The sequence below is a fragment of the Sphingomonas radicis genome, assembly GCF_051400635.1.
Taxonomy (GTDB): Bacteria; Pseudomonadota; Alphaproteobacteria; order Sphingomonadales; family Sphingomonadaceae; genus Sphingomonas.
The window spans coordinates 1-57,671 of the sequence record NZ_JBLFFG010000002.1; the positions used below are offsets into that span (position 1 = coordinate 1).

Annotated in this window: 43 protein-coding genes and 1 tRNA gene (1 of these 44 running past the window's edge); 24 read left to right on the plus strand and 20 right to left on the minus strand. The window is 66.2% G+C overall.

Translation table 11 applies throughout. The features are described 5' to 3' along the window. The first annotated feature begins 119 nt into the window (after positions 1–119). A complete protein-coding gene (locus ACMGDH_RS07055) occupies positions 120–3,176 on the plus strand; it encodes a glycoside hydrolase family 2 protein (protein ID WP_436827246.1) in 3,057 nt (1,018 codons plus the stop codon). 56 nt (positions 3,177–3,232) lie between these two features. On the opposite strand, the gene pelA is transcribed toward ACMGDH_RS07055, so the two are convergent. Continuing rightward, positions 3,233–4,531 carry a pectate lyase gene (pelA, locus tag ACMGDH_RS07060; RefSeq protein WP_436827247.1) on the minus strand — a complete coding sequence of 433 codons (1,299 nt, stop codon included), beginning with the start codon at positions 4,529–4,531 and terminating at the stop codon, positions 3,233–3,235. Positions 4,532–4,780: 249 nt separating this feature from the next. Here pelA and ACMGDH_RS07065 point away from each other — a divergent pair, with 249 nt between their 5' ends. From ACMGDH_RS07065 to ACMGDH_RS07080, 4 genes are all read left to right on the plus strand, one after another. Continuing rightward, positions 4,781–7,057, plus strand: a complete 2,277-nt coding sequence (locus ACMGDH_RS07065; RefSeq protein ID WP_436827248.1) for a hypothetical protein — start codon at positions 4,781–4,783, stop codon at positions 7,055–7,057. A gap of 28 nt (positions 7,058–7,085) precedes the next feature. Further along, the gene (locus tag ACMGDH_RS07070; RefSeq protein WP_436827249.1) at positions 7,086–8,435 is read left to right on the plus strand and encodes an oligogalacturonate lyase family protein; all 1,350 of its coding nucleotides are present in this window, start codon (positions 7,086–7,088) and stop codon (positions 8,433–8,435) included. Between the two features lie 156 nt (positions 8,436–8,591). Beyond that, the gene (locus ACMGDH_RS07075) at positions 8,592–11,333 is read left to right on the plus strand and encodes a TonB-dependent receptor (RefSeq protein WP_436827250.1); all 2,742 of its coding nucleotides are present in this window, start codon (positions 8,592–8,594) and stop codon (positions 11,331–11,333) included. Positions 11,334–11,350: 17 nt separating this feature from the next. Continuing rightward, entirely contained in the window at positions 11,351–13,567 is a 2,217-nt protein-coding gene (locus tag ACMGDH_RS07080) for a glycoside hydrolase family 88 protein (RefSeq protein WP_436827251.1), read from the plus strand. Between the two features lie 20 nt (positions 13,568–13,587). Here the strand turns inward: ACMGDH_RS07080 and ACMGDH_RS07085 are convergent, their stop codons facing one another. The 6 genes from ACMGDH_RS07085 to ACMGDH_RS07110 are packed head-to-tail and all read right to left on the minus strand — an operon-like array spanning position 13,588 to position 21,202. Then, entirely contained in the window at positions 13,588–15,693 is a 2,106-nt protein-coding gene (locus ACMGDH_RS07085; protein WP_436827252.1) for a bifunctional glycosyltransferase/UDP-glucuronate decarboxylase, read from the minus strand. Then, complete coding sequence (locus tag ACMGDH_RS07090; RefSeq protein WP_436827253.1) at positions 15,690–16,778, minus strand: CgeB family protein; 1,089 nt, start codon at positions 16,776–16,778, stop codon at positions 15,690–15,692. Before ACMGDH_RS07090 ends, ACMGDH_RS07085 begins: the two co-directional genes overlap by 4 nt. Then, positions 16,775–17,884, minus strand: coding sequence for a CgeB family protein (locus tag ACMGDH_RS07095; RefSeq protein WP_436827254.1), 1,110 nt, complete (start codon positions 17,882–17,884; stop codon positions 16,775–16,777). The genes ACMGDH_RS07090 and ACMGDH_RS07095 overlap by 4 nt, the downstream gene beginning before the upstream one ends. Next, positions 17,881–18,999 (minus strand): glycosyltransferase family 4 protein, encoded by a 1,119-nt coding sequence (locus ACMGDH_RS07100; protein ID WP_436827255.1) that lies wholly within the window; start codon positions 18,997–18,999, stop codon positions 17,881–17,883. Before ACMGDH_RS07100 ends, ACMGDH_RS07095 begins: the two co-directional genes overlap by 4 nt. Beyond that, entirely contained in the window at positions 18,996–20,090 is a 1,095-nt protein-coding gene (locus ACMGDH_RS07105; RefSeq protein ID WP_436827256.1) for an SDR family NAD(P)-dependent oxidoreductase, read from the minus strand. The genes ACMGDH_RS07100 and ACMGDH_RS07105 overlap by 4 nt, the downstream gene beginning before the upstream one ends. Then, the gene (locus ACMGDH_RS07110; RefSeq protein ID WP_436827257.1) at positions 20,087–21,202 is read right to left on the minus strand and encodes an NAD-dependent epimerase/dehydratase family protein; all 1,116 of its coding nucleotides are present in this window, start codon (positions 21,200–21,202) and stop codon (positions 20,087–20,089) included. Before ACMGDH_RS07110 ends, ACMGDH_RS07105 begins: the two co-directional genes overlap by 4 nt. A gap of 257 nt (positions 21,203–21,459) precedes the next feature. On the opposite strand from ACMGDH_RS07110, the gene ACMGDH_RS07115 reads away from it, so the two are divergent. Beyond that, positions 21,460–22,050, plus strand: coding sequence for a histidine phosphatase family protein (locus tag ACMGDH_RS07115; protein WP_436827258.1), 591 nt, complete (start codon positions 21,460–21,462; stop codon positions 22,048–22,050). Here the strand turns inward: ACMGDH_RS07115 and ACMGDH_RS07120 are convergent. Both ACMGDH_RS07120 and ACMGDH_RS07125 read right to left on the minus strand, forming a co-directional pair. Continuing rightward, on the minus strand, positions 22,028–22,471 hold the full coding sequence (locus ACMGDH_RS07120) for a DUF6165 family protein (RefSeq protein ID WP_436827259.1): 444 nt from the start codon (positions 22,469–22,471) through the stop codon (positions 22,028–22,030). The genes ACMGDH_RS07115 and ACMGDH_RS07120 overlap by 23 nt on opposite strands. Before the next feature lie 7 nt (positions 22,472–22,478). After that, a complete protein-coding gene (locus tag ACMGDH_RS07125; RefSeq protein ID WP_436827260.1) occupies positions 22,479–23,369 on the minus strand; it encodes a glycosyltransferase family 9 protein in 891 nt (296 codons plus the stop codon). Between the two features lie 208 nt (positions 23,370–23,577). Here ACMGDH_RS07125 and ACMGDH_RS07130 point away from each other — a divergent pair, with 208 nt between their 5' ends. From ACMGDH_RS07130 to ACMGDH_RS07140, 3 genes are read left to right on the plus strand one after another with little or no spacing between them, the layout of a single operon-like run. Next, positions 23,578–24,396, plus strand: a complete 819-nt coding sequence (locus ACMGDH_RS07130) for a TIGR04290 family methyltransferase (RefSeq protein WP_436827261.1) — start codon at positions 23,578–23,580, stop codon at positions 24,394–24,396. Continuing rightward, complete coding sequence (locus tag ACMGDH_RS07135) at positions 24,393–25,403, plus strand: glycosyl hydrolase (protein ID WP_436827262.1); 1,011 nt, start codon at positions 24,393–24,395, stop codon at positions 25,401–25,403. The genes ACMGDH_RS07130 and ACMGDH_RS07135 overlap by 4 nt, the downstream gene beginning before the upstream one ends. Then, a complete protein-coding gene (locus tag ACMGDH_RS07140) occupies positions 25,403–26,512 on the plus strand; it encodes an inositol-3-phosphate synthase (RefSeq protein WP_436827263.1) in 1,110 nt (369 codons plus the stop codon). Before ACMGDH_RS07135 ends, ACMGDH_RS07140 begins: the two co-directional genes overlap by 1 nt. On the opposite strand, the gene ACMGDH_RS07145 is transcribed toward ACMGDH_RS07140, so the two are convergent. Continuing rightward, on the minus strand, positions 26,509–27,033 hold the full coding sequence (locus tag ACMGDH_RS07145) for a DUF1003 domain-containing protein (protein ID WP_436827264.1): 525 nt from the start codon (positions 27,031–27,033) through the stop codon (positions 26,509–26,511). The genes ACMGDH_RS07140 and ACMGDH_RS07145 overlap by 4 nt on opposite strands. Before the next feature lie 50 nt (positions 27,034–27,083). Here ACMGDH_RS07145 and ACMGDH_RS07150 point away from each other — a divergent pair, with 50 nt between their 5' ends. The 5 genes from ACMGDH_RS07150 to ACMGDH_RS07170 all read left to right on the plus strand — a co-directional run bounded on the left by ACMGDH_RS07150 (position 27,084) and on the right by ACMGDH_RS07170 (position 35,452). Beyond that, positions 27,084–28,037, plus strand: a complete 954-nt coding sequence (locus tag ACMGDH_RS07150) for an MDR/zinc-dependent alcohol dehydrogenase-like family protein (RefSeq protein ID WP_436827265.1) — start codon at positions 27,084–27,086, stop codon at positions 28,035–28,037. Between the two features lie 109 nt (positions 28,038–28,146). Next, a complete protein-coding gene (locus tag ACMGDH_RS07155) occupies positions 28,147–29,121 on the plus strand; it encodes a Gfo/Idh/MocA family protein (RefSeq protein WP_436827266.1) in 975 nt (324 codons plus the stop codon). A gap of 6 nt (positions 29,122–29,127) precedes the next feature. Then, on the plus strand, positions 29,128–30,183 hold the full coding sequence (locus tag ACMGDH_RS07160; protein WP_436827267.1) for a polysaccharide pyruvyl transferase family protein: 1,056 nt from the start codon (positions 29,128–29,130) through the stop codon (positions 30,181–30,183). Then, the gene (locus ACMGDH_RS07165; protein WP_436827268.1) at positions 30,176–31,549 is read left to right on the plus strand and encodes a Coenzyme F420 hydrogenase/dehydrogenase, beta subunit C-terminal domain; all 1,374 of its coding nucleotides are present in this window, start codon (positions 30,176–30,178) and stop codon (positions 31,547–31,549) included. The genes ACMGDH_RS07160 and ACMGDH_RS07165 overlap by 8 nt, the downstream gene beginning before the upstream one ends. Before the next feature lie 141 nt (positions 31,550–31,690). Further along, positions 31,691–35,452 carry an autotransporter domain-containing protein gene (locus tag ACMGDH_RS07170; protein ID WP_436827269.1) on the plus strand — a complete coding sequence of 1,254 codons (3,762 nt, stop codon included), beginning with the start codon at positions 31,691–31,693 and terminating at the stop codon, positions 35,450–35,452. Positions 35,453–35,473: 21 nt separating this feature from the next. Here the strand turns inward: ACMGDH_RS07170 and ACMGDH_RS07175 are convergent. The 7 genes from ACMGDH_RS07175 to ACMGDH_RS07205 all read right to left on the minus strand — a co-directional run bounded on the left by ACMGDH_RS07175 (position 35,474) and on the right by ACMGDH_RS07205 (position 41,215). After that, a tRNA-Glu gene (locus ACMGDH_RS07175) sits at positions 35,474–35,548 on the minus strand. A 55-nt stretch (positions 35,549–35,603) separates the two neighbouring features. Beyond that, positions 35,604–37,370: a single-stranded-DNA-specific exonuclease RecJ gene (gene recJ, locus ACMGDH_RS07180; RefSeq protein WP_436827270.1), complete on the minus strand. Its 1,767-nt coding sequence runs from the start codon at positions 37,368–37,370 to the stop codon at positions 35,604–35,606. A 240-nt stretch (positions 37,371–37,610) separates the two neighbouring features. Next, positions 37,611–38,339: a 2OG-Fe(II) oxygenase gene (locus ACMGDH_RS07185; RefSeq protein WP_436827271.1), complete on the minus strand. Its 729-nt coding sequence runs from the start codon at positions 38,337–38,339 to the stop codon at positions 37,611–37,613. A gap of 118 nt (positions 38,340–38,457) precedes the next feature. Further along, positions 38,458–39,396, minus strand: coding sequence for an RcnB family protein (locus ACMGDH_RS07190; protein WP_436827272.1), 939 nt, complete (start codon positions 39,394–39,396; stop codon positions 38,458–38,460). Between the two features lie 107 nt (positions 39,397–39,503). Beyond that, positions 39,504–39,998, minus strand: a complete 495-nt coding sequence (locus tag ACMGDH_RS07195; protein WP_436827273.1) for a (2Fe-2S)-binding protein — start codon at positions 39,996–39,998, stop codon at positions 39,504–39,506. 141 nt (positions 39,999–40,139) lie between these two features. Next, positions 40,140–40,391, minus strand: coding sequence for a GIY-YIG nuclease family protein (locus ACMGDH_RS07200; RefSeq protein WP_436827274.1), 252 nt, complete (start codon positions 40,389–40,391; stop codon positions 40,140–40,142). A gap of 50 nt (positions 40,392–40,441) precedes the next feature. Next, positions 40,442–41,215, minus strand: coding sequence for a class II aldolase/adducin family protein (locus tag ACMGDH_RS07205; protein ID WP_436827275.1), 774 nt, complete (start codon positions 41,213–41,215; stop codon positions 40,442–40,444). Between the two features lie 102 nt (positions 41,216–41,317). On the opposite strand from ACMGDH_RS07205, the gene ACMGDH_RS07210 reads away from it, so the two are divergent. Together ACMGDH_RS07210 and ACMGDH_RS07215 are read left to right on the plus strand one after the other, a co-directional pair. Continuing rightward, positions 41,318–41,533 (plus strand): hypothetical protein, encoded by a 216-nt coding sequence (locus tag ACMGDH_RS07210; protein WP_436827276.1) that lies wholly within the window; start codon positions 41,318–41,320, stop codon positions 41,531–41,533. 11 nt (positions 41,534–41,544) lie between these two features. Then, the gene (locus ACMGDH_RS07215) at positions 41,545–41,808 is read left to right on the plus strand and encodes a hypothetical protein (protein ID WP_436827277.1); all 264 of its coding nucleotides are present in this window, start codon (positions 41,545–41,547) and stop codon (positions 41,806–41,808) included. Positions 41,809–41,842: 34 nt separating this feature from the next. On the opposite strand, the gene ACMGDH_RS07220 is transcribed toward ACMGDH_RS07215, so the two are convergent. Next, the gene (locus tag ACMGDH_RS07220) at positions 41,843–43,243 is read right to left on the minus strand and encodes a helix-turn-helix domain-containing protein (protein WP_436827278.1); all 1,401 of its coding nucleotides are present in this window, start codon (positions 43,241–43,243) and stop codon (positions 41,843–41,845) included. Positions 43,244–43,364: 121 nt separating this feature from the next. Between ACMGDH_RS07220 and ACMGDH_RS07225 the strand changes: the two genes are divergently transcribed. The 6 genes from ACMGDH_RS07225 to ACMGDH_RS07250 all read left to right on the plus strand — a co-directional run bounded on the left by ACMGDH_RS07225 (position 43,365) and on the right by ACMGDH_RS07250 (position 52,081). Beyond that, positions 43,365–44,891: an acyl-CoA carboxylase subunit beta gene (locus ACMGDH_RS07225; protein ID WP_436827279.1), complete on the plus strand. Its 1,527-nt coding sequence runs from the start codon at positions 43,365–43,367 to the stop codon at positions 44,889–44,891. A gap of 434 nt (positions 44,892–45,325) precedes the next feature. Continuing rightward, entirely contained in the window at positions 45,326–45,745 is a 420-nt protein-coding gene (gene mce / locus ACMGDH_RS07230) for a methylmalonyl-CoA epimerase (RefSeq protein WP_436827280.1), read from the plus strand. A gap of 132 nt (positions 45,746–45,877) precedes the next feature. Further along, entirely contained in the window at positions 45,878–46,663 is a 786-nt protein-coding gene (locus ACMGDH_RS07235; protein WP_436827281.1) for an enoyl-CoA hydratase-related protein, read from the plus strand. Between the two features lie 156 nt (positions 46,664–46,819). Then, entirely contained in the window at positions 46,820–48,952 is a 2,133-nt protein-coding gene (scpA, locus tag ACMGDH_RS07240) for a methylmalonyl-CoA mutase (protein WP_436827282.1), read from the plus strand. Continuing rightward, on the plus strand, positions 48,949–49,947 hold the full coding sequence (bioB, locus tag ACMGDH_RS07245; protein ID WP_436827283.1) for a biotin synthase BioB: 999 nt from the start codon (positions 48,949–48,951) through the stop codon (positions 49,945–49,947). Before scpA ends, bioB begins: the two co-directional genes overlap by 4 nt. Positions 49,948–50,068: 121 nt before the next feature. Continuing rightward, positions 50,069–52,081, plus strand: coding sequence for an acetyl-CoA carboxylase biotin carboxylase subunit (locus tag ACMGDH_RS07250; RefSeq protein WP_436827284.1), 2,013 nt, complete (start codon positions 50,069–50,071; stop codon positions 52,079–52,081). 202 nt (positions 52,082–52,283) lie between these two features. Here the strand turns inward: ACMGDH_RS07250 and ACMGDH_RS07255 are convergent, their stop codons facing one another. Beyond that, entirely contained in the window at positions 52,284–52,448 is a 165-nt protein-coding gene (locus tag ACMGDH_RS07255; protein ID WP_436827285.1) for a hypothetical protein, read from the minus strand. A gap of 179 nt (positions 52,449–52,627) precedes the next feature. Here ACMGDH_RS07255 and ACMGDH_RS07260 point away from each other — a divergent pair, with 179 nt between their 5' ends. After that, complete coding sequence (locus tag ACMGDH_RS07260; RefSeq protein WP_436827286.1) at positions 52,628–54,295, plus strand: MFS transporter; 1,668 nt, start codon at positions 52,628–52,630, stop codon at positions 54,293–54,295. Positions 54,296–54,457: 162 nt separating this feature from the next. Here ACMGDH_RS07260 and ACMGDH_RS07265 read toward each other — a convergent pair whose 3' ends face one another. Then, positions 54,458–56,800 carry a TonB-dependent receptor plug domain-containing protein gene (locus ACMGDH_RS07265; protein WP_436827287.1) on the minus strand — a complete coding sequence of 781 codons (2,343 nt, stop codon included), beginning with the start codon at positions 56,798–56,800 and terminating at the stop codon, positions 54,458–54,460. Positions 56,801–56,870: 70 nt separating this feature from the next. Here ACMGDH_RS07265 and ACMGDH_RS07270 point away from each other — a divergent pair, with 70 nt between their 5' ends. Further along, positions 56,871–57,671: the 5' portion of a phytase gene (locus ACMGDH_RS07270; protein ID WP_436827288.1), read on the plus strand. 255 nt of this gene lie beyond the right edge of the window; only the first 801 of its 1,056 coding nucleotides appear in the window; its start codon is at positions 56,871–56,873; its stop codon lies beyond the right edge, outside the window.

Genomic DNA, 57,671 nt, shown 5'->3' on the forward strand with positions numbered 1-57,671 from the left:
GCCGCCAAACACGAATACAAGCGCGCCTACCTGCCCGTGAACCGCCTCGAAGACGGATCCATGTGGAACTGGTGAGGCGGCTATAAGAAAATAATTCAATAAGTTGGGGGGAGGTATTGATGTCGGCCGGAAATAGAATCCTGGCGTTGCTCGGCGCTGCGAGTGCGATCACCATCGCACAGGCGGCACCCGCGCTGGCGCACGATGCGTCGATCGTCGTCGCCTCGCCGCGCAGCACCTACAACCTAAACCCGGGTTGGCGGACCACCACCAGCGATGTCGCGGGCGCCGAGCTGCCCGAGTTCGACGACGCCAAGTGGCAGACGGTCACGCTTCCCAACGCGTTCAACGAGAAGGAAGCGTTCGCCCGCGACATCCGCGAGCTTTCGACCGGCATCATCTGGTATCGCAAGCGCATCACGCTTCCCGCGGGCGCCGAGAAGGGTAAGGCGTTCCTCGAGTTCGAAGGCGTGCGCCAGGCAGCCGAAGTGTGGGTGAACGGCCGCTCGGTAATCCTTTCCGAACATGGTGCGATGGCGTTCGGCGCGGATATCACGCCGATGCTCAAGCCCGGCGAGAACGTGATCGCAGTGCGCGTCGACAACGACTGGCGCTACAAGGAACGTGCCACCGGCAGCGGCTTCCAGTGGAACGACCGCAATTTCAACGTCAACTATGGCGGCATCACCAGGAATGTCCGTCTGCACCTGTCGGGCAAGCTGTACCAGACGCTGCCGCTGTATTCTGGACTGGGAACCACCGGCCAATATGTCTGGGCCGATGGCTTCGACATTCCCGGCCGCGCTGCAACGATCCACGCCGAGACGCAGATCCGCAACGACGATGCCCGCCCGCGCAGTATTGGCTATCGCGTCGAAGTGCGCGACCGCGAGGAACGCGTGATCGGCCGCTTCGACGGCGATACCACGACGATAGCGCCCGGTGAGACGCGCACGCTGGCGGCAGAGCGCCGGCTCGAAGGGCTCCACTTCTGGAGCTGGGGCTATGGCTATCTCTATCGCGCGACGACCAGTCTGGTGGAAGCGGGCAAGGTGATCGACAGCGTCGATACGCTCACCGGGTTCCGCCAGACGCGCTTCGCGGACGGCATGGTCACCCTCAACGGTCGTGTCATCCAGATGCACGGCTATGCCCAACGCACCTCGAACGAATGGCCGGCGGTGGGCGTCTCGATCCCGCCGTGGATCAGCGACTTCTCCAACGCGCTGATGGTCGAGAGCGGCGGCAATCTCGTTCGCTGGATGCACATCGCGCCTTCGAAGCAGGATGTGGAATCGGCTGATCGCGTCGGCCTGATCCAGGCGATGCCTGCGGGAGATGCCGAGCACGACGTGGAGGGGCGCCGCTGGGAACAGCGCAAGGAAGTGATGCGCGACGCGATCATCTACAATCGCAACAACCCCTCGATCCTGTTCTACGAGGGCGGCAACGAGAGTATCAGCGAAGCGCATATGGCTGAGCTCAAGGCCATCCGCGACCGCTATGACCCGAACGGCGGCCGTGCGATCGGATCGCGCGAGATGCTCGACAGCAACACCGCCGAGTACGGCGGCGAGATGCTCTACATCAACAAGAGCGGCGACATCCCAATGTGGGCAATGGAGTATAGCCGCGATGAAGGTGCGCGCGCCTACCAGGACGAGTTCACGCCGCCCTTCCACAAGGACTCGCCCGACTATAACCGCAACCAGGACAGCCATGCCGCGGAGGACGTGCGGCGCTGGTGGGACTATTATCGCGTGCGGCCCGGCACCGGAAAGCGCGTGAGCTCCGGCGGCGTCAACATCATCTGGTCCGACAGCAACACCCATTTCCGCGGCGACAACAATTATCGCCGCTCGGGCGAGGTCGACGCGGTGCGGCTGCTCAAGCAGGGCTTCTATGCGCATCAGGTGATGTGGAACGGCTGGGTGGACCCCGAGACACCCGCGACGCACATCATCGGCCATTGGAACTATGCCTCCGGCACGGTGAAGGACGCCACGGTCGTCTCGAACGGCGAGAGCGTCGAGCTGTTCCTCAACGGCCGCTCGCTGGGGAAGGGAGAACGCAGCAGCGGTTTCCTGTTCACCTGGCCCAAGGTGGAGTGGGAGTCCGGTACGCTGCGCGCGGTGGCGACGCACGGCGACGGCCGCACGTCCGAGTACAGCCTCGAAACCGTGGGTGAACCTGCGGCGATCCGACTGACGCCGCGTACCTCCCCGCGGGGGTTCGTGATGGACGGTGCCGATGTCGCGCTCGTCGATGTCGAAGTGGTCGACGCCCAGGGACGCCGCGTGCCGACCGCAAACCATAAGATCGCGTTCGATCTTGCCGGACCTGCCGAATGGCGCGGCGGGATTGCGCAGGGTGACAGTTCAGGCAAGCCGCGTGCCGAAATGCCGGTCAAGCAGGAGTCGATCCCCGGGACGACCAGCTATGCAGGCACCGCGCGTCACGAGGACAATTATGTCTTGTCCCGCGCGCTGCCGGTCGAGGGCGGCGTGAATCGCGTCCTGCTTCGCGCAGGCACCAAGAAGGGTATCGTTCAGCTCACCGCTACCGCCGACGGCCTCAAGAGCGCGACGATCGAGATTCCGGTCGTGCTTCCCGCGGCGGCGAAGGGCGGACTGTCGCCCGATTTCCCTGAGAACCACCAGTTAGGCCTGCTGACGCGCGGCCCGACGCCCGCGACGCCGTCCTATCGTGTGACGCGAACGACTCACGTTCCCACGCGGATCGTAGCTGGTGCCAACCAGGCCGAAGCTGGCAGGACCACCGACGACAATGAGCTTTCGCGCTGGGCGAGTGACGGCAAGCCGGGCACGGCCTGGATCGAGTATCAGTTCGATCGCCCGGTGACGCTCAGTGAAATCGACCTCAAGCTAGTCGGCTGGCGCACGCGCAGCTATCCCCTGCGCTTCACCCTCGACGGCCGCACGATCTGGGAAGGCGCGACCGAGCGTAGCCTGGGCTATGTGGGGCAGGCGTTCCCGGCGGCGACCGGGCGCGTGCTGCGCATTACCCAGACGGGCCCGGTGGCGGACCGCGACGGCTTCGGCAACATCGTCGAGCTGAGCACCGCGCGCCAAGCCGGTGACACTGGCGCCAATGAAGTGCCGCCCGGCTGGAGCCTCGGCATCGTGGAAGCCGATTTCCACGGCCCGGCAGAATAGGCGCAAAGGGCGAGCGGGCGCGATAAAGCCGGGGCGGAGGACCGCCGCCGCCAATGTCAGTCCGTGATCTTCTTGCCCTTTGACCAGGCTTCGTAGGCGTCGATCGCGCGCTGCGGGTTGGTAACCCACCAGTTGTAGCCGTTGCGGCGGCCGACCGAGATGTTGTTGACGTCGGCGTGGATCGTCCGGTCCTTGTCGCCGAAGATCGGCTTGCCCGTGACCACGTCGTAATTGCGCGACCAGAGCGGTCCGCCGCCCTTTTGCGGGATCAGCTTGCGGCCCTCCGGAGTCTGCGTCCACGCAAAGTCGCGCACCGCGCTTGCCTTGAGCCAAGCGATCCCGCCATCGACCGCGGCGCGGATTTCGGGCGAAGGGTCGCGCTGGCGCATCAGGAACAGCAGGATGTCCGTGGTCTCGGCGCTGGCGATCGAGCGCGGCTCGTAGTTGCGCGCCGAGATGGGCTCGAGCGTGAGCGGATCGACTTGCTGCGACCAGCCAGCCAAGCGACCGTTCTGCCGGACCTGCGCCTGGAGGATCACCTTCACCGCAGCCTCGACTGCGCGCGCGGCCTGTGCACGAAGATGCTCGGGAACGAAGCGATAGCCGGGATCCTCGGCGACATCCTCGAGCAGCATCGCCGCCTTCGAGACCGCATCGTCGTTGAAGGTGATGCCGTCGTGGAAACCGCCCTCGAGCGGCCAGATCTGCGGCCAGCCGCCGTTGGGGTATTGGGCGGCGAGCAGATAAAGAACGCCGTCAACAAAGCTCTGCCGGTAACGCGCGCCCGCATCGCCCGGGAGCGCCGTCGCGACGCGGCCGAGGAAGCGCATTTCAGTGGTGGTAGCGCCATTGTCGAGCGTGCCGACGAAGGTCCAGAAGCGGTCCACCGGCGCGTCGAAATTCGCCGGATCCTGCACCATCGTCTCGGCATCGTTCGCGAAGCGCTGGCCCGGAAGCCGCGGCGGGCCGGCGCGGTTCTGGTTCTTGCTCCAGCCGCCTGCGGGAGTCTGAAAGCTCACGATCGTGTCGGCGATGCGCCGCGCTTCCGCCGAGCCGTACCATTTGGCATCGCGGTCGAGCGGCATGCTCTTTTCACCACCGCCGAACGCCTGGGGCGGGGGAGGGGCTGACTGGCCTGGGGCGAGCTCGGCGGCGAGCGTCGCGCGATCCGCGCGCCGTTGCGCCTCGGAGCGCAGCAGATAGGCGCGCCAAACGGGCTGCTCGGCATCGGGGAGCGTCGCGATCCGGCCCTCCGAGAGTGTCTGGGCGGGCTGGTTGATCGCGATCACCTGCGCCGCGGCGGGCGTCGCAATGACCGATACGCCGATGAGCAACGCGGCCGGCAACCTGTTCATCTTCTTTCCTCTCCTCCGCCAACCAGGGTTTAACTCCCATTATGCGGTACATTGTTTCAATTAGCACTATACATGCCGCGGAAAAAGAGTCATTCCAATCCCCGGCTACCATCGGAATGGCGCAGAAATACGTCAGTGACACCGGTGGACGAAACAAGCGCTGCCACCACCGGCGAATCCCGCAGGATCGGGTGGTAGAAGCAAAGGCGAGCGGCCCGGGAGGTCGTTCGGCGGAGAGGAGCTGACGTCTTGATCCAGGATCACCATGCACCCGCGCGCCCGCGTTCCGCGCTGCTGCTCGGGACGCTGCTTGCTGCAGCCACAGGCTTCACTGCAGCCTCTGCCCAACCCGCGCAGCCGATCGATCGCGAGGCACTGGTCCGTCGCCACAATCCGCAATTCACGGCAGTCGACCCGCACGCGCCGGTGATGCTCGGCAACGGCAATCTCGGCTTCACTGCCGACATCACCGGGCTCCAGACCTTTCCCGAGCGCTATTCGGAGCTCGCCCCACTGCTGACGATGGCGCAATGGGCCTGGCACAGCCTGCCCAATCCAAAGGGCTATACCGAGAAGGACGGGCTGGTGAACGTCGCGGTCCCCGGGCGCGGCGAGCAGCCCTATGCCTATATGAAATCCTGGGATGCGGCCGAGCAGAAGCCCGCCTTCACCTGGCTGCGCGCCAACCCGCACCGCATCTCGCTAGCGCGGATCGCCTTCACGATCGACGGCAAGGCGCCCGACTTCGCGCGCATCGCGGCGCCGCGCCAAACGCTGGACATGTGGACCGGCACGCTCGAGAGCCGCTTCACCTATGACGGCCAGCCCATCCGCGTCGTCACGCGCGTGCTGCCGAAGCCCGATGCTGTGTTCGTCGATGTCCAGTCGCCGCTGGTGGCAGCTGGTCGGCTGGGCGTAACGGTGCGCTATCCGGGCGTCGATCCGAAGATCAATCCCGACCCGTCGCGCTGGGATGGAGGCGGGACGACCACGATCCTGTCGCGCCGGCCGAACCGCATCCACCTGCGCCGCGCGCTCGACGCGACGCAATATTGGTCGGCCCTGGCGAGCAACGGCGTGCTCGCGGAGCACGGTACCGGGATCGCCGCACGTGCCAGCGGCGGCGACCGGCTGACGGTGATGGCTTCGTTCGACCGCAGCGCCGCGCCTGTCAGCCTTCCCGCCGCCGATGCCGCCGCCAGTTCCGTAACCGACCATTGGCGACGCTTCTGGACCAGTGGTGGCGCGATCGACTTCACCGGCAGCACCGATCCGCGCGCCAAGGAGCTCGAACGGCGCGTGGTGCTCTCGCAATATCTTTCGGCGGTGAACGGTGCGGGCGAGCTGCCGCCGCAGGAGGAGGGGCTCTTCTCCAACAGCTGGTACGGCAAGTTCCACCTCGAGATGCACCCCTGGCATTCGGCGTGGCAGCCGCTCTGGGGTCGCCCCGAGCTGCTCGAGCGCAGCCTGCCCTGGTATCTCGCGCATCTGCCCAAGGCACGCGAGGAGGCCGCGCGGCACAAGGTGAAGGGTGCCTGGTGGCCCAAGATGGTGGGGCCCGAGGGACGCAACAGCCCCAGCCTCGTCTCGCCTTTCCTGATGTGGCAGCAGCCGCACCCGATCCTGCTCGCCGAGCTCGTGTGGCGCGCACGCGAAGACCGCGCGACGCTGGATCGTTACGGCGAGCTGGTCGAGGCCACCGCAGAGCTGCTCGCGTCTTGGCCGCTCGACGCGGGCGGGCGGAAGAACCTGGGTCCGCCGCTGATCCCGGCGCAGGAGAATTATGACCCGATGACGACGGTGAACCCCACCTTCGAGGTCGAGTATTTCCGCTGGGGGCTGACGACCGCGCAGGCCTGGCGCGAGCGCCGCGGGCTCGCGCGCCGCGCCGATTGGGATGCGGCGCTTGCCCGGATAGCACCGCCTGCGGTGCGCGATGGGCTCTACTTGCCTGTCGAATCCATTCCTGACTTCTGGACGACCGCGCAATCGGCCGAATGCCGAGGCAACGCGGCTGCGGAGCACTGCAAGAATCGCGATCACCCCTCGTTCCTGATGGCTTATGGCTTCATTCGCGGGGAGCGGATCGATCCCGTGACGATGCGCCGCACGCTCGACGCGATGGAGGCCAATTGGGACCTGCGCCAGACTTGGGGCTGGGATTTTCCGATGATCGCCATGGCCGCGGCGCGGCTCGGCCAGCCCGAGAAGGCCGTCGACTGGCTGTTCGCGGACCGGAAGAACAACCAATGGGGCCGCACCGGCATGACGCCGCGCGTCCATCTCGACGAACATGCCAATGAGCTGGTGCCGGTCTCGGGCGGGGCAGGGGGTGTCAAGATGGCCAGCAATTCCGACGGCGCCGGCTATCGCCGCGCGGCGGAGACCTATTTTCCCTCCAACGGCGCACTGCTGATGGCGGTGGGGATGATGGCCGCCGGCTGGGACGGCGCCACCGGGCACGCGCCCGGCTTCCCCAAACAGGGCTGGACCGTGCGCGTGGAGGGAATCAACCCCGCGCCATGAGCAGATCCACCGTATCGAAGGAGCGTTTATGACGGCCGAAACTCGGCGCACCGTCCTGAAGGGACTGATCGGCGGCTCGATTGCTGCACCCGCGCTTGCCGAGGCTGTGGCTCAGGTTGCGCAGCCCGCGGCGAAAGGGCTCGCGCCGCGCGAATGGGTAGATGCCAAGACCGGGCATCGCGTCTGCCGCGTCAGCCCCGACGAGGGTGGCGGCAAGCTCTATTTCTACAAGAACGCCTATACGCCCGAGGGCGACCTGATGGCGATCTCCACCCCCGGCGGGATCGCGCTCGTCGATCTGAAGACCTTCCAAACCCGGCTGCTGGTCAAGAATACCAAGGCCGACCTGATGTTCACGGCGCGCCGCTCGCGCGAGGTCTTCTATTCGGTCAGCGATCCGGGCGAGGCGCAGCCGATGGACCGGCCACGCACGGTGTTCGCGGCGAATGCCGATACCGGCCGTACGCGCCGCATCTGCAGGATACCCAACGGCCAGTTCAACGCGCTCAACGCCGATGACACGCTACTGCTCGGCTACGTCGCCTACGGCTCGCAGCCGCTCCAGCCCGGCGTCGCGGACCCGCGCAATCGGCGGTTCGACCAGGCCGAATATTCGGCGACCGGACCCGACGGCAAGCCGCTCAACTTCGCCCGAGCCAAGGGCGTGCGGATGCTCCAGCGCTGGGCGGCGCGCTATCCGATGGAGATCTTCGTGGTCGACGTGCGCACCGGTACGCGGCGCGTGATCCACAAGACCAACGAGTGGATCGGCCACACCCAGTTTTCGCCCACCGATCCGCAGCAGATCATCTTCTCGCACGAGGGGCCGTGGCACCGCGTCGATCGGATGTGGGCAATGCGCGCGGACGGATCGGGGTTGCGCAAGCTCCACCAGCGGACGATGAACTTCGAGATATTCGGCCATGAATGGTTCGGGCCGGACGGCAAGCAGGTGTTCTACGATCTGCAGACGCCGCGCGGACAGGTGTTCTGGGTCGCCTCGGTCGATCTCGAAACCGGCCGCCGGGTCTATCGCTGCGTGGAGCGTGACGACTGGTCGGTGCATTTCAATCTGTCGCCCGACGGCAAGCTCTTCGCCGGCGACGGCGGCGACGCCGACATGGTCGCACACGCCGCCGACGGAAAATGGCTCGTGCTGCTGCGCCCCGAGGCAGTTCCGGACGCCGACCCGGAGAGCGACCGTGACGAGCTGATCCATACCCAGGTGATGCGCCGTGAGCGGATCGTCGACATGTCGGCGCACGATTACCGGTTGGAACCCAACGTCAGCTTCAGCCCCGACGGCGAGTGGCTGTTCTTCGTATCCAATATGCACGGCGCGAACCACGTCTACGCAGTGGAGGTGCAGCGCAGCTAGGACCTGCTGATCGGCTCCACAGCAGCACGAGCCGCACTTCGGGGACTAGACGGCTTTTTGCAAAATGTGATAGTTCATCGCAAAATCTGGGAAATGAGCGACACCGCCCAGAGTTATTGACACCGGTATCAATAAGGGTCGCGCGTGGAGAGGAAGATGATCAGTTCGTTGCGTAATCCTGCCCTGCTTTCGGCCGGCGCCTCGGTGCTTGCGCTGTTCGCCGCCACCGGTGTCCAGGCCCAGACCGCCGAGCCGGCGCCCGCTGCGCCTGCCGCAGCCGAGCCGCAGGAGGCCGAACCCGCGCAGGATGTGGCGACAGACGAGGAAGTGGTCGTCACCGGCTTCCGCTCGAGCCTCGACAAGGCGCTCAACGCCAAGCGCAACGAGGCCGGTGCGGTCGACATGATCCTGGCCGAGGACATTGCCGACTTCCCCGATCTCAACCTCGCCGAATCGATCCAGCGCCTGCCCGGCGTGACGATCGAGCGCGAGGGCGGGCAGGGCCGCACGATCAGCGTGCGCGGCCTCAACGCGGACTTCACCCGCGTGCGCATCAACGGGCTCGAGGCGCAGGCAGCCTATGGCGGCAACCGCAGCCGAGGCTTCGACTTCTCGATCTTCGCGTCCGAGCTGTTCAACAGCATCACCGTCCGCAAGACTCAGTCGGCGGAGATCGAGGAAGGTTCGCTGGGTGCGACCGTGGACCTGCAGACCGGGCGTGCGCTCGATTTCGGCGCGGGCGTCCATGGGGCCGCCGCCGCACAGGGATCGTACAATGACCTATCCAAGCAGCTCCTGCCCCGCGTCGCCGGGCTGCTGAGCTGGGCGAATGAAGACGAGACCTTCGGTGCGCTGATCTCGGTCGCCTACAGCGAGCGCAAGCCGACCAGCGAGAGCTTCAACACCACTCGCTGGCAGAGCGGCGATCCCGCGGCGGCCTATGGTGCGGGCAACAATTTTGCGGGTTGCGTGACCTGCACCACCGACGCGCAGCGCACCGAGTTGCTCTCGGCCTATTATCCGCGCATCCCGCGCTACACCTACGGCCAGTTCGCGGAAGATCGGCTCGGCATCACCGCCTCGCTTCAGTGGAAGCCCTCGGCCGACACCGAAGTGGTGGTCGACATGCTGCACTCGCGCTTCAACCAGGAAGCCGAGAGCCCCAACATCGAAGCGATCAGCTTCAGCCGCGCCGCGGGCGGCGTGCGCGAGACGATCGTGCGCGACTATGCGATCGATCCCGAGAAGAACGTCATCTCCTATGGCGTGTTCGACGATGTCGACGTCCGATCGGAGAATGGGTTCGTGCGGGACGAGAGCGAGTTCACCCAGCTCTCGCTCAACGCACGCCATGCCTTCAGCGACAGGTTCCGCGGCCGGATCAAGATCGGCAGCTCGCTGTCCCAGGCGCGCACGCCGCTCTCGGTCGCGTATATGTTCGATGCGACCAACCGCGACGGCTATACCTATGATTTCCGCGAGAACGATCGCCTGCCGCTGATCTCCTATGGCTTCGACGTGACCGACGGTCGCAACTTCACCCTCACTGAATGGCGCCGCAGCACCGGTGGCGCCGACTATCGGCTCAAGACCGCGGCCGGTGCGCTCGAATATGACATCGAGGATGGGCTGACGATCAAGGGCGGTGGCGAGTATCGCACCTACAGCTTCGATACCTGGGGCTTCCAGCAGGCCGTGTCGCAGCTCTCGGGTGCCGACCGCGCGACCGATGTCACCAATCTCGGCCGGATCGCATCGATCGAAGGCGGGCTCGACATCCCCGACGGCACCGATCTCCAGTATCTCGTGCCGGACATCGGCAAGATCAGCGACTTCCTGAGCGTCTACGATGCGCCGCTGGTGCCGACCTATAACGGCGTGCGCGAGGTCAAGGAAACCGACAAGGGCGCGTTCATCCAGGCCGACTTCAACTCTACGCTCGCGGGGCTGACGGTCCGCGGGAACCTCGGCCTGCGCTATGCACGTACCGACACCGAGAGTTCGGGCTATCTCAACACCGAATATGTGACGGTGAACAACACGTATGAGGACTGGCTGCCTTCGGTAAATATCGCGATCGAACCCGCGCAGGAACTGGTGGTCCGCCTCGGTGCGGCCAAGGTGATGTCGCGGCCGGCGCTGGGCGACCTCACTCCCGGCGGCAGCCTGTCGACGCCCACGCGGCGCGTTTCCTACGGCAACCCGCTGCTCGACCCGTTCCGCGCAACCAACCTCGATGCTTCAGTCGAATGGTATTTCGCCAAGGAATCGCTGCTCGCAGCGGCAGTCTTCTACAAGAAGATCGATTCGTTCATCACCACGGTGACCGATGTGGTGCCATGGGCGAGCCTGGGTCTCCCCGACAGCCTGCTCGCCGGAACGCCGGCGTCACCTGACGAGGATTTCGAGGTCACCCGCAAGATCAACGGGCAGGGCGGTACGCTCAAGGGCATCGAGCTTCAGTACCAGCAGCCGTTCAGTTTCCTTCCGGGCGCGCTCAAAGATTTCGGCTTCATCGGCAACTTCACCTATGTGGATTCGGATGTTGATTATGGCGACTATGGCAAGAACCGCCTGACGGGCCAGTCGAAGTTCATGTACAATGCGACGCTTTACTATGAGACGAGCCGGTTCAGCGCGCGCGTTTCGGCGGCGTATCGCGACGGCTATCTTCTGTCTTTCCCCGGAGGGAACAACAACAGCGAGGAGGGCGTCAACGGCGCGACCAACATCGATGCGTCGATCGGCTATGAGCTGACCGACAACGTCAAGCTCTCGCTGGAAATGGTGAACCTCACCGACACCTACAGCGACCGTTATGTCGACGTGACCGACCGCGTATCCAACTACCGCCACTTCGGCCGGGAGTTCCTGCTCGGCGTGCGGGCGACCTTCTGAGGCGAGGAGAGGGGATCGTGCAAACGAGATCGACCATCGCGGTGGCGCTGCTGCTCGCCGGCAGCGCCCTTGTTCTGCCGACCGTCGCGGCGGGGCAGGTAGCTGGGATCGAGCCGGCTTGGCTCACCGCCAAGCCGCGTCCGGCGCTCAGCACCGATCCGAAGCGCCTCCCGACGCGCGAAGAGGCGCTTTCGGCCGCGGAATATGTCGCCTCGGCCCAGATCGCCTCGATGGTGAATAATCCCATTCCGCTATCGACGGGCGGGGCACTCGATCACCTCTCCTCCAATTGGGTCTCGGCGGCTTTCTATGTCGGCGCGGCGCGGCTGGCGCGCGTATCGGACAAGCCCGAGATGCTGCGCTTTCTGACCAACGTGGCCGAGCACTACAACTATGCCTTGCGCGGTGCCCGCTCCGGCGTGACGATGCTCAACGCCGACGACATTGCGATCGGCGACCTCTATCAGGAGCTCTACGCCCGGCGCGGGCAGGAAGGCACGCTGCTGCCGCTGCGCCAGCGGCTCGACTGGCAGGTGCCACATCTCAATCGCCCGACCGACGACGGGCCGCTGATCTGGTGGTGGTGCGACGCGCTGTTCATGGCGCCGCCTGTGCTCGCGCGCATGTCCGCGATCACCGGCGATCCCAAATATCTGATCGCCGCCGGCCGCGAGTGGCAGCGCACCGCCGCGCGCCTCTGGGTGCCGCAGGATCGGCTGTTCCTGCGCGACGAGCGTTTCAAGGGACGGACCGAGGCGAACGGCAAGCCGATCTACTGGTCGCGCGGCAACGGCTGGGTGCTCGCCGGGCTCGCGCGCTGGCTGGAGAGCTTGCCCGCGGACTTCGCCAACCGCGGCTTCTACGTCGATCGGTTCAAGACGCTCGCCGGGCGTATCGCCGAGCTTCAGCGTCCCGACGGCCTTTGGCCCGCGAGCCTGTTAGCGCCCGACGCATATCCCGAAGCGGAGACTTCGGGCTCGGCATTCTTCGTCTACGGCCTCGCCTGGGGGATCAACCACGGGTTGCTCGATCGTGCGGCCTATCTGCCGCACGTCCGCAAGGGCTGGGCCGCGCTCAATCGCCAGGTGCTGCCGAGCGGCCTGCTCGGCGCCGCACAGAAGACGGGCGACCAGCCGGTGCGCACCAGGCCCGAGGAGACGGGTCCCTATGCGAGCGGCGCTTATGTCCTTGCCGCGATCGAGATCGCTGATCTGGGCGGCAAAGTGCAGACGTTGCCGGAGGCCGAGCCGGCGCGCGATACGACCGAGGTGATCGCCGCGACCACGCCGGTCCCGCCGCCGCCCAAGACCGTGGTGGGCGCCGAGGAGATCGCGCGGCGCGAGGCCGAGATGAAGGCAGTGCGGGCGCTCTCCTATGATCCCGCGGCACTCAAGCGTCCTTCCGAGATCGAGATGCTCCCCCTGCCGCCAGTGGAGCAGCTCAAGCCCCGCGCTGTGGCGCGCTTCGCGCCAGATCGCCTGGATGACCTGCTCTGGGAGAACGACCGCGTAGCGCACCGCATCTACGGCCCTGCGCTCGAAGCCAAGGAGCCACCCTCGGGATCGGGGATCGACGTCTGGGCCAAGCGCGTGCGCTACCCGTTCATGGATCGTCAGCTCAAATTCCCGAACTATCACGTCGATCGGGGCGAGGGCCTCGACTTCTACGATGTCGGGCGCAGCCGCGGCGGCGGGGGCCTGGGCGTCTGGTACGACAACAAGCTGTGGACTAGCCGCAATTTCGCCGATCACAAGATCATCGAGACCGGGGGCGACACGGCGCGCTTCTCGGTCACCTACAAGCCCTGGCCGGTGGATGTCGTGCGGAAGGTCTGGGAAACGCGCGAGTTCGCGCTCCCGCTCGGTTCGCACTTCACGCGGATGCGATCGACTCTGTCGTCGGATACGAAGGAGCCGCTGACCGTCGCGATCGGGATCGCCAAGAAGAGCACGCCAAACGGCAAGGGCTTCGTCACGCGCAGCCGCGAACAGGGGCGCATGACCTTCTGGGGGTCCGAGGATCCCGGCCATGGCGCGCTGGGCTTCGCAATCCTCGCCGATCCGGCGATGGTGGTCGGCTTCGTCGAGGATGCCGAGAATTACCTGATGCTGCTACGTGTGGAGCCCGGCAAGCCCTTCACCTATTACATGGGATCGGCCTGGAACCGCGGCGGCAACTTCGCGACACGCGAAGCTTGGGAACGCCATGTAGCGGAACAGAAGATGGCGTTCTGAGCATCTGCATCTTTCCAAAGCTACTCGGCTGCCAAGGGTGCGTTGGCCAGGGTGACATCCTCCGGAGAATCGGCGCCGATCTCCTCGGCGAACCAGGCGCAGGTCCGCGCCAGCCCTTCAGCGAGTGGCATGCGCGGACGCCAGCCGAGCAGTGCTTCGGCGCGTGAGATGTCGGGACGGCGGCGGCGCGGGTCGTCGACCGGGAGCGGCAGGTTGGTCACCGTGACCGGGCGGTCGACCAGCGCCAGGATCGCCTGGAGCAGCTCGTTGACGGTGCGCTCTTCGGGGTTGCCGAGATTGATCGGCTCCAGCCCGTCGATGTCGCGTTCCATGAGCAGAATCAGCCCCTCGACCATGTCCGAGACATAGCAGAAGCTGCGCGTCTGGCTGCCGTCGCCGTAGATGGTGACGTTGCGTCCCGACAGCGTCTGGCAGATCAGATTGGAGACGACGCGGCCATCGTCGGGGTGCATGTGCGGGCCATAGGTGTTGAAGATCCGCGCGACGCGCACATCCGCGCGCTTCATGCGGGCGAAGTCGAACGCCATGGCCTCGGCCGCGCGCTTGCCCTCGTCATAGCAGGCACGGGGGCCGGTACAGTTGACCCAGCCGCGATAATCTTCGCGTTGGGGATGCATTTCGGGGTCACCATAGACCTCGCTGGTCGAGGTGAGGAGGAAGCGTGCGTCCGCGGATTCGGCCAGGCGGAGCAGATTATCGGTGCCCACGACGCAGGTGAGCATCGTGTGCTCGGGATCCGCCTGATATTGCGGCGGCGACGCGGCGCAGGCGAGATTGTAGACGCGCTCGAACCGGCCGGCGCGATACAGGATCTCACGCGGCAGCGGATTGACGATATCGGCCTCGATAAACTCGAAATTGGGGTGGTTCTCGAGCAATCGCAGGTTCGAGGGACGCGCGGTTTGCAGATTATCGAGGCATACGACGTGCCTTCCGCGCGCGAGCAGCTCGGCACAAAGGTGCGAACCGATGAACCCGGCGCCGCCTGCGACGAGGGTGAGGGGCTGGTTCCTGGAGGTCATGCTGGCGCTCCTCTCCTTGGGCGCGGCAGGGAACCGCGCCGTTGCTTCGATCAGATGCTTTTCGAGTTCGACGGCACGGTGCGCCGCGGTGTGCGCTGCGAGCACGCGCTGCCGCGCGGCCGCACCGATCCGTGCGGACGGCCGCGACAGTGCGGCGATCGCTTCCTCGGTCGTGTCGGCGAGTATGATCTCGCTGCCAGGCGCGAACAGGCTGTCGATGCCGTCCCAGCGGTCCGATAGGATCGGCGTCCCGCACGCGCCCGCTTCGAACAGTCGCACCGACGGCGACCAGCCCGCTTCGATCATGTTCGCACGGGTGACGTTCAGCGTCATTCGCGAGGCGCTGTAGAAATCGGCGTGCTCGGCTGGTGGCAGATGTTCGATGCGCTCGACATTGTCGGGCCAGTCGATGTCGTCGGGATATTGGGGACCCGCGACAGCCATGCGCAGATCGGGGCGGCGCCGGGCGGGCTCGATCAGCAGCTTCTCCAGCGTGGGTTGCCGATCGGGGCTGTAGGTGCCGAGATAAGTGAGGTCCCAGCGCTTGGGCATCGCGAGCGGCTGATATGCCTGCGGATCGACCGAGCAGTAGAGCGCGCGCGCAGCAGGTGAGCCATATTCCGCTTCGATCCGTCGGAGCGTGGGGCCGCCGGTGAAGGACAGATAGACGTGGTAGCCGGGGATCACCGCCGGCGAGAGATATTCGAAGTCGCCGCGGGCGAGCTTGGCGAGGGTTACCGGGGTGTCAATGTCGTAGAACGCAGTGACGCCGCGTGCCGCCGACTGGACGAAGCGCGCGACTTCGACGCCGTCGGGCACATAGGAACCGACGATCACCGCATCGGCGCTCGCCACTTCGCTGCGCCAGCGATCGAGCTCGGCGAGATCGCGGTAATAAGCGAGGCGACAGAAGTCCGGATCGGTCAGGTCGCGGTGGGTGCCCGCGTACCAGGGAACCTCGCGTTCGAGGAACAGGATGTCGTGCCCGCGCGCAGCGAAAGCCTTGAGCAGCGCGCGATAGGTGGTGGCATGGCCGTTGCCCCAGGAGGAGCCGAGGCTGAGTCCGAGAACGACGAGTTTCATGCGGCCTCCGTCAAGCGCTGGTGGTGTTCCTGGAAGATGCGGTGGACCTGCTCGCCGCGCAGCGCATAGGTGTGCGCGGCGAGCACGCGCTTCAGCGCCGCCTGCCCGATCGCCCGCGCGCTTTCCTCGGTGAGCGCCTGAAGATGTTCGGCGACGTCCTGGCCGTCGCGCGCGACGAGCACTTCCTCGCCGGGGACCAGGAACAACTCGATGCCTTCCCACGCGTCCGTGATCAGGCAGGCTGCCGCGCCGGCGGCTTCGAACACGCGCGTTGCCGGCGAGAAGCCGATATGCGCCATCGAGTCCCGCGCAACGTTGAGCACCGCGCGCGGCGTGCAGTTGAAGGCGTTGTGATCGCCGGTGCCGACATGCCCGATCGCGCGGACATTCGGCGGCATCGGCTTGTCGTGCCAGCCGTTGCCACCGAGCAGGAAGCGCGCGGCCGGAAGATCGGCAGCAGGGCGAAGGAAGAACTCCTCGATCCGCGCTTCCCGATCCGGCAGGCGATTGGCGAGCAAGCCGAGATCAGCGGCGAAACGCGGATCCGGCGGAGTCGGGTGATGCGTCTCGGGATCGAGCGCGTTGTAGACCGGCTCGCAGCGGGCCGCGCCGAAGCCGGTATAGGCGTCCACCACCGGCGGGCCGCCGCCATAGGTCAGAACCATGTCTAGCTCGGGCAGGGCGCGGAGCACCGGATGCGAGGCGTCCCCGCGCATTTCGTCGAGCGTCGCGGCAGCATCGACATCCCAGAAGATGCGCAGCGCATCGGGCCGACTCATGCCGATTACGCCTTCGAGCAGCTCGCGATCGAACACGCCGACGCCGTTGGCCTTGACGACGATATCGGCCGCGCCGGCTTCCGCCAGCACGGCGCGCAGGCCGTCCTCGGTCGCCGGATAGACGATCGATCGCGCCCATTCGGGCGGATCGATGTCGCGGTGCTGCTGCCGCTCGAACGCGTCGGGCTCGTAGAAAGTGATGTCGTAGCCGTGGCTCGCCAGCGCCTTGAGGATGCCGCGATAATAGGTCGCAGCGCCGTTCCAGTAGGAGGAAAGCAGGCTCGATCCGTAGAATGCGATCTTCATGCGGCGTCCTTGGCAAGGGCAGGGGCGATGCTGGCGACGATCGCGAGCAGTTCGTCGACGCGGTGCGCGCAGCTGTGGCGGGCGCGGATCGTGTCGAGACCGTTGCGCACCAGTTCCGCGCGAAGGTGAGGGTCGTTGCGCAGCGCGAGCAGGTGACGAGTCATTTCGTCTCCGTCGCGAGCGACGAGATAGTCGTGCCCCGGGCGGAACAGACCCTCGGCGTCTTCCCAGGGCGCGGACACGAGGGGGATGCCGCAGGCCAGCGCCTCGAACACCCGGATCGTGGGGATGCCGGGCAGGATCGTCGCGTAATAGCGCCGGGGCACATGGACGGTGGCGAGGTGACTCGCGAAGATCTGGGGGGCGCGGGCGTTGGGCGCCCAGCCGTGATAGCGGGCGCCGTAGCGCGCCAGCATCGACTTTGCCTCCGCAGGGTAGCGCACGCCGTAGATGTCGAGCGGCATCCGCGCGTCGCGCGCCGGGTGGAACAGGAAACGGCCGAGTTCCTCGGTGCGTTCGCCGTCGCCCCAATTGCCGATCCAGACGAGCCCCTCGCGATCGCCTTCCTGTTCGAGCGGATGGAAGCGGCGGAGATCGGCGGCCTCGTGCCAGGTCCACACCCGGCCACCCCAGCCCCAGCCGCGATAGACTTCCGAAAGCGCCTCGCCGAACGCCAGCACACCGTCATAGCCGGATAGGTCATAGGCGCGCATCGCTTCGGGCTCGCTGACTGCGCGGTGGTGCGTGTCGTGGAAAAGCAGCGTGAACGGCGCGCCGAACGAACGTGCGAGCCCCAGTCTGGCGACGAGCTTGGGATCGTTCCATTCGTGGGCGATCACCAGATCGGCGTCCTCGATCATCCGTTCAAGGTTGCAGAGCGGGGTGTAGGTCGAGGAGGAGAGCTCGGGATAGGCCGCGTGGTAGGCATCGAGCCCGGCTTCGCCATGATCCGCGAGCAGGTTGGCGAGGCTCCAGGCCCCGTCGGGCTCCCATACCTGCACATCATGCCCGCGCGCGATCAGCTCGCTCAGCACGCCGCGCAGGAAATGGGCGTTGCCATGGTTCCAGCACGACGCGAGCGAGTGCGTGAAATAGACGATCTTCATGCGGCCACCCTCCCGCCGGGAATGCGTGCGCCGAGCAGATCGGCGTAGATGGCGAGCATGCCGTCTGCCATTCCCTGCGGCGTGTAGCGCGCGGCGCGCTGGCGAGCGGCTTCGCCGAGCCGGAGGCGTTCGCCGGTATCGCCGAGCAGGGATTCGATCGCAGCAGCATAGGCGGATTCGTCTTCCTCCGGCACGAACAGTGCGGCGCCGTCCCAAAGCTCGCGGAAGCTGGCGATGTCCGAGAGGACCAGCGCGCAGCCGGCGCTGGCTGCTTCGAGCACGGCGAGGCCGAAGGGCTCGAAGGATGCTGCCGAGACGAACACCGGCCGCGCCGCGAGCAGGCGACCGAGTGCGGCACTGTCGACCTGACCGAGCAGATGGAGGTTATTTAGCGCCACCTGTTCGCCATGCGGTCCAGTGACTGCGCCTGCCGCGTCGAACGGCACCGCGAGGCGCGCCGCCACGCGATCCAGCAGCTCGGCGCGCTTCACGCGGTCCCACAGCCGCCCCACGGTCAACACCCGATCGTGGAGCAGCGCCTGCGGCTCGCTCACCAGCGGCGTACGGCCGTTGTGGACCACTTGCGGCGCGCGGGGCAGGCCATAATGGCGCGCGACCATTCGGGCATAGCTTGCCGTCGGGGCGACCAGGCGATCGGCGGCGCGCAGACCTTCGCCCATCAGCTGACGGTGCCAACGATATTGGGGCGCGAGCGGCTCGCGCGGCTTGGCTGCCTGCCACCAGGTCGAGACGCAGCCGTGCGTGACTGCTACCACCGGCATGGACGGCGGCGCCGCTGCTCCGAGCGTAGGCATGTTGAGCTGGACCAGATCGGCGTGCGTGTCGCGGGCGAGCTCGGCGATTGCGGCGCCGGCAGCGAGGACCGGGGCGGGGCGGTCACAGAGCCAGTCGAGCGGTAGACCGGTTTCGATCAGGGTCGCGCCGGGGATAGCGCCGGCTTCGGCGCGCTGCGCGGTGTCGGGCGCCGGGCCGAGCAGGGCGAGTATCGGCTCGACGCCGCGCGCAGCGAGACCGCGGGCCAGGTCGAGGCCGTATTGCCAGACCCCACCAATCGCATCGACCGTGAGCAGGATGCGCAGATCGGTGCCGCTCACAGCGCAGCCACCCGCTGCGGCGGGGAAACCGGGCGCGGACCGCCCAGCTTGATATCGAGGCCGCGTTCGCTCGCCAGCCAGCGCGCCAGCCGCGCCACGCCCGCGCGCCACGGCATCGGCGTGGCGAGGCCGAGCGCAGCGCGGGCGGCGCGGGTGTCGGCGACGAAATAGCGCTGATCGCCGGCACGCCAGCCATCGAACCGTACGTCCGGATCGGTGCCGACGAGCTCGCCGATATAGTCGATGAGCCGGCGCAGGCTCACCGCGTTCGCGGCGCCGCCGCCGAGATTGAAGACGTGCCCGGCAACCCGATCGATCCGCTGCCAGGCGGCCAGATAGGCCGCGACTGCATCGCCGACTTCCAGGATGTCGCGGACCTGATGGCCGTCGCCGTAGAGCGTGATCGGCTGGCCTTCGAGCGCGCGGATCAGGAAATGGGCGACCCATCCCTGATCCTCGGTGCCCATCTGGCGCTCGCCATAGATACAGCTCATCCGCAGCACCGTGGCGGGAACGCCGAAGCTGCGGGCGTAATCGAGCACATATTGGTCCGCGGCGCCCTTCGAGCAACCATAGGGCGTGTGAAAATCGAGCGGACGCTGCTCGCCGATGCCGTGCGCGCGGATCGCGGCGTTGGTGGGCAGGTAACCGTCGCCGGTCGAAGCGAACTGCAAGTCGGCGAGGTCGCCATAGACCTTGTTGGTCGAGGCGAAGATCACCGGCACGGGCGTTTCGGCGCGGCGTATCGCTTCGAGCAGGTTGAAGGTGCCACCGAGGTTGATCTCGAAATCCTCGCGCGGATCGGCGAGGCTGGTCGTCACTGCGACCTGCGCCGCCAGGTGGAACACCGCCCGCGCGCCCTGCACTGCCTCGGCGAGCAGCGCCGCGTCGCGGATATCGGCGACGACCGACTGGATGCGGCTCCCGTGCCGGCTCTTGAGCCAGGCGAGATTGCGCTCGACGCCGGGGCGGGAGAGCGCATCATAGACGATCACGTCGTGGCCGGAGGCGGCGAACCGGTCGGCGAGGTTCGAGCCGATGAAGCCGGCGCCGCCGGTGATCAGGATGGGCCGGTCGATCGCGCTCCTCATGCCACCAACCCCCGTGCTTCGAGCTCGGCGCGCGCATGGCTCACGCGGTCTTCGGCGGTCTGCTCCTTCACCCATCCTGCAAGTTCGGCGAGGCCCTGATCGAAATCCTGCCGTGCGTGGAAGCCGAGCTTCTCGGCGGCGAGGCTGGTGTCGCAGAAGCAATGGCGGATGTCGCCGATCCGCGCCTTGCCGACGACTTCGGGCGCGACATCGTTCTTGCCCATTGCGCGGGCGAGCGCTTCGGCCACTTCGAGCACCGAGCGGTCCTGCCCCGAGCCGATGTTGAACGTCTGGCCCGCCGCTTCCGGGAGCACGAGCGCGTCGGCGAAGGCGCGGGCGACGTCGCTCACATGGACGAAGTCGCGGCGCTGCTGGCCGTCCTCGAAGATCATCGGCCGCTCGCCGTTGAGTAATCGCGACGCGAAGATCGCGAGCACGCCGGTGTAAGGATTGGAGAGCGCCTGGCCGGGGCCGTAGACGTTGAACAGGCGCAGGCAGACGCTTTCGATGCCATAGGGCGCGGCCATGATGTGCGTGGTGCGCTCCTGCACATATTTGTTGAGCGCGTAGATCGAGGCGAGGCTGGGGCGCTTCCATTCGGGGGTGGGCAGCGGGGTGAGCGGGTGGCCCGCGAAATCGGTGGGGTTCCAGACCTTCTGCCCGTCCCGCATGATGCCGCGTTGGGCATCCTCGATCAGATTTCCGGACATGTCACGGTACAGACCCTCGCCGTAGATGCTCATTGACGAGGCGGTGACGACGCGGCGGACGGGGTGATCGATCAGCCGCTCGAAGAGGACGGCGGTGCCCACGTCGTTGGCCGAAGTGTAGCGCTCGACTTCGTACATCGACTGGCCGACGCCGACCTCGGCGGCGAGGTGGACGACGCTGTCGATGCCGTCGAGCGCGCGGGCGACTGCCTCACCATCGCGTATGTCTGCCACGATCAGCTCGGCTTCGGCGTCGAGCCCGGCCGGCCTTTCGGTGTCGCCATGCACCTGGGGCAACAGGCAATCGAGCACGCGAACCTGGTTTCCCCGGCGCAGCAGCTCGGCGGCCACCTGCCGACCGATGAAGCCCGCGCCGCCGGTGATCAGGACCTTCTCTGGCATATGCTGTCTCTCCGCAGATTTACAAATGAGCGAAAGCGAACTAGTTGGACTCGCCTGAAAAGCTCGGATGTTTCGAAGCCGTTGCGGATGGGAACACCTTCTTCTTCATCTTGTTCCCCGGCTTTGTTGCTCTAAACTCAGGTTAAGTATTTGATCTGTGCTGTCTACGAAGCGACGGCGTGTAAACTACACTCGTTTCGTTTCGATAATTATTGGAACATTCAAGTAAAACATCTTAACATGAGTAAGGATGTGCAGTGGGCGGTATAGTTCATCTGATCCGGCACGGTTCCCATCAGGAAGTCGGCAAGGTGCTGAGCGGCCGTTCCGAAATCGCGCTCGATGAAGCCGGGCATGGGGACGCCGAGGCTCTGATCGAAATATTCGCAAGTTCGCCGATCGCCTCGATCCATAGCAGTCCTCGTCGGCGCACTTGGGAAACGGGGCTTCCGCTCGCCAAATCACGGGGACTCGCGATTCAGCGCGCAGATGCGCTCGATGAGATCGATTTTGGCGGCTTCGCCGGGCGGGCGTTTGCGGTGCTCGCAGACGATCCGGAGTGGTATCGCTGGAACATGGAGCGCGCCGAAGCGCGCTGCCCGGGCGGTGAGACGATGCGCGAGGCCGTCGTGCGAGCGCGGGATTATCTCTTTTCGCTGCCGGACGAGGCCCTGCCGGCGATCTGCGTCACGCATTGCGACATCATCCGCGGCGTGGTCGCTGACCTGCTGGGGATGGGGCTGGAGCGCATCTTCTCGCTCGAATGCGACCCGGGATCGATCACGACGCTCGCGATGGACGCGGGCAATGCGCGGCTCGTCTCGCTCAATGCGCAGGCTCCGCGATGAGCGAGCGATCGGGCGACGGCGCGCCGGCACCGCTTGCGTAGCTCTTTTCCTCGACGAGCTCGGAATGGAGCAGCGCGTTGATCTGCCGCTTGAGCGCAGCGCGCTCGTCGTTGGTCTTGTAGACCGAACGCGCCAGCGCGACGAAGCGCGTGCCGAACCGGGCATCGGCTTCCTGCGCGCGGATCGCATCCTCGACGTCCCACAGCGTCTCGTTGACGCGCTTGAGCCGCTGCAGCAGCGGCACGATGCCCTCGATCCCGAGCACCCGCGCGGCTGCTTCATTGAGCATCGCGTACTCTCTCTCGACGTTGCGGAGCGCTTCCGGGCGCTCGATCCGTTCACGCTTGATCTCGAGGATGGTGATCTTGTCGAGGAGCTCGCCCCAGGACACGGGGACGGAAGGGGCCGCGAACTGCTCCATGCCCAACCTACCTTTCGGCCGCTACGAGATTGCCCGATGCTAAATCCCGCTCCACGCTTGCGAGCACCGATTCCCAGTCACCAGGGCGCGGCTGGACGTAGGGGCGTATCGATGGATACCAGGGGCTGCCGGGCCGATCGGCCGCCCAGCGCCAATCGGGATCGGCCTTGAGTAACAACCAGACCGGCTTGTCCATTGCGCCGGCGAGATGCGCGATCATCGTATCGACTGTGATCACGAGCTCGGAGCCGGCGACCAGAGCGGCGGTGGCGCCGATGTCGAATGGACAGCCTCCGGGATTGAGCACGTCGAGGCCGGTGGGCTCGGGCACGAGCGTCACGCACGGCGCGTGGCGGCATAACGATGCGAACAGCGCCGGTGGGACGCAGCGTTCGCCGTCCCAGTCTCCGGCGCCGTAACACAGCGCGATCGTGCCCTTCGGCAATACCGCGCGCGGCGCACGGAGATAAGGCGGGGGCGCGTCGCGCGGCGTGGCGCGGAGCGCGAAGTCGAGTTCGGTGATCTCGATATCGACCTCTGACGCCGGCAGCGGGTGTTCGACATCGAAGGGGACGAGCGCGATGCCCTCGGCAACCGTGGTTACCAGATCGATCAGCCGCGGCTGCGCTTCGACGGTGAGGGACGCTGCACGCTCGGCAAGCTTCGGCAGGAACCGCGCGAACTGGAGCGTATCGCCGAGCCCGTGATAGCAGCGCACAAGGACATGGCGGTTATCGAAGCTGCGGCCGTCCCACACCCAGCGTAGATGATAGGGAAGCGCAGGATCATCGCGGGTCCCGGGGTCACGCTCGGCCAGCGTCCGTGCGGCGACGGCCCAGGCATCGGCATATCGTTCTGCCCGCATCGCTGCGGCCCATGTGCCCATTCGATCGGTCATGCGCCACGCAATCACGGAAGCGCGCCACGGTTCCCAAAGGTGCGACAAAAAGGCCGAGGAATTTACCTAGGTTAATCTTCTAAGGCTTTGTTGATGCTCATGGAACAGCGCGCGGTGCTGTTCGTTGGCGAAACGAAATCCAGATGGCTCATCGGCTTCTCGACCGTGTTCTCGTGTCGTTTGTCCGACTCTGCCGAGAGGTAGCGAATTGCATCAACTGGCCAAGAAAAACGCAATAGCGTTCGATACTATCCGACTGCGCGAGCGGATCGATGCCCTAGGTCCTTGGTTTCATAACATTGACTTGGGCGACGGCATCATGACGGCGCCGGACCATTTCCTGGGCGACTATCCGAGATTCAAGTTCAAGACCTTCGCGCACGTCGTTCCCGAAGACCTGAGCGGCAAGACAGTGCTCGATATCGGCTGCAACGCGGGCTTCTATTCGATCGAGATGAAGCGCCGCGGCGCCGCGCGGGTGCTGGGGATCGACAGCGACGAGCGCTATCTGGCCCAGGCACGGCTCGCGAGCGAAGTGCTCGGTTTCGACGGTGTCGAGTTCCGCAATCTCTCGGTCTATGACGTGGGTGCACTGGGCGAGAAGTTCGACCTCGTGATCTTCATGGGGGTGCTCTATCACCTCCGTCACCCGCTGCTCGCGCTCGACCTGATCCGCGAGCATGTCGCGGGCGAGCTGATGCTGTTCCAGACGATGCAGCAGGGCTCGAACGACGTGCTGATGGTGCCCGAGGACCACCCCTTCTTCGTGCCCGGCACCAGCCAGCCGCCCGGCTATTTCGACAATCCCGCCTATCCCAAGATGCATTTCATCGAGCGCGAGTTCGCGCACGACTGGACCAACTGGTGGGCGCCCAATGCGGCATGCAGCCAGGCGATGCTGCGCGCGGCGGGGTTCACGATCGAGGCCCACCCCGAATCCGATGTCTATCTGTGCCGCACAGTGTCCGTACCCTACGCCAAATACGGCCCTGCGGCAGTCTATCCAGCGAGGGAGGACGCGCGTTGATTGAAGCGGCGATGCTCTGGAACGAGCCCAACAACAAATCGCACTGGGACCCGACGCTCGATCCGGAATGGGTGCTGTTCGCCGATCAGGTCGTCCGTGCCGGCAACGCGATCCGTGATGTAAATCCGGAGATGACGCGCGTGCTGGGGGGCATGTCGCCGATCGACGCGCACTGGCTGCGGCGGATGGAGGGGCATGGCGCGCTGGAGGCGGTGGACGTAATTGCGGTGCACGGCTTTCCGCTCGACTGGAATTTGTGGCCGCTATCGGCCTGGCCGGACAAGGTCGACGAGATCAGGGCCGTCACCGACAAGCCGGTGTGGGTGACCGAAGTGGGCGTGAGCTCGTTCGGCGCCGAGGAGGTGCAGGTCTTCGGGCTGCAGCGCACCGCAGAGCTGCTGAAGGGCAGGGCCGAGCGCATCTTCTGGTATTCGCTGTTCGACCTGCCGCAGAGCTGGGGAGCGGAGACGCGCCATCGTGAGGCGGAGGGCTCGTCCTATTACCGGCATTTCTACCTGGGGCTGATCCGCGAGGACGGCACGCCCAAGCCGGCACTCGACGTCTATGCCGAGCATGCGGCCGAGATTGGGCTGATGCAGTGGTTCCACTTCCACGATCCGCGGCTCGACGAGGCGGTGCAGTGGATGAAGCGGCTCGGCACGCGGCGGATCCGCACGGGGCTGAGTTGGGCGGACAGCTTTCGGCCCAATGCGGTCGACTGGTTCGACCGGCAGATGGAGGCGCTGGCCGATTTCGAAGTCACGGTAACCTTCTGCTTCACGCCCGAGCATCTGGGAGTCGTGCCGCATCACACCAGCCCGGCGCGCGATCCGCAGCAGTTCGCCGACTTCTGCGCCTGGATGATCGATCGCTATGCGCCGGCGCAGGGCAGCAGCCGCGGCGTCGCTGCGCCTGAGCAGCCGGCGGTGCCGCCGCGCGCGCCCGAACTCACGCCTCTCAACTTCAACCGCGACGAACGCCTCGCCGCCGAACGGAGCGCCGCCTGATGCTTTCCCCTGAACGCCGTGGAATCAATGTCGCGATCGCCGGCATCGGCAATTGCGCGAGCTCGCTCGTCCAGGGGATCGCGCACTACCGCGCCGGCGCGAACGACACGATCGGGCTGATGCACCAGGAACTCGGCGGCTATGAGCCGAGCGATATCCGCGTGGTGGCGGCGTGGGACATCGACAGGCGCAAGATCGGCCGCGACGTAGCCGAGGCGATCTTCGCCAAGCCCAACTGCACCACGGTGTTCTGTGAAAAGGTGGCGAAGACCGGCGCGAAGGTCCACATGGGGCGGGTGCTGGATGGCGTCGCGGAGCACATGGCCGACTATCCCGAAGAACGCACCTTCATGCTGGCGGACGCGTGCCAGCCGAGCAAGGAGGATGTGGTCGCGGTGCTCCGTGAAACCGAGGCCGACGTGCTGATGAACTATCTGCCGGTGGGTTCGCAGACCGCCAGCGAGTTCTATGCCGAATGCGCGCTGGAGGCGGGGGTGGCATTCGTCAACAACATCCCTGTGTTCATCGCGAGCAATCCCGAATGGGCGGCGCGGTTCGAGGCGGCGGGGGTGCCGATCATCGGCGACGATATCAAGGCGCAGCTCGGCGCGACGATCGTCCACCGCGTGCTCACAGACCTGTTCAGGAAACGCGGAGTGAAGCTCGAGCGGACCTACCAGCTCAACACCGGCGGCAACACCGATTTCCTCAACATGCTCAATCGCGCGCGGCTCGCCTCGAAAAAGGAATCGAAGACCGAGGCGGTGCAGGCAGTAGCCGAGCACCGGCTTGAGGATGAGAACATCCATGTCGGCCCGAGCGACTATGTCGCTTGGCAGAACGACAACAAGGTCTGTTTCCTGCGGATGGAGGGCCAGCTGTTCGGCGGCGTGCCGATGAACCTGGAGCTGCGGCTCTCGGTAGAGGACAGCCCCAACAGCGCCGGCGTGGCGATCGACATGATCCGCTGCGCCAAGCTGGCGCGTGACCGCGAGATCGGCGGGCCGGTGCTGCCCGCGGCGGCCTGGTTCTGCAAGCACCCGCCGGTCCAGATGACGGACGACGAAGCGTACGCCGCGCTGGAAGCCTTCATCGATCGCGCGAGCTAATGTTCCAACCCCTCCTCACGACGGCGCTCGTCGAGCGCGTCGAGCACCTGCGTCGGCTCGATATCCTTGCGGATCTCGTCGAACTGCGGGTCGTCAGTGGAAATGTCCAATCGCGCGGCGATGCGCTCGACGAGCTCGGCGAGCGTGGTCAGCTCATGCTCGGCCAGCAGATTGACATGAAGGTCGAGATCGGCGCGCCGGTCTGCGGCTGCCGCCATACGGTTCTGGCTGATCAGTACGAAGGTCGAGAGGAAGATCGCCTCGACCGACGCAACCATGGCCAGCACGACGAACGTCGGATCGAACCGTGGCACGATCGGAATCGCTCCCAGATTGACGAGGATCCACGCGCCGAAGACGAGCAGGTGCAGCGCGACGAAACGCATAGAGCCGGTGAAGCCAGTGATCCGGTCGGCAAGACGATCGCTCCAGGGCGCGTTTTGCGCCTCGGCGCGTTGCCGGGCGGTGAGCTCGGCGATGTTGTCGCGCAGCGTAGCCGCCATTTCCTTGGTCGAGGCCATGCGGACGCCAATCGTTCGGGCGGCGAATGGTTGCAGCAAAGGGAGGCATGATGCGCGCGGCGGTGCTGGAGGGCCCGGGACTTATCCGGATCGAGGACGCGCCGCTTCCCGAACCCGGTCCCGGCGAGGTTCGCATTCGGCTGGAGGGATGCGGCGTATGCGCTTCGAACCTGGAGCCCTGGGCGGGGCAGGAGTGGATGACTTATCCCGGAGAAGCCGGTGGTCTCGGCCATGAAGGCTGGGGCGTGGTGGATGCGCTGGGAGAGGGCGTCGACGGGCTCGCGCCCGGCGATCGGGTTGCCGCGCTATCCTATCGCAGCTTCGCGGAATATGACGTCGCGCGCGCCGATATGACGGTCAGGCTGCCGGCAGGACTCGACGGCAGGCCGTTCCCCGGCGAACCGCTCGGCTGTGCGTTCAACATCTTCCGCCGCAGCGATATCCGTGCGGGGGACACGGTGGCGATCATCGGCATCGGCTTCCTGGGCGCGGTGCTGACCAGGCTCGCCACCGATGCCGGCGCGCGGGTGATCGCGATCTCACGGCGGCAGGAATCGCTCGATCTCGCGCGGCACTATGGCGCCGCCGAGACGATCCCGATGCACGATCATTGGGCGATCATCGAAGACGTGAAGCGCCTGACCAACGAGAAGATGTGCGAGCGCGTGATCGAAGCGGTGGGCAAGCAATGGCCGCTCGATCTTGCCGGCGAACTGATCAGCTTCGGCGGCAAGCTGGTGGTGGCGGGGTATCATCAGGACGGGCCACGACAGATCAACATGCAGAACTGGAACTGGAAAGGGATCGACGTGGTCAACGCGCACGAGCGTGATCCGGAGGTGCAGATGCTGGGGCTCCGCGAAGCGGTGGACGCGGTGGCGAGCGGCCGGCTCGATCCGGAGCCGCTCTACACGCACCGTTTTCGTCTCGATGAGCTTGGCGATGCGCTCGACGCGACGCGCGACAAGCCGGGCAATTTCGTCAAGGCGCTGGTGCTGCTGTGATCGTGCGCGATTTCCACTCCGTTTGCCCTGAGCTTGTCGAAGGGCGGCCCTCCCCGCCGGCCGAAATGAAAGCCGGTGCTTCGACAAGCTCAGCACGAACGGGGGAACTATGAAGCCGCGCATAGGATTCCTGGGGACCGGCTGGATCGGGCGCCATCGGATGGAGGCTATGCTGGCCACCGGCGTCGTGGAGGCCGTAGCGGTGTGCGATCCCACGCCCGAATGCGCCGCAGAGGCTGCCAGGCTCGCCCCCGATGCGCACAAGGTGGCGTCGCTGGAGGAGATGTTGACCCTCGACATCGACGGAGTCGTGATTGCGACGCCGAGCGCGCTTCATGCCGCTCAGTCGATTCAGGCTCTCGACGCGGGAAAGGCAGTGTTCTGCCAGAAGCCGCTCGGTCGCACCGCCACGGAGGCAAGGGCGGTGGTAGACGCCGCGCGCGCTGCCGATCGGCTACTCGGCGTCGACCTTTCCTACCGCCACACCACGGCGATGCGGCAAATCGCGGAGCTGGTGCACGGCGGCGCGCTGGGACAGGTGTTCGCGATCGATCTCACCTTTCACAATGCCTATGGCCCGGACAAGCCGTGGTTCTATGACCCGATCCAATCGGGCGGCGGCTGCGTGATCGATCTGGGAGTCCATTTGGTCGACCTGGCGCTTTGGATCCTGGGATTTCCTGCCGTCGAACAGGTGGACGCGCGATTGCTCAAGGCTGGGGAACCGTTGCCGCCGGGCGAGGTCGAGGACTATGCCGTCGCGCAGTTCACCGCGGGGGACGCGGCGGTGCGGCTGGCCTGTTCGTGGCGGCTCAACGCGGGACGCGACGCAGTGATCGAGGCAGCCTTCTACGGCACCGAGGGCGGGGCCGCGCTGCGCAACGTCGCCGGATCCTTCTACGACTTCACTGCCGAGCGCTTCCGCGGCACCGCGACCGAGCGCCTGGCCGACCCGCCCGATGCCTGGGGCGGACGTGCGGCCGCAGCCTGGGCCGAGCAGCTCGCCCGCTCTCCGGCCTTCGATCCGCAGGCCGGGCAATTTATTCGTTCGGCCGAAGTGCTGGATCGCATCTACGGGCGTTAGGGCCGCATGAAGATCGGAGTCCTGACTTTCCATCGCTGCATCAACTACGGCTCCTACTGGCAGGCGCGCTGCCTGGTCGAGGGACTGCGCGCCGAAGGGCATGACGCCGAGCTGCTCGACCACGACGATGCGCAGGTGCGGCGCGCCGAGTGGCGCTGCGCGTTGCAGCCGCAGCTCCCGGCTCGCACGCCCCGCCGGGACTTGCCGCGATATGCTGCCAAGGCGCGCTATTTCCTGGAAGCCTTCGAACGTTTGCCCCAATCGCGGCGCTTCGCGCTCGACCGGCCCGAGGAGGCGGGGGAGTATGATGCGGTGCTGGTCGGCAGCGACGAGGTGTGGAACTTCCGCCACCCCTGGTACGGATCGAAGCCGATCTTTTTCGGCGAGCGGCTGCGCACGCGGCGGCTCGCTTCCTATGCAGCGAGCTTCGGCAACCATGACGCCGAGCATGGCATCGATCCGGCGTGGGCGGCGAAACTTGAGCGTTTCGACGCGCTTTCGGTTCGCGACGAGAACAGCCGCAGGCTCGTCCGCGACGGGCTCGATCGCGAGCCCGAGCTCGTGCTCGACCCATGTCTCCAGTTTCCGCCGCCGCCGGCACCACCGAGCGGGGAGACGGCTCCGTATCTCGCGCTCTACGGCCATGGCTTTCCCGACTGGTTCGCCGCTGCGGTGCGCGACTGGGCCGATGCGAACGGCACCCGGGTGCTCAGCATCGGCTATCGTAACGACTGGGCCGACGAGCAGCGGATCGAGGCGGACCCGGAGGAATTCTCTGCGCTGATCGCCGGGGCCGACGCGGTCGCGACTAACTTCTTCCACGGCTGCGTCTTCGCGCTGCACCACCGGCGGCCGTTCGTGAGCGCGCCGTCTGTGTACCGCTTCAACAAGGTGCGCGACCTCACGCGCGCGCTTGCCGCCGAACGGCACATGGTGACGGAACAGACGCCGCGCGAAACCTATGCCGATCTGCTCGAGACTCCGCTCGACCCTGCGATCGGCGCGCGGATCGCTGCGATGCGCGCGAAGTCGAGCGCCTATCTGGCCGCAGCCCTTGCCTGAGGCTCCGCTCGCGCCGCGCGACGTGATCGCGGCCGGGCTATGCATCGGTTGCGGAGGATGCGCGGCGGGGAGGGGGATTATCGGCTGGGATCGCTTCGGCCAACGAAAGCCGGAGGGTGCATGGACCGCCGAGCCCTCCGAAGCCTTTGCGCGCATCTGCCCCTTTTCGCCGGGCGCGCGAAACGAAGACGAGATCGCCGCCGAGCGCTTCCCCCGGGCGCCGCATAGCGATCCGCTGATCGGCAGCTTCGAGGCAAGCTATGTCGGCCATGTCGCCGAAGACGCATTCCGCGCCGGCGGCAGCTCGGGCGGAATGGTGAGCTGGGTCGCGGTCGAGCTCCTCCGGCGTGGGTTGATCGACGGTATTGCCCATGTCGCTCCCGCCGATCCGACCCGCGAAGGCCAGTTCTTCGATTATCGCGTGTCGCGCAGCATCGACGAAGTCCAGGAGGGCGCCAAATCGCGCTATTATCCGGTCGATCTGTCGAGAGTGATCGACGAAATCCGCGCGGTTCCCGGCCGCTATGCGGTGGTCGGCGTGCCGTGCTTCATCAAGGCGATCCACTTGCTGCGTGCCGATGACGCGGTGCTACGCGAGCGCATCGCCTATACGCTTGGGCTGTTCTGCGGCCATATGAAGAGCGCACGGCTGGTCGAGAGCTTCGCCTGGCAGCTCGGCGCGCGGGTCGAGGAGGTGCGCGCAGTCGAGTATCGCCGCAAAGACCCCGATCGCCCTGCCAACTGGTACACCGCCCAGTTGACGCTCGCCGACGGTAGCGCGCGCTGGCAGGATTGGTGGCATCTGGTTGACGGCGACTGGGGAGCGGGGTTCTTCCAGAACTCCGCATGCAACTATTGCGACGATGTCGTTGCCGAGACTGCGGACGTTTCCTTCGGCGATGCCTGGGTCGAGCCCTATTCCTCCGACGGACGCGGCAGCAACGTGGTGATCGTGCGCAGCCCCGAGATTGCCGAGCTGATTGCGTCGGCGATCGGTGAGGGGCGGCTTGCGCTCGATCTAGTAGATGCGGCCTTCATCGCGAATACCCAGGCCGCGGGTTTGCGCCAGCGCCGCGAAGGGCTCGCCTACCGACTCCGTATCGCGCCGCCGCGCCTGCCGCTGCGCAAGCGAGTCGCGCCGGGCAGCCGGGCGCTGCCTTTCCGCCGCAAGCTCGTATACCGCAGCCGCCGCTGGATCAGCGCCTGGAGCCACCGCGTCTTCGCCGCGGCGCGGGGTAGCGGCTGGCCCGGCTTATACCTCCGGTGGGCTCGCTTTACCCTGCGCACATATGAGGGGCTGGCCTATTTGCGAGGGCCTTTCGGATCACTGCTTCGTCGCATCGATGGAAGGTCCGGCAGCCACTGATTTCGTCTCCCCGTGCCGCCTTCACGGGCTGGCGCAAAGCCGTTGCCAAGCCGACACGATCCTGAGGGGATGCCGGCATAGTAATGCGTAAAGGGGGAGGCGCTTGTGCGGCTGAACGGTCGACGCGGAGCGTGTGTGCGAGTGCGTAGTGGGTATCGAGCTGCGCTGCTTTGTGGGGCAGGTGCGATACTGACATCCGCGGCGGCGCAGGCCCAGACGGCACCGCCGCCTCCGCCGCCCAGCGAGACACCCGCAACCCCGGCTGCCGATCCGACGGCAGCAGCCCCCACGCTGCGCTTCTGGGACGGCGGCGATCCCGCGTTGCAGGAGAACGGCGTGATCGACGGCGGCACGGGAACGTGGAGCGCGACGGCGCCCAACTGGACCGACACCAATGGCGCGATCAACGGACCGATGAACCCAGTCCCCGCCTTCGCCGTGTTTCGCGGCGCGCCCGGCACGGTGACGATCGACGACAGCCAGCGCGTACCGGCGATCAGCTCGATGCTGTTCGAAGTGAACGGCTATAGATTGGCCGGGGGCCGGCTGCGGCTCGACGGCGGATCTTTCACTTCGGTCCGCACCGGTGACGGGATTACTGCGCAGATCGACAGCGAAATTACCGGCGAAAGCGGACTCCTCTACAACGCGCTCGGCACGCTCATCCTGACCGGTGACAACAGCTATACCGGCGGCACCCGCGTCGATGGCGGCACGCTGATCGGCGACACGCGCTCGATCCGCGGCAATCTCGACAATGGCGGCCATGTGGTCTTCGATCAGGCGTTCGACGACACGTTCGAAGGCGGCGTCAGCGGCCTGTTCAGTACCTGGGGGCTGATGACCAAGCGCGGCGCGGGCACGCTCACGCTCGGTGGCGGCAGTCAGCTCGACTGGCGTGTCGAGCAAGGCGGGCTGATCGCCCGGGCGGAGGGATTCGGCGGCAACATCGATGTTTCCGACGGCGCCCGCCTGACGCTGAGTTCGGGCGATGTCGCTGGCGCGAGATCGACCTATCACTATCAATTGTCGGGCAGCGGCCGGTTCGATGCGGCTGGCAAGGGCCTGCTGGTGCTTACTGGCAATTCGAGCGGTTTCGCTGGCCACAGCGAAGTGCGGGACACTGCGCTTCGGGTCGAGGGCAAGCTGGGCAGCACGCTCCATGTCGGCGAGGGCGGGCGGCTGGGCGGCACGGGCGCTGTCGGCGAAGTCACGGTCGGCAATGGCGGGCGATTGATCGGCACGCCGGGCGAATTCCTCACGATGGACTCGCTCGTGCTCGATCCCGGCGCGATCATCGACGCGCGGCTCGGAAATCTGGCCACGCCCCAGCTATTCTACGTCTATGGCGATCTGACGCTGGACGGAACGGTCAACATCGCCGGCACGGGGCCGATCGCCCCGGGGGTCTATCGGCTGATCAGCTTCGTCGGCAAGCTGGTCAATAACAGGCTCAGTATCGGCAGCTTGCCGCCGGGGCAGGAACGATCGCTGATCTCGATCATCACGACCTTGCCTTGGGGAGTCGATCTGGTGTCCGAGGTGGGCGGCAACCCGATGCAGTTCTGGGACAGCAGCGATCCGACCCGCTTCGGCGACGGCAGGATCGAGGGCGGGCCCGGCGTATGGCGCCGTGACATCGCCAGCTGGGCCGATCGCACCGGCAGGAAGAACCAGACCAGTGTAGGAACGGGCTTCTCGGTGTTCGGCGGGCGCGGCGGGCAAGTGGTGATCGACGCAGGTGGTGCGGGGGCGATCGAGACCGGAGGGATGCAGTTCGCGGTGACGGGCTATACGCTTTCCGGTAGCGGCCTGCGCCTGGCGGGCAACGAGCGCACCGTGATCCGCGTCGGCGATGGCAGCGAATGGAGCTCGACGATGGTCGCCGAGATTTCGGCGCCGATCTCCGGCCGCACGCGACTGGTCAAGAACGACGAAGGGACGCTGATCCTCTCGGGTAACAACAGCTATACGGGCCCCACAGAAGTTGAAGGCGGCACGCTGGTGGGGAACACCCGCTCGATCCGTAACACGCTGCTCAATTCCGGAACCGTGGTGTTCGATCAGCGCGAGAACGGCACTTTCGGGCATATGATCGCCGAGTTGAAGGGCACCGCAGGCGATATGGTCAAGCGCGGCAGCGGCGTGCTCACGCTAGCCAGGGAAAGCCGACTCGACTGGACCGTCGAGGAGGGCCGGCTGGTGGTGCAGGTCGATCGCTACGGGGGCCGGGTGGCCAATTTGCGGGGTGGGGGCGAGCTCGAGCTCGGCGTTCCGAACGACATCTCAACGGCGCTGCTGTTCCGCGGTGACGGGCACCTGACCAAGACCGGCGCCGGACGGCTGGTGCTGACCGGGCGTTCGGACACATTCGAAGGCACTACGCGGATCGCCGGCGGCGAGCTGCTGGTCGAGAAGGGGCTGGGCGGTCATATCCGTGTCGAGGCCAATGGTGTGCTGTCCGGCTACGGCCAGGTCGGATCGGTGACCGTCGCGCGGGGCGGCACGCTTTCACCGAGCCCTGACGCCGCCGACTCCCTTCCCGTCGCGCGGATGCGGATTCAGGGCGACCTGGTGTTCGAGCCGGGCGCGCGCTTTGCAGTCGATGTCGATCCCCAGGGCACACTTAGCGACAGGGTCTCCGTGGAAGGGGTCGCGCACCTTGCCGGCTCGGTCATCCATATCGGCAAGGACGGCAACTATCGGCCGTCCTCGACCTATACGATCCTGATTGCGGGTGGGGGGATCGAGGGACAGTTCGACGGCGTCTCCTCCGATTTCGCCTTCCTCACCCCGCAGCTCCTTTACATGCCGACGGTGGTACGGCTGCGGCTCGACCGTAACGACGTCCAGTTCCAGGACGTTGCGCTGAGCGAGAACCAGCGCGCGGTGGGCGCGGCGGTGCAGACCATGGTGGCGGGGCCGCTCTACGACGCAGTGGTGGACGCCAGTGCCGAGGATGCGCGAGCGACTTTCAACAGCGTCGCGGGCGATTTCCACGCCTCGCTGCGCACTGCCCTGATCGAGGACAGCCGGTTGCCGCGCGACGCGACGCTGGAACGGATGCGCGCTCCATATGAACAGCCCGGAGTATCGGCCTGGGGTCAGGCGATCGGCGCATGGGGTCATTATGGCAGCGACGGCAACGCCTCCCGGCTCGAGCGGTCGACAGCCGGCGGGCTCGCCGGTCTCGAGGCGCAGGTGCCCGACGGCGATGTCCGGCTGGGCGTGTTCGGCGGCTATCATCACGCCGATCTGCGCGGGAGCGGCGATGCGGATGTGGATAGCTATCACACCGGGATCTATGCCGGTGCGCAGCTCGGCGCGATTGCAGCGCGCGGCGGCGTGGCGTTCAGCTGGCAGGATGTCGCGGCACGGCGCGAGATCAGCGGTGGCGGGCTGGAGGGGCAGGTGCGTACCGATTATGGCGCCTCGACCGCGCAGGCTTTTGCAGAGCTCGCCTGGCGTCTCGAACTGGGTGGCGCCTCGCTCGAGCCTTTCGCGAATCTGGCGCATGTCGTGCTGGACGTCGAACAGGGGCAGGAACGCGGCACCGCTGCCGCGGCGCTCGCGCTGGCGCATGACACGATGACGACAAACTATGCCACGCTCGGTGTGCGGGGCGAGACGGCGCTGCCGATCGGCGGCGGTAAGCTTTCGCTGCGCGGCTCGGCGGGATGGCAGCATGTGTTCGGCGATCGGGTGCCGAGCGTGACCATGACGGTGGACGGCGCGGGGTTCGACAGCGTGGGTCTGCCGATCGCGGAGGACAGCTTCGTCGGCGGCCTCGGCGTAGTGGCGGCGATCGGAGAGCGGCTGGAGATCGACCTCGGCGACCGCGCCGCCGTTTCGCGCCGGAACCTCGATCACACGGCCAGCGCGGGCCTGACTTTCCGATTCTGACTTCGCCACCTGTGCGCGTGGTGGTGACCCCTACGGGAATCGAACCCGTGTTTCAGCCGTGAAAGGGCCGCGTCCTAACCGCTAGACGAAGGGGCCATGCCGAAGCGTGGAAGCGCCGGTTAGGGAAGGAACGGCGGTTGGTCAAGCGGGTTCAATCCACCCAGGCTGCATCTTCGATGTGGAGCTCGGCGGCGGGGCGCGGGCCCCAGTCGTCGATCTTCGCCCGGCCGGCGAGCCACAGCTTGCGGTGGCGGGGTGCGGAGAGCAGCGCGGCACCGAGTTCGGTATCAGCCTGGCGGAAGGCGACGGCCTTGAGGCTGCGCCCGTCGTCCCCGGCCACGATCGCGCGGACATGGCCGTTGCCGACCACATCGGCCTTGATCACCGACAGCGGCCCAGCCGCGACCCGCGGCGCCGGCCAGCCCATGCCATAGGGGCCGCCTTCCTCCATCGCATGGACCAGATCGGGGCAGACGCCCCCCGGCGCCACTACTGCGTCGAGCAGCAGCGCGCGTTCGCCCATGGCTTCGGTGACGCGCGTGGCGAGTCGCTCCTCCAGGAAATCGGAGAAGGTGTCGAGCATCGCCTCGGTAATTGTGACGCCGCACGCCATCGCGTGGCCGCCACCAGCCTGAAGCAGCCCGGCGTCCTTGGCGGCGAGCACCGCTGCGCCCAGATCCACGCCGGGGATCGAGCGCCCGGAGCCCTTGCCCAGCCCTGCCTCATCGAGTGCGATCACGATCGCCGGACGGCCGAGCTTCTCCTTGAGCCGGCCCGCGACGATGCCGATCACGCCCGGATGCCAGCCGTGCCCGGCGATCACCGCTACTGCGCGGTTGCCCCTGGACAGGCTGAGTTGCTCGGCGCCGAGCTGGACTTCGGCTTCAATCGCACGGCGCTCCTCGTTGAGCGTGTCGAGTTCGGCGGCGATCGCGCGCGCTTCGGCGGGGTCGCACGTGGTGAGCAGGCGGACTCCGAGGTCCGAGCGGCCGACGCGCCCCCCGGCGTTGATCCGCGGGCCCAGTGCGAAGCCGAGATCGGTGCAGGTCGGCGCGCGCGTGAGCCGCGAGGCTTCGATCAGAGCGTTGAGCCCGATGTTGCGGCGCTTCGTCATCACCTTGAGTCCCTGCGCCACGAAGGCGCGGTTGAGCCCCTTGAGCGACGCCACGTCGGCAACGGTGCCGAGCGCGACGAGATCGAGCAGGTCGAGCAGCCGCGGCTCGGGACATGAGGCAAAGAAGTTGCGTGCGCGCAGCGACCGGATCAGCGCCGCGCCGAGCAGGAACGCGACGCCGACCGCCGCAAGGTGGCCGTGCGCGGCGGCGCCCTCGGCTTCGTCGAGCCGATTGGGATTGATCAGCGCAAATGCTTCTGGAAGCTCCGAGGCGCATTTGTGATGATCGCAGACGATCACTTCGGCGCCGGCGGCGCGCGCCATCGCGAGTGCCTCGAACGCCTGCGCGCCGCAATCGACGGTGACGATCAGGCTCGCACCCTCGGCCTTGAGGCGCACCAGCGCTTCGCCCGATGGGCCATAGCCCTCCATCAGCCGATCGGGGATGTACGGCCGCGCCTCGAGCCCCAGATCGCGCAGCAGCAGGATCAGCAGCGCCGCGGAAGTGGCGCCGTCGACGTCATAGTCGCCGAAGATCGCCACCTGCTCGCGCCGCTCGACCGCGTCGGCGAGCCGTTCGGCGGCCTTATCCATATCGTTGAAGATCGACGGATCGGGCATGAACGCGCGGATGCTGGGCGCGCGGTGCGCGTCGATCGCCTCGCGCGGGCAGCCGCGGGCGAGGAGCAACTGGGTGATCAGGTCGTCGGGAGCGAAGGAAGGGTCGCGCGCGTCGGCCGCAAGGCCGCGCCAGCGCCAGGGCTGGCCGAGGATCGATCGGTGAATGTTGAGCACGGCGGTCATCCCGCGCTCCTGGAGCGGCACTGTGAAGTTGTCGAGCCGGGGCAGGTGAAGTTGACTCGGTTGACTCGGTTGACTCGGTTGACTCGGTTGACTCGGTTGACTCGTTCGCGGGTTTTTGCGGCACGAGTCAACGCAGATGCGATTGGGTAATCGCCTGCGCTGATTCGTTGATATCCCCCGACCGCCATGTGCATGGGGTGGCAGGCAAAATCCTACATTGCCAGCAGTTTCGCGCTACCTTCACTGCTCGTCCGAAGCGTTTCCCGGGGAGATGAAGGTAGAGAGCGGCGCCCGGAGCCAAGGGCTTTCACGAAACCATTTGGTTACGATGTATTTGGTGCCCTCGATCACGCGCATCCCCTCGTGGAGCGTATCGTAATTGGGGCTGCCGTCAGGGAGCATGTTGTTCCAGATCACGAGCAGCCGCTTCCGGGGCTTGAAGCGGATCCCGGCGCGGGGAAACCAGGTGGCGCCGCCCTCAGGCACTTCGTTGAGATAGGCCATGGCGGTCCAGGTCCGCTGGCCGCCGGTCTCCTTCATCTTCTCCCAATATTGGCTGGATTCGTGGAAATAGTCGCAGTGGGCGCGGAACTGCTGGTTGACCGAATAGCGTTGCCCCTGGAGCGTCTCGGCATTCTCACCGGGAATGCCGAGCAGATCGGCGATGCGCTGGTCGATCGGGCCCACCGTCGCGTCCCAGCGGCAGAGGTCCGAGCTGTCGCTGGTGCGATATTCGGGATCGTCACTCATCGCGAGCAGCGTCGACGGGCGCGAGCTGGCGTCGATCAACTGGATGAGCGCATCGCACTCGGCATCGCTCAGGAAATCGGGATAGGTATACATCTGCGCCGCGTCGGTCTTGGCACGGCGCACGTGGGGGTTCGCTTCGAGCCGCGTCGACACCTCACGGCCGATGCGCGCGCGGAGCGGGGAGGGGCCGCCGGAGATCTTCGCGACCGTCTTCTGCATGTCTGTCTTGCTCACGATGCCGAAATTGCGCCTGCTTCTGCGGATTGCAAGCGCCTGAAACGACGAGGGGCCCGGCGTCTCCACCGGGCCCCAGCTCTCGGCAGGGAAGCGCGCCTCCTTACCAGAAGAAGTCGTGCATCACGTCGACCACCTGACCCGTGTCGATATCGACCAGGAGCGCGTCGTTGTAATAGCGCACCCAGCGATAGGGACCATAGGCCGGCGGGAGCCGGTAGTGATAGGGATCGCTGATCCAGTATTGCTGCGCGAACAGCAGCGAGCTGAGCGTGAAGCCTACCGAGAAGCGGCGATAGCCATAGCCCCAGCCGACTGGCGCATAATAGCGCGGCAACCGGTAGATATGCCGGTAGCGGGAGCGATAGTCGCGCCAATCATAGCGGCGATCGTTGCGCCAGCTGTTGTTCCAGCGGCCGCGGTTGCGATCGTTGCTCCAGCTGCGGTTGCCGTCCCAGCGGCGATCGTTGTCCCAACGCCGGTCGTTGCCCCAGCGGCGATCGTTGTCGCGCCGGTCGTTGTCCCAGCGACGGTCGTTCGTGGTGTTCCGCGAGCCGTTCCAGTCGCGGTTGCCGCGGTTCCACCGGCCGTCGTTGCGGTCACGGTCGTCGCCGTTCCAGCGGCTGCGATCCCGGTCGCCGTCATTACGGCCGCCCCACTGGTTGCGGTCGCGATCACCGCGCCATTGCTGTTGCTGGCGGACGCGGTCGATATGCTGGGTGCCGCTCGAACGCTGGCCGTTCCACTGGCCGCGATCGGGGCGGGGCGCCTGCGGCTGGGCCTGCTGACGCTGCTGGCGCCAGTTGCCGTTGCCGCCACGCCAATCCTGGCGCTGGCTGCGCTCCTGACGCGGCTGCATCGAGGGGCGGCTCTGCGGGCGCCACGCGCTGCGGTCCTGGCGCTGCTGGGGCGCGGACTGCTGGCGGCTGTGGGCGGAGTCTCCGCCACGACCGCCGCCGCGGCCTCCCCGGTCCTGCGCGAGTGCCGCCGGCGGGACCAGAGCCGTTGCGGCGATGAGCACCGCGAGCAAGGTCTTCTTCATTCCAATGTCTCCGCTGGGCCGGCAGGGCGCCGGTGGCCAGATATCGACGTGCTAGAACCCTGTCGATGAGCGGTCCCTGAATTGCGGTGAAAGGCGGCAGAAAGGATTCATTCGACGGCCGGCGCGGCTTCCACCTCGGGCGCCGAATCACCTCGCGCGATCCGCGCCGCCTCCTCGATCGCGCCGAGCAGCCGCGGATAGATACCGCAGCGACAGATGTTCGCGATCGCGCCCTTGATGTCGTCCTCGGACGGATTGCGGTTGTTGCGGAGCAATACCGCTGCGGCCATCACCACGCCGGGGATGCAATAGCCGCACTGGGGGACATTGGCGGCGATCAGTGCTTGCTGGACCGGGTGGCTGCGGTCGCTGGGAAGCCCTTCGATCGTGGTTACGAACGTGCCTTCGAGCGCGCCGATCGTCTCCTGGCAGGCGAGCCGCACGGCCCCGTCGACATCGACGGTGCAGGCGCCGCAATCCCCGGTGCCGCAGCCGAACTTGGTGCCGGTGAGATTGGAAGCCTCGCGCAGCGCCCAGAGGAGCGGCGTGCGTGGGTCCATTTTGTATTCGACCGGCTGATTGTTGACGGTGAAGCGAGTCATTGATGGGTGTTTACGCTTCAAACCCGCACTTCGTCACCCCGACCTTGTGCCGGGGCCCACGGCAGCGCAAGTCATGCGGCAGCGGTTCAAGCCCGAAAAGCCCCACCGCCAGATCGTTCCACATCGGGTTCTGCCGCTCGATCAGTTACGCTTCCACTCTCGCCGGTAGCGCTTGAGCTGCTTCTCGCGCACTATTGCAGACTCCATGGTGCCGCCTACCTCGAAATAGGCCAGCCACTTGATTCCGTGCTTCTTGGTGTGCCCGTCAAAGAGTTCTTCGCGGTGTTGGACAATTTGGGCCCGCAGGTCGGAAGTCACACCTACGTAAACGGCACCATTATATCGGTTCGCTAATATGTAGACGCAGGGTGTCCGCTCGATCATGAGCGGCATTGTCTGCCTCGCGGTGGACCCCGGCACAAGGCCGGGGTGACGAATTTCTTTTACTCCCGCCAGCTCTTGTCCACCCGATCCACTAGTCGCACCATCGCGGCGAAATCGGGCGCGCCGGGGCCGCCGGGGAGCTGGACCTTGGAAAGGTCACGCTGGTGGACGGCCACTATTTCGTCCGGCACCAGCAGCGGCTTGCCCATCGAAAGCGTTGCGAGCTGGATCTCGCAGGCACGCTGGAGAGCCCAGTGCTTGATGAACGCCTCGGGCAGGGTGCGGCCCATCACGAGGATGCCGTGGTTGCGCAGCATCATCACGCGCTTGTCGCCGAGGTGTTCGATCAGCCGCTCGCCTTCCTCCGATCGTACCGTCACGCCTTCGAAGTCGTGATAGGCGATCTGGCCGATGAAGTTGCACGCGTAGAAGTTGATCGGCTGGAGCCCGCCTTCGAGCGCGCTCACTGCCATGCCCGCGGTGGTGTGGGTGTGCATGATGCAATGCGCATCGGGCAGGTTGCGGTGAAAGACGCTGTGCTGGGTGAAGCCCGCGAGGTTAACCGGGTAGGGCGAGCCATCGAGCTTGTTGCCGTCGATGTCGATCTTGACGAGGTTCGATGCCTTCACTTCGCTGAAGTGCAGCCCATAGGGATTGATCAGGAAGGCATTGTCCTCGCCGGGCACCTTCACGGTGATGTGGTTGTAGATCATCTCGGACCAGCCGAGGTGATCGAACACGCGGTAGCAGGCGGCGAGCTGCTGGCGCGCCTCCCATTCGGCGTCGCTGACGCCCGGCTTGTTGCCGGGTTCCGCCTGGAGCGCAGTGGCCATCGGTCCTCTCCTTAATCTATCGCGCGATTATGCCATGGCATCGCGGCGGGCGGCAACCGCGCGGGTGCTTCGCTGGTTTAGTTCTCCAAGAGGAGAGGCGAGATGACCAGCAGCAAGCACGACGAGACACAGCCCAAGGGCCGGCCGCGCGACGACCTGATGGAGAACCCCGGTATCGGCCAGTCCAAGGGGCTGTTCGCGACCGGCGCGGATCCCAATGAACTGGCCGGCGAGAACGCGATGGAAGGCGATGTCGAGAATGAAGCGGGCGCGCAGGGCCAGGCGTCGGACACGCGGCTCGGCCGCACCAACCGTTGAGGAGAGTAACCGTGGCAACCGACGACCGCCGCATGCACGAGGGCCGCTCGCGCAGCCTGGACGACCGCGAGCGCGGGCACCAGCGCTATGAGGAGCAGGCGCGCGACAGCGACCGGATCGGCACCGGCGAAGAGCGCGATTCCAATGCGCATCACCAAGCGCAGGGCAAGGCTGCCTCTTCGATCAACGAAGCCGAGCAGGAGAGCGCGCTGGGCGGCCATGTGGGCACGCGCTCGGGGCTGCGGGAGACGCGGGAGGACGAGCGGGACGGGTAATCGGCCATCCGGTGCTCCTGCTTCCGCAGGAGCACTAGGAAAAGGCGTAAGGTACCACGCTGCGCCGATCGGCGTCGATCGCGATGACCGAGCCGGCGGGCGGGAAGGCGCGCTGGTCGCAGTCGGTGCGCGGGCAGATGCGGCATGAGGCGCCGATCGGCGTGGCTGCGCCGCCGGGGCGGAGCGCATCGGCATAGACGAAATCGGCCGCGTGCGCTTCCTCGCAGCCAAGCGCGACGGCGTAGCGCCGCGGCGGCCGAGCGTAGCTACCCGATGGCTTGACCAGCCCCTTGGCCATCGAGACGTAGCGGGTGCCGTCGGGCATCTCGGCGAGCTGGACGAGAATGCGGTCGGGGATCGCGACGGCCTCGTGGACGATCCACAAGGGGCAGGCGCCGCCGAGCGCGGCGAACTGGAGCCGGGTAGCCGAATGGCGCTTGGTGATGTTGCCGGCCATGTCGACGCGGCAGAAGAAGAAGGGCAGACCCGCGGCGCCGGGGCGTTGGAGGGTCGAGAGCCGGTGGCATGCCTGCTCGAAGCTCACCCCGAAGCGCTGGCGGAGCCGATCGATGTCGTGGCGCGACTCGCGTGCAGCGGCGCGGAAGCCGCTATAGGGCATCAGCAGCGCGCCGGCGGCATAGTTGGCGAGGCCGACGCTCAGCAGCTCGCGCGCGGCAGGACTCGTGAGGCCGGCGTTCTCAACGACCTGGCGCATCTCGTTGGCGAACTCGTAGCGAACCAGCCGGTGCGCGAGCAGGAAGGCGCGGCTTTCGGGCGGCAGGGCACCGTTGAGCGCGAGCGTGCGGCTGCCCTCGTCGAAGCGGCTGAGCTCGTTGCCGTCGCCATCGGCGCGGACCAGGCGGACCGCATGCCAGAGCCGCAGCCGGTCCTCGAGGCTATGGCCATCGAGCGCGAGCGTTTCGGCGAGCGCCTCCGCAGAGCGATCTATCGCGTCGATGTAGTTTCCCTCGGCCTGGAACCAGTCGCGGACTTCCTCCCACGGGAGCGGGGCGGCTTCGCCCGATCCGGTATCGAACCGGTCGTCGAGCACGCGAAGCTGCTCCTGCGTGCGGCGCCACGCCTCGTGCACCGCAGTCAGGCGGCGGGCGAGCAGGGGCTGCTGCTCCACGCCGCGGCGGACGTCGGCTTCTTCCATCCGTTCGGCGGGGATGCTGGTGTCGGTGGCGGCATCTATAGCGCGCAGCAGGCCGGAGCTTTCGGTCTCGGCGCCGATATCGGCGGCTTCGAGCGGGAATTCGCGGGCGAGGGCGAGCAGCACCACGTCGGTGATCGGCCGGCTGTTGTTCTCGATCTGCGAGAGATAGGGCACCGAGATACCGAGCCGTGCGGCCATCGCCGACTGGCTGAGCCCAATGCGGCGGCGCAGGTCGCGCAGGCGGAAACCTTCGAACAATCGGCGGCGGGGTATGGCCATGGCGCAAGCATATTCTGCAAACCTGACCGCTGCAACTTTGCAACATTGCATTTGCACAGGCGAACGTGCCCTGTGCAGAAGGCGCCACCGCTGGAGACCGGCCAATCTCCTGGAGAGCTGAATGTCGTCGACGATCGAGGAACTGGAGCGCCGCCGCGCCGCGGCCCGCCTGGGCGGCGGGCAGAAGCGGATCGACGCGCAGCACGCCAAGGGCAAGCTGACCGCGCGCGAGCGGATCGAAGTGCTGCTCGACCAGGGATCGTTCGAGGAGCTCGACATGTATGTCGAGCACAATTGCGTCGATTTCGGGATGGAGGAGCAGATCGTCCCCGGTGACGGCGTCGTCACCGGCAGCGGCACGATCAACGGCCGCCTCGTTTTCGTGTTCAGCCAGGATTTCACGGTGTTCGGCGGCTCGCTTTCCGAGCGCCACGCACAGAAGATCTGCAAGATCATGGATATGGCGATGAAGGTCGGCGCGCCCGTGATCGGATTGAACGACAGCGGCGGCGCGCGCATCCAGGAGGGGGTGGCGTCGCTCGGCGGCTATGCCGAGGTATTCCAGCGCAACGTGCTCGCCAGCGGCGTGGTGCCGCAATTGAGCCTGATCATGGGCCCCTGCGCAGGCGGGGCCGTCTATTCTCCCGCGATGACCGACTTCATCTTCATGGTGAAGGATTCATCGTACATGTTCGTCACCGGCCCGGATGTAGTGAAGACCGTTACAAACGAGATCGTCACGCAGGAGGAGCTGGGTGGAGCGGTGACGCATACCACGAAGTCGGGGGTCGCCGACGTGGCCTTCGACAATGATATCGAGGCGCTGCTCGCGGCCCGCGACTTCGTGGACTTCCTTCCCGCGTCCAATCGGGAAAGCGTTCCCGAGCGGCCGTGCGACGATCCGTGGGATCGCGTCGAGGGAAGCCTCGACACGCTGATCCCGCCGAGCGCCAACCAGCCCTATGATATGCACGAATGCGTGCGGAAGGTGCTCGACGACGGCGAGTTCTTCGAGCTCCAGCCGAGCCACGCCGGCAACATCCTGATCGGCTTCGGGCGGATCGAGGGGCGCACGGTGGGCGTGGTGGCGAACCAGCCGATGGTGCTGGCGGGGGTGCTCGACATCAACTCGTCGAAGAAGGCAGCGCGGTTCGTGCGCTTCTGCGACGCGTTCGAGATCCCGATCGTGACCTTCGTCGACGTGCCGGGCTTCCTGCCGGGCGTTGGGCAGGAGCATAGCGGCATCATCAAGCACGGCGCCAAGCTGCTCTTCGCCTATGCCGAGGCGACGGTGCCCAAGATCACCGTGATCACGCGGAAGGCATATGGCGGCGCCTATGACGTCATGGCGTCGAAGCACCTGCGCGGCGATTTGAATTACGCCTGGCCGACTGCCGAGATCGCAGTGATGGGGGCCAAGGGGGCGGTCGAGATCATCTTCCGCGGCAAGACGCCTGAGGAGATTGCCGAGCGCACTGCCGAATATGAGGCGCGCTTCGCCAATCCGTTCGTGGCGGCGAGCAAGGGGTTCATCGACGAAGTGATCATGCCGCATTCAACGCGGCGGCGGGTGGCGCTGGGGCTACGCAAGCTGCGGAACAAGCAGCTCGAGAACCCGTGGAAGAAGCATGACAATATTCCGCTGTGAGCTAGCGATATGGCTCCTGAACTAGTCTCCGCGCTAATTGGCTTCGGTGGCGCCATTATAGGCGGTGTCGTCCAATCGGCCTTCGGTTGGCGTCAAGCTCACGCGCAGTTTCTACGTGACTCTCGTGCGCGAGATTATGCTCTCTTTGCAGAGTCTTTAGCTGCCATGTCTCAGTCCTCTCCAGGAGATCCTGAACGTACTAAGGCTATTCAGATCAGCATCGAAGCGAAAACTAAAATCATTTTGAACGGGTCACCCGCCGTTGTGCGCGCCCTTGCAAAGCATTCGAGTCATGCTGTCCTGAGTTCCGACGAGTCCTATAGCGACTTTTGCAGTTTGGTAGCGGCAATGCGGAAGGATTTGGGTGGACTTAGGGACGACGAACTAGAGCTAATGACACGAGCAATTTTGTTCGAGACGAAGGCACTTGGGCGATGAAACTCGGCCGCCTCAACCATGTCGGCGTCGCTACGCCTTCGATCGAAGCTTCGGTCACCTTCTATCGCGACGTGATGGGCGCGGAGGTGATCCGCGAGCCCTTCGACTTGCCCGCGCAGGGGGTGAGAGTGTGCTTCGTCGATACGCCCAACACCCAGATCGAGCTGATCGAGCCGCTGGGCGAGAGTTCGCCGATTCACGGTTTCCTCGCGAAAAACCCGGCGGGCGGGCAGCATCACCTCTGTTACGAAGTGCCCGATATCCACGAAGCCAAGGCGTGGTTCGAGGCGAAGGGCGCCAAGGTGCTCGGCGAGCCGCGGATCGGCGCGCACGGGACACTGATTTTCTTCGTGCACCCGAAAGACATGGGCGGCGTTCTCACCGAGATCATGGAGACGCCGCGCGATGCGCACTAAAGCCGCCTTTATCCGTCACCCCGGACTTGTTCCGGGGTCCACCGGGCGACGGGCAATGCGCGTCGTTGTGAAGGCGTCGCGTGCGGCGCGGTGGACCCCGGCACGAGGCCGGGGTGACGAAGGAAAATGATAATGTCCGGCTTCGAACATATCCTCACCGAGCGGCGCGGCGACGTGCTCGCTATCACGCTCAACCGGCCCGATCGGCTCAATGCCGCGCCGCCGGCGATGTTCGACGAGATCAGTGCGGCGATCGGCGCGCTGGAAGGCGCGCGGGCGGTGCTGCTGCTGGGGGCGGGCAAGGCTTTCTGCTCGGGTGCCGATGTGATCGCGGGTGCTCTGGGAGCGAGCGATCCTGGGGCGGCGACGCATTCTGCCCTGACGGAGCATTACAATCCCGCGCTCGCGGCGATTGCCGATCTTGCGGTGCCGGTGGTGAGCGCAGTGCGCGGGCCCGCGGCGGGGATCGGCTGCAGCCTGGCGCTGGCCGCGGATTTCTGCGTGGCGAGCAACACCGCCTATTTCCTCCAGGCGTTCGTCAACATCGGGCTGGTGCCCGACGGCGGCGCGAGCTGGATGCTGCCGCGGCTGATCGGCCGGCACCGCGCGCTGGAGATGATGATGCTCGGCGAGCGCCTGCCCGCCGACAAGGCGCGCGACTGGGGCCTGGTCTACCGCGTGGTGCATGACGACGTGCTGGAGGACGAGGCGTGGCGGCTGGCCGAGCGGCTCGCCGCGGGGCCGACCGTGGCGCTCGGGCTGATCCGCGGGCAGCTCCATGCCGCGCTCGATTCGAGCTATGCCGAGGCGATGGCACGCGAGGCAGACAACCAGCGCGCCGCGCGGGGCACTGCGGATTCGATGGAGGGCGGGATGGCGTTCCTCCAGAAGCGCAAGCCGGAGTTCAAGGGACGGTGAGAGGTTTACCGTTTATCTCCCTCTCCCCTTGTGGGAGAGGGAAGGGGCCCGCCGCCGCAGGCGGTGGGAAGGGTGAGGGGGCCGCGCGTCTCACTCCCCCTCACCCTTCCGCCGACTTCGTCGGCTCCCTCTCTCTCCCACAAGGGGAGAGGGAGAATGACTAACAAGCCCTCTCTCGATGCCTGGGCGAAGCTTGCCGCGAAGGAAGTCCGCGACGCCGATCTCACCTGGCACACGCCCGAGGGGATCGCGGTCAAGCCGCTCTACACCCTGGCGGATGCGCCCGATCCGGGGCTCCCCGGTTTCGCGCCGTTCACGCGCGGGGTGAAGGCGACGATGTACGCCGGGCGGCCCTGGACGATCCGGCAATATGCGGGATTCTCGACTGCCGAGGAGTCGAACGCCTTCTACCGCCGCAACCTCGCCGCGGGGCAGAAAGGGCTTTCGATCGCCTTCGATCTCGCCACACACCGGGGATACGACAGCGATCACCCGCGCGTGGTCGGCGATGTCGGCAAGGCGGGTGTGGCGATCGACACGCTCGCCGACATGCAGATGCTGTTCGACGGCATTCCGCTCGACCAGATGTCGGTGAGCATGACGATGAACGGTGCGGTGCTGCCGTGCCTCGCCTTCTACATCGTCGCTGCGGAAGAGCAGGGGGTGCGGCAGGACCAGCTCACCGGGACCATCCAGAACGACATCCTCAAGGAGTTCATGGTCCGCAATACCTATATCTACCCGCCCGAGCCTTCGATGCGGATCGTTGCGGACATTATCGCCTACACCGCCGAACACATGCCGCGGTTCAACTCGATCTCGATCTCGGGCTATCACATGCACGAGGCCGGAGCGACGGCGGTGCAGGAGCTGGCCTTCACCCTGGCCGACGGCATGGCCTATGTCCGCGCGGCGCTCGATCGCGGGCTCGATATCGATGCCTTCGCAGGGCGTTTGTCGTTCTTCTTCGGAATTGGCATGAACTTCTTCATGGAGGTGGCCAAGCTCCGCGCGGCACGCACCTTGTGGAGCCGGATCATCGCCGGGTTCGGCGGTAGCGAGCGCTCGCAGATGCTGCGCACCCATTGCCAGACCTCCGGCGTCTCGCTCCAGGAGCAGGATCCGTACAACAACGTCATCCGCACCACGATCGAGGCGATGGCGGCGACCTTCGGCGGCACGCAGAGCCTCCACACCAACAGCCTCGACGAAGCGGTGGCGCTGCCCACCGACTTCTCTGCGCGGATCGCGCGCAACACGCAGCTGATCCTGCAGGAAGAGACCGGGATGACGCATGTCGTCGATCCGCTGGGCGGCTCCTATTATGTCGAGGCGCTCACCGCCGAGCTCGCCGAAAAGGCCTGGGCGCTGATCGAGGAAGTCGAGGCGGCCGGCGGCATGACCCATGCAGTCGAGAAGGGCATCCCCAAGGAGCACATCGAGCGCGCGGCGGCGGCGCGGCAGGCGCGGGTCGACCGCGGCGAAGACGTGATCGTCGGGGTCAACAAATACCGGCTCGCCGAGGAGGCGCCGATCGACATCCTCGACATCGACAACGCCCGGGTTCGTGCCGACCAGATCCGGCGGATCGAGCAGACGCGTGCCGAACGCGACGGGGATCGGGCGGCGGCGGCGCTGGGCGCGTTGCGCGAAGGCGCGATGGGAAGCGCGAACCTGCTCGCGCTCTGCGTCGAGGCCGCGCGGGCGCGCTGCACGCTGGGCGAAATGTCGGCGGCGATGGAAGCCGCGTTCGGCCGCCATGCGGTGGGCGTCACGCCGATCAAGGGCGTCTACGGCCCCGCGCATGCAGAGGATGCCGGCTGGCTGCGCGCGCAGGACGGGGTCGCCGCATTCGAGCGCCGCACCGGGCGCAAGCCGCGCGTGCTGGTCGCCAAGATGGGGCAGGACGGGCACGACCGCGGCGCGAACGTGGTCGCCAGTGCCTTTGCCGATCTGGGGTTCGACGTGATCTCGGGCCCGCTGTTCCAGACGCCCGCCGAGACGTGCGCGCTGGCGCTGGAGAAGCAAGTCGACGTGGTCGGCGCTTCGAGTCTGGCGGCAGGACACAAGACGCTGATTCCCGAGCTTGTCCGTCAGCTCAAGGAGGCGGGCCGGGCGGACATCAAGGTGGTGGCCGGCGGGGTGATTCCGCCGCAGGACTATGAATATCTGCGCGAGCACGGCGTGCAGGCGATCTTCGGCCCGGGCACCAACCTGGTGAACGCAGCCGCCGAAGTGCTACGGCTGCTCGGCCATAACCTGCCGCCGATGGGGGAGGCTGCCGAATGAATGACGGGGTACGCAACGACTGGACCCGCGACGAGATCGCCGCGCTGTTCGATCTGCCGTTCGGTGAGCTCGTGTTCCGCGCGCAGACCGTGCACCACGAACATCACGCGCCCGATCAGGTCCAGATGTCGACGCTGCTCTCGATCAAGACCGGTGGCTGCCCGGAGGATTGCGGCTATTGCAACCAGTCGGTGCATGCCGAGACGGGGCTCAAGGCGACCAAGCTGATGGACGTGCGTGCGGTGCTTCAGGCAGCGGCGCAGGCGAAAGACAATGGCTCGTCGCGCTTCTGCATGGGCGCGGCGTGGCGTAACCCCAAGGATCGCGACATGCCCGCCATCATCGAGATGGTACGTGGGGTGCGCCAGATGGGGATGGAGACCTGCATGACGCTCGGCATGCTCACGCCTGCCCAGGCGGCGATGCTCGCCGATGCCGGGCTCGACTACTACAACCACAATATCGATACCTCGCCCGAGCGCTATGGCGAGGTGATCACCACCCGGACTTTCGAGGAGCGGCTCGATACGCTGGAGCATGTTCGCGAGGCGGGGATCAACGTCTGCTGCGGGGGGATCGTGGGCATGGGCGAGACGCGCGGCGACCGCGTGGGCTTCATCCATGCGCTCGCCACGCTGCCTCGCCATCCCGAGAGCGTGCCCGTCAACGCGCTGGTGCCGGTGAAGGGCACGGTGCTGGGGGACATGCTGGCGGACACGCCGCTGGCGAAGATCGACGATATCGAGTTCGTGCGGACGATCGCGGTGGCGCGGATCACGATGCCGGCGAGCATGGTGCGGCTGTCGGCCGGACGCGAGAGCATGAGCGATGCGACGCAAGCCTTGTGCTTCCTCGCGGGCGCCAATTCGATCTTCACCGGCGACAAGCTGCTCACCACCGGCAATGCCGGCGACGACAAAGACGCGGCACTGTTCGCACGGTTGGGGATCGTGCCGATGGCAGCCGAGAAGGCCGAGCTCGAGACAGCGGAGTGAAGTCTATCCACCGTCATGCTGAACCTGTTTCAGCATCCAACTCTCCTCCAGCGGCGTCGTCTGTGGCGCGGTCGACCCTGAAACAAGTTCAGGGTGACGAAGAAGAATTCCGAGGAGCCTGATGTTCAAGAAAATCCTGGTCGCCAATCGCGGCGAGATCGCGTGCCGGGTGATGCGCACTGCCAAGAAGATGGGGATCGCCACGGTCGCGGTCTATTCGGATGCCGATGCGCGGGCGCCGCATGTGCGGATGGCGGACGAGGCGGTGCGGCTCGGGCCGGCTCCGGCGGCAGAGTCCTATCTCAAAGCCGAGCTGATCCTGCTCGCGGCCACGCAGACCGGGGCGGACGCGATCCACCCGGGCTATGGGTTCCTTTCCGAGCGCGAGAGCTTCGCCAAGGCGTGTGCCGAGGCGGGTATCGCCTTCATCGGGCCGCCGCCGGGCGCGATCGCGGCGATGGGCGACAAGATCGAATCCAAGAAGCTCGCCAAGCAGGCCGGGGTCAACGTCGTCCCCGGTTTCGTCGGGGAGATCGCCGACACCGAGCACGCCGTGAAGATCGCCACCGAGATCGGCTATCCGGTGATGATGAAGGCCTCGGCCGGGGGCGGGGGCAAGGGGATGCGGCTCGCGTACAGTGAGCAGGACGTCCGCGAAGGCTTCGAGGCGACCAAGCGCGAGGGGCTTGCGAGCTTCGGCGACGACCGTGTGTTCATCGAGAAGTTCATCGAGCAGCCGCGCCACATCGAAATCCAGGTGCTGGGCGACCAGCACGGCAGCATCGTCTATCTGGGCGAGCGCGAATGCTCGATCCAGCGGCGGCACCAGAAGGTGGTCGAGGAAGCGCCGTCGCCGTTCGTCACGCCCGAGATGCGCAAGCGGATGGGCGAACAGGCGGTCGCGCTCGCGCGGGCTGTGGGCTATTATTCGGCGGGGACGGTCGAGCTGATCGTCAGCGGCGCCGACACGAGCGGCGAAGGCTTCTACTTTCTCGAGATGAACACTCGGCTCCAGGTCGAGCATCCGGTGACCGAGGAAGTCACCGGCCTGGATCTGGTCGAGCAGATGATCCGCGTCGCGGCGGGCGAGAAGCTTAGCTTCGGCCAGGAGGATGTGAAGCTCACCGGCTGGGCGATCGAGAACCGCGTCTACGCCGAGGACCCGTATCGCGGCTTCCTGCCGAGCACAGGCCGGCTCGTGCGCTACATGCCGCCCGCCGAGGTGCGCGACGCGAGCGGCGTGACACGCGTCGACGACGGCGTGACCGAGGGCAGCGAGATCAGCATGTTCTATGATCCGATGATCGCCAAGCTGGTCACCTGGGCGCCCACGCGCGAAGAGGCAGCCGCGCGGCAAGTGGCGGCGCTCGATCGGTTCCGGATCGAGGGCATCGGCCACAATATCGATTTCCTCTCCGCGATCGTCCAGCACCCGCGCTTCCTGGAGGGGCGGCTGACCACCGGGTTCATCGCCGAGGAATATCCGGAAGGCTTCGCGGGGGCGCCTGCGTCGACCCAGCTCAAGCACAAGCTGGCGGCCGTGGCCGTGGCTGCCGACCTCGCACGCACCGCGCGCGCGGCGGAGATTTCGGGCCAGCTCAACGGGCCGGTCTACGGCGTGCCTGCGCGAACCGTGCTGATCGACGGCGAGCGTTTCGACATCACCGTGGACGGCTATGACGGCGGCCTCCTGATCAACTTCGGTCCCGACAAGGCGCCGCTCGATCTCGTCGGCCGCTGGCGGCCGGGCGAGCCGCTGTTCGCCGTACGGATCGACGATGAGCCGCTGACCGTGGGGATCGAGCGCAAGGGCGCCGCTTGGCGGCTCACGGCGCACGGCGCGGCGCACAAGGTGGAGGTGCTGCCGCCGCACATCGCGCAATACCGGCATCACATGATCGAGAAGGTGCCGCCGGACCTCTCGAGGTTCCTGCTCGCGCCGATGCCGGGGCTATTGACCCAGCTTCACGTCGCGCCGGGGGACAAGGTGGAGGCGGGGCAAGCGCTCGCGGTGGTCGAGGCGATGAAGATGGAGAACATCCTTCGCGCGGAGCGCGCGGGCACCGTCAAGGCGGCGAACTTCGCGCCCGGGGACAGCCTGGCGGTGGACGCGGCGATCCTGGAGTTCGAGTGAGGTAATGGGTGAACCCTGAAAGCGCCTATCCTCCCCCGCCAGGGGGAGGTGGTAGGCGCAGCCTGACGGAGGGGAAGGACACACTGCTCTATTTGAAGCTGCATCGCCGACCTCCCCTCCGTCGCCTCCGGCGACACCTCCCCCTGGCGGTGGAGGATAAAGGGATTACTCGCAAGCAGGTAGCAACTGCAGGCGCTCCGCCTCAATTCCGGAAGATCGGCTGCAGGGTGCCTCCCCCCGCCGCTTCGCTTCGTCGTCCGCTGCGCAGGCGATCGGCCTCGGCGGTGAGGGCCTGTCCCTCGGCGAGGGTTTCGGCCCGGCGGGCCTGCTCTTCGAGGTGCCGGATGCGTTCGAGCTTCTGGTCCATGACGCATCAACCCCCAGCTTCGCCCTCCGATCCCAAAACTATCTTGGGTTAGCGCTAACTTCCCCATAGCTTCGCGCACGCAGAAGCGTGCCGCGGCGCTTGGCGCCCGCAGGCTTCTGCTAGATAGTCGAGAAGAACCGGCGCCACGATCTGCCGGCCAGAGCGAGGGGAAGAACCGAATGGCGACTGCGGCAGGCGACGTGCCCAAGCATCATGAAGCGACGCAGAGCGAGAAGCTGGTGATCACCGCCTCGTCGCTCGGCACCGTCTTCGAATGGTATGATTTCTATCTCTATGGCCTGCTGGCGACGATCATCACCTCCCAGTTCTTCTCGGGCGTGAACGAGACGACGGGCTTCATCTTCGCGCTCGCCGCCTTCGCCGCGGGCTTCGCGGTGCGGCCGTTCGGCGCGCTGGTGTTCGGGCGGATCGGCGACCTCGTCGGGCGCAAGAACACCTTTCTGGTGACAATGGGGATCATGGGGCTTTCGACCTTCCTGGTCGGCCTGCTGCCGAGCTACGCTTCGATCGGCGTGACGGCGCCCGTGCTGCTCGTGCTCCTGCGCCTGCTCCAGGGCCTCGCGCTGGGCGGCGAATATGGCGGCGCCGCCACCTATGTCGCCGAGCACGCGCCCAACAACAAGCGCGGGCTCTACACCAGCTGGATCCAGACCACGGCGACGCTGGGGCTGTTCGCGGCGCTGCTCGTGGTGATCGGCGTGCGCACGCTGCTGGGTGAGGCGGCGTTCGCCGCCTGGGGGTGGCGCGTGCCGTTCCTCGTTTCGATCGTGCTGCTCGGAGTCTCGATGTGGATCCGCATGCAGCTCTCCGAGAGTCCGGTGTTCCAGAAGATGAAGGACGAGGGGAAGACCTCCAAGGCGCCGCTCACTGAGGCGTTCGCCGAATGGGGCAACCTCAAGATCGTGATCCTGGCGCTGGTCGGCGCGGTGGCGGGTCAGGCGGTGGTTTGGTACACTGGTCAGTTCTACGCGCTGTTCTTCCTCGAGAAGATGCTCAAGGTCGACGGTGCGACCACCAATATCCTGATCGCAATCGCGCTGGCGCTCGCCACGCCATTCTTCGTGATCTTCGGCTGGCTGTCGGATCGGATCGGGCGCAAGCCGATCATCATGGCGGGATGCCTGTTGGCCACCGTGACCTATTTCCCGCTGTTCAACGCGCTTTCGCACGCCGCTAATCCGGCACTCTACGCCGCGCAACAGGCGGCGCCGGTGACCGTGACGGCCGATCCGGCCGATTGCTCGGTGCAGTTTGATCCGATCGGGGGCAACAAGTTCGACGCCAAATCGTGCGACATCGCCAAGTCGTTCCTCGCCAAGACGGGCATCCCGTACAGCAATGTCGAGGCGCCGGCTGGCACGTTGGCACAGGTGCAGATCGGCACGACCGTGATCCCGACGCTCGATCCGAAAACCGTGAGCGGAGCCGAGCGCACGGCGGCGATCGCGGCGTTCCAGGGACAGGCCAAAGCCGCGCTTGCTGCGGCCGGCTATCCGGCGAAGGCCGATCCTGCAGCGATCAACAAGCCACTGGTGGTGGCGATCCTGTTCGTCCTCGTCCTGTATGTGACGATGGTCTACGGGCCGATCGCGGCGTTGCTGGTGGAGCTCTTTCCGACGAAGATCCGCTACACTTCGATGTCGCTGCCCTATCACATCGGCAACGGCTGGTTCGGCGGCTTCCTGCCCACGGTGGCCTTCGCGATGGTCGCGGCCACGGGGGATATCTACTACGGGCTCTGGTATCCCATCGTGGTGGCGACGATCACGCTGGTGGTCGGGTTGCTTTTCCTGCCCGAGACTTTCCGGCGCAGCATCGATGCCTAGGTGCCATCGAAGTGGGGCGATGAATTCGATTATCCTCCCCCGCCAGGGGGAGGTGGCAGCCGAAGGCTGACGGAGGGGGAGGAAAGCGAGCAACTGTCTGCGTGCTTCCTCCCCCTCCACCGCCTTCGGCGGTCCCCCTCCCCCCGGCGGGGGAGGATAGCTTCAGAAGGCCGCGCGCAACGTGAACTGAACCAGCGGGCCCGAGTGCTCGCGCTCGATCTCATACTCGTCCAGATCGCCTGCGGCGCGGTTTTCGAGGATCTCCTCGTACGAGTCGCCGTCGTACTTGCGGAAGTCTTCCTTCTTGACCCGATCGAGCAGGTTCTGCGCGGAGATGCGGAACACGAAGTTCCTGCCGAAGCGCTTCTCGACGAACGCCTCCAGGTCGGGCGTGTAACGAAGATCGATCGTCTCGTCGAAGTTGGACTCGGTCGCCCCGCTGCGCCCCGAAACCGTCGCGCCGAAGCTCATGCCCGCCGGCTCGACGTTCTGGATGAAACCCGCGTTGTAGACGTGGTGCGGCTGGTTGTTGAAGCGCCGCTCCTCCCCGGTGAAGGGGTCGATCGTCTTGCTGTCGAGGTAAGTGTAGTTGGCGAACAGGCCGGTCTCGCCGAAGCTGAACAGGTTCACCGGAGCCGAGAAGTCGACTTCGAAGCCCCAGGTCTGGCCATCACCGATGTTCTGCGGCGTGAACTCGTTGCCGATCACGATCTCCTCGGTGACGTTGCCGTCCTCGTCACGGTCGTCCTCGTCGACTTCGGTGACGTCGCCGATCGAAACCAGTTCGATCAGATCAGTGATATCTCGGTAGAAGAAGTTGATGCCGACGATGCCCTTCTCGCCCAGCCGACGCTCATAGCCCATGTCGATGCCCCAGGCCCGCTCGTTGCGCAGCGCGGGGTTGCCGAAAGTGATGTCGTCGTCGCCGGGGCTCTCCTCCTGCTCATAGGGCGAGATGAAGTCGTAGCTCGGACGGCGCACCGTACGCGCGATCGAGGCGCGGAACTGGTCGCGGGTAGTCGGCGCAAAGCGCAGGTGCAGCGACGGATTGAGCATCTCGGCATTGTACGAAGCGCTGCCGAGGTTCCCCACGGTATCCCGATCGGTGATCTCGTAGCGCAGACCCGCATCGACCGAGAGCTGGCTGGTCGGCTCATAGCTCAGGCGGATGTATGGATCGTAGCGCTTCTCTTCGATGGTGAAGGTTGCGGCGGGATTTTCTTCGCTCTCGTCGTCCTCGACATCGAACACCGAATTGGAGCCGGTGCGCTTCTTGCTGAGGAAGTCGATACCCGCCTTCACTTCGAGCGGGCCGCCGTTGTGGCGCAGGAACAGCGTGCCCGAATATTCGTCGTCCTTGATGCGGGTCGATTCGATCTCGGTCTGCTCCAGGTCGCTCAGGTCCTCCTCGCCACCTTCGGAGACGAACGAGTCGGTGTTGTCGCGGTAACCGTTCCAGGCGCCGGCGATGCCGAGCTTCAGGCCGCCGAGCGGGATCAGCGCGTCGCCGGTGATCGCATAGGTCTGCTGGCTGATCTCTTCGTGCTGGACTTCGGCGCCGTCGAAATCGAGGTCTGCGCCTTCATAGGTGAGCGAAGTCTCGTCCTCGTCCCGATCGGTGTCGACGAAGAAGCCGCCGACGCGGAAGTGCCCGCCATCGCCGAAGCGCGTCGTGATCTCGGCATTGCCCGAGAGGTCGCTGCCATCACGCGTGTCGCTCTGCGCTTCGTAATTGTCGAACTCGGGATCGGTGACGTAGCTGCTGTTCAGCCCATCGGGGAAACCGTCGCTGTCGTCGGCCGTCGGCGTGTCGGTGAAGCGGTAAGACACCTTCTTCTTGGGGTTGCGGCGCTCCTGATAGTTGAGCGCGGCCCAGAAGTCGGTCGCATCGTTTACATGGCCGGCATAGGCACCGGCGATTGACGGACGCACCACGCCGTCGCGGGTGTTGAGCAACGCACCACCCTTGAGGAAGCCGCCCTCGAAGCTCGCGCCTTCCTTGGTGACGACGTTGAGCGTGCCCGCGACGCCTTCGCTCGGCTGATCGGCGCGCGGCGCACGGACGATCTCGATCCGCTCGACCAGCTCGGCCGGGATGCGATCGACGTAGAAGCTGCGATCGGCGGCGGCGCCCGGCGCGCGGCGGCCGTTGATCAGCACCTGAGTGTAGCCCGCAGGAAGGCCGCGGAACTGCGGCTGGTCATATTCGAGCACGTCGGAGGTGAAGGTGACGCCCGGCACGCGCTTGAGCATCTCGCCGACCGACACCGGCTCGAACTTCTGGAAATATTCGAGATCATAGGAGAGCACTGGATTGGGATCGGCGGTGCGGTTGCGGAAGGCGATGTTGCCGGTGACGATGACTTCGTTCGCGCGCTGCTCCACGCCGTCGCCGGCATCGGCCGCCGCCTGCGAATCCTCCGTCTGCGCATGGGCCGCCGCGGGTACGAGGCAGGTCGCGAGCGCGGCCAGCGCCGCCCCGCCCAACAGGCGCGAAACAATCATGTCATATTCCCCTTGCATCGGGAGCCACCCGGTCCCCGCTCACAGGGGCCTCAACAGGATGGACATGAAAATGCGGGGGCACTTCGGAGTCATTTCGGTTACGGTTTCTTTGCTGTTATGCGGCTGCGCCGTGCAGCAGTCCGGAGTTGGGACGGTGGCGCCTGCGCCCACAGTCGAAATTCCCGCCGCGGGCGAGACCGTGGCGGTCGCAACCAAGCTCGCCGATGCTGCAGACGATCCCGCGATATGGACGGGGCCGAACGCTGTCGATTTCGCCGGCAAGCGGCTTCCCGGCATCATCCTGGGCACCGACAAGAAGGCGGGGCTCTACGTCTTCGCGCTGAGCGGGGAATCGCTTCAATTCCTGCCCGAGGGGCTGCTTAACAATGTCGATCTCCGGGGCGAGGGAGCCGGGTTCATTGCCGGGGCATCGGATCGCGGCCGGATGGGCGTCGCGCTGTACCGCTACGAAGGGCAGGGCGATCTGAAGCCCGCAGGCTTCATCAAGTCGGATGTCGTTGAGCCCTATGGCTTCTGCATGGGCCGGATCGACGGCACGCTGATCGCCGTGCTCGTCGCCAAGGATGGGCAGGTGCGCGAATATTCGGTCACGGGCGAGGGGACTTCGCTCAGCGGGATCGAGCGCCGCCGCTATGCGGTGGGATCGCAGTCCGAGGGCTGCACCATCGACGATGCGACGGGCACGTTGTTCATCGGCGAGGAGATGAAAGGCGTGTGGCGCTATTCGCTGCGCGGCGAGCCGGGCGCGCGCACGCTGCTCGCCGGAGTGGGTGATGGCCGGCTGTTCGTCGACGTCGAGGGGACGACGCTGCTGCGCGACGGGGGTGAGACCTTCCTGATCGTATCGAGC

What these genes read in the sequence shown, in the direction of transcription:
- ACMGDH_RS07055 (WP_436827246.1), top strand. Translation starts at nt 120, where the DNA reads ATGTCGGCCGGAAATAGAATCCTGGCGTTGCTCGGCGCTGCGAGTGCG.
- pelA (WP_436827247.1), bottom strand. Translation starts at nt 4,531, where the DNA reads ATGAACAGGTTGCCGGCCGCGTTGCTCATCGGCGTATCGGTCATTGCG.
- ACMGDH_RS07070 (WP_436827249.1), top strand. Translation starts at nt 7,086, where the DNA reads ATGACGGCCGAAACTCGGCGCACCGTCCTGAAGGGACTGATCGGCGGC.
- ACMGDH_RS07075 (WP_436827250.1), top strand. Translation starts at nt 8,592, where the DNA reads ATGATCAGTTCGTTGCGTAATCCTGCCCTGCTTTCGGCCGGCGCCTCG.
- ACMGDH_RS07085 (WP_436827252.1), bottom strand. Translation starts at nt 15,693, where the DNA reads ATGAAACTCGTCGTTCTCGGACTCAGCCTCGGCTCCTCCTGGGGCAAC.
- ACMGDH_RS07090 (WP_436827253.1), bottom strand. Translation starts at nt 16,778, where the DNA reads ATGAAGATCGCATTCTACGGATCGAGCCTGCTTTCCTCCTACTGGAAC.
- ACMGDH_RS07095 (WP_436827254.1), bottom strand. Translation starts at nt 17,884, where the DNA reads ATGAAGATCGTCTATTTCACGCACTCGCTCGCGTCGTGCTGGAACCAT.
- ACMGDH_RS07105 (WP_436827256.1), bottom strand. Translation starts at nt 20,090, where the DNA reads ATGAGGAGCGCGATCGACCGGCCCATCCTGATCACCGGCGGCGCCGGC.
- ACMGDH_RS07110 (WP_436827257.1), bottom strand. Translation starts at nt 21,202, where the DNA reads ATGCCAGAGAAGGTCCTGATCACCGGCGGCGCGGGCTTCATCGGTCGG.
- ACMGDH_RS07120 (WP_436827259.1), bottom strand. Translation starts at nt 22,471, where the DNA reads ATGGAGCAGTTCGCGGCCCCTTCCGTCCCCGTGTCCTGGGGCGAGCTC.
- ACMGDH_RS07125 (WP_436827260.1), bottom strand. Translation starts at nt 23,369, where the DNA reads ATGACCGATCGAATGGGCACATGGGCCGCAGCGATGCGGGCAGAACGA.
- ACMGDH_RS07140 (WP_436827263.1), top strand. Translation starts at nt 25,403, where the DNA reads ATGCTTTCCCCTGAACGCCGTGGAATCAATGTCGCGATCGCCGGCATC.
- ACMGDH_RS07145 (WP_436827264.1), bottom strand. Translation starts at nt 27,033, where the DNA reads ATGGCCTCGACCAAGGAAATGGCGGCTACGCTGCGCGACAACATCGCC.
- ACMGDH_RS07150 (WP_436827265.1), top strand. Translation starts at nt 27,084, where the DNA reads ATGCGCGCGGCGGTGCTGGAGGGCCCGGGACTTATCCGGATCGAGGAC.
- ACMGDH_RS07155 (WP_436827266.1), top strand. Translation starts at nt 28,147, where the DNA reads ATGAAGCCGCGCATAGGATTCCTGGGGACCGGCTGGATCGGGCGCCAT.
- ACMGDH_RS07160 (WP_436827267.1), top strand. Translation starts at nt 29,128, where the DNA reads ATGAAGATCGGAGTCCTGACTTTCCATCGCTGCATCAACTACGGCTCC.
- recJ (WP_436827270.1), bottom strand. Translation starts at nt 37,370, where the DNA reads ATGACCGCCGTGCTCAACATTCACCGATCGATCCTCGGCCAGCCCTGG.
- ACMGDH_RS07185 (WP_436827271.1), bottom strand. Translation starts at nt 38,339, where the DNA reads ATGCAGAAGACGGTCGCGAAGATCTCCGGCGGCCCCTCCCCGCTCCGC.
- ACMGDH_RS07190 (WP_436827272.1), bottom strand. Translation starts at nt 39,396, where the DNA reads ATGAAGAAGACCTTGCTCGCGGTGCTCATCGCCGCAACGGCTCTGGTC.
- ACMGDH_RS07195 (WP_436827273.1), bottom strand. Translation starts at nt 39,998, where the DNA reads ATGACTCGCTTCACCGTCAACAATCAGCCGGTCGAATACAAAATGGAC.
- ACMGDH_RS07200 (WP_436827274.1), bottom strand. Translation starts at nt 40,391, where the DNA reads ATGCCGCTCATGATCGAGCGGACACCCTGCGTCTACATATTAGCGAAC.
- ACMGDH_RS07205 (WP_436827275.1), bottom strand. Translation starts at nt 41,215, where the DNA reads ATGGCCACTGCGCTCCAGGCGGAACCCGGCAACAAGCCGGGCGTCAGC.
- ACMGDH_RS07210 (WP_436827276.1), top strand. Translation starts at nt 41,318, where the DNA reads ATGACCAGCAGCAAGCACGACGAGACACAGCCCAAGGGCCGGCCGCGC.
- ACMGDH_RS07220 (WP_436827278.1), bottom strand. Translation starts at nt 43,243, where the DNA reads ATGGCCATACCCCGCCGCCGATTGTTCGAAGGTTTCCGCCTGCGCGAC.
- ACMGDH_RS07225 (WP_436827279.1), top strand. Translation starts at nt 43,365, where the DNA reads ATGTCGTCGACGATCGAGGAACTGGAGCGCCGCCGCGCCGCGGCCCGC.
- mce (WP_436827280.1), top strand. Translation starts at nt 45,326, where the DNA reads ATGAAACTCGGCCGCCTCAACCATGTCGGCGTCGCTACGCCTTCGATC.
- ACMGDH_RS07235 (WP_436827281.1), top strand. Translation starts at nt 45,878, where the DNA reads ATGTCCGGCTTCGAACATATCCTCACCGAGCGGCGCGGCGACGTGCTC.
- scpA (WP_436827282.1), top strand. Translation starts at nt 46,820, where the DNA reads ATGACTAACAAGCCCTCTCTCGATGCCTGGGCGAAGCTTGCCGCGAAG.
- bioB (WP_436827283.1), top strand. Translation starts at nt 48,949, where the DNA reads ATGAATGACGGGGTACGCAACGACTGGACCCGCGACGAGATCGCCGCG.
- ACMGDH_RS07250 (WP_436827284.1), top strand. Translation starts at nt 50,069, where the DNA reads ATGTTCAAGAAAATCCTGGTCGCCAATCGCGGCGAGATCGCGTGCCGG.
- ACMGDH_RS07255 (WP_436827285.1), bottom strand. Translation starts at nt 52,448, where the DNA reads ATGGACCAGAAGCTCGAACGCATCCGGCACCTCGAAGAGCAGGCCCGC.
- ACMGDH_RS07260 (WP_436827286.1), top strand. Translation starts at nt 52,628, where the DNA reads ATGGCGACTGCGGCAGGCGACGTGCCCAAGCATCATGAAGCGACGCAG.
- ACMGDH_RS07265 (WP_436827287.1), bottom strand. Translation starts at nt 56,800, where the DNA reads ATGATTGTTTCGCGCCTGTTGGGCGGGGCGGCGCTGGCCGCGCTCGCG.